At 45.6% G+C, this 57,671-nt stretch carries 52 protein-coding genes (1 of these 52 cut by a window edge); 16 read left to right on the top strand and 36 right to left on the bottom strand.

Annotated elements, in window-relative coordinates; translation table 11 throughout:
* Positions 1–128: 128 nt before the first annotated feature.
* Together IFU39_RS03240 and IFU39_RS03235 are read left to right on the top strand one after the other, a co-directional pair.
* Complete coding sequence (locus IFU39_RS03240) at positions 129–686, top strand: helix-turn-helix domain-containing protein (protein WP_091019408.1); 558 nt, start codon at positions 129–131, stop codon at positions 684–686.
* 54 nt (positions 687–740) lie between these two features.
* Positions 741–1,214, top strand: coding sequence for a YbaK/EbsC family protein (locus IFU39_RS03235; RefSeq protein WP_192131242.1), 474 nt, complete (start codon positions 741–743; stop codon positions 1,212–1,214).
* A 151-nt stretch (positions 1,215–1,365) separates the two neighbouring features.
* On the opposite strand, the gene IFU39_RS03230 is transcribed toward IFU39_RS03235, so the two are convergent.
* The 10 genes from IFU39_RS03230 to IFU39_RS03185 form a co-directional block, all read right to left on the bottom strand.
* Positions 1,366–3,873: a WG repeat-containing protein gene (locus IFU39_RS03230; RefSeq protein WP_192131240.1), complete on the bottom strand. Its 2,508-nt coding sequence runs from the start codon at positions 3,871–3,873 to the stop codon at positions 1,366–1,368.
* A 136-nt stretch (positions 3,874–4,009) separates the two neighbouring features.
* Complete coding sequence (locus IFU39_RS03225) at positions 4,010–5,425, bottom strand: DUF4179 domain-containing protein (protein WP_192131238.1); 1,416 nt, start codon at positions 5,423–5,425, stop codon at positions 4,010–4,012.
* A 13-nt stretch (positions 5,426–5,438) separates the two neighbouring features.
* Complete coding sequence (locus tag IFU39_RS03220) at positions 5,439–5,981, bottom strand: sigma-70 family RNA polymerase sigma factor (protein ID WP_192131236.1); 543 nt, start codon at positions 5,979–5,981, stop codon at positions 5,439–5,441.
* Between the two features lie 218 nt (positions 5,982–6,199).
* Positions 6,200–6,478: a hypothetical protein gene (locus IFU39_RS03215; protein ID WP_091019417.1), complete on the bottom strand. Its 279-nt coding sequence runs from the start codon at positions 6,476–6,478 to the stop codon at positions 6,200–6,202.
* Positions 6,465–8,297, bottom strand: coding sequence for a hypothetical protein (locus tag IFU39_RS03210; protein WP_192131234.1), 1,833 nt, complete (start codon positions 8,295–8,297; stop codon positions 6,465–6,467). Before IFU39_RS03210 ends, IFU39_RS03215 begins: the two co-directional genes overlap by 14 nt.
* A 4-nt stretch (positions 8,298–8,301) precedes the next feature.
* Positions 8,302–11,856: a DUF4132 domain-containing protein gene (locus IFU39_RS03205; RefSeq protein WP_192131232.1), complete on the bottom strand. Its 3,555-nt coding sequence runs from the start codon at positions 11,854–11,856 to the stop codon at positions 8,302–8,304.
* 19 nt (positions 11,857–11,875) lie between these two features.
* On the bottom strand, positions 11,876–13,099 hold the full coding sequence (locus tag IFU39_RS03200; RefSeq protein ID WP_223199717.1) for a VWA domain-containing protein: 1,224 nt from the start codon (positions 13,097–13,099) through the stop codon (positions 11,876–11,878).
* On the bottom strand, positions 13,084–15,552 hold the full coding sequence (locus IFU39_RS03195) for a DUF5682 family protein (RefSeq protein ID WP_192131230.1): 2,469 nt from the start codon (positions 15,550–15,552) through the stop codon (positions 13,084–13,086). The genes IFU39_RS03200 and IFU39_RS03195 overlap by 16 nt, the downstream gene beginning before the upstream one ends.
* On the bottom strand, positions 15,540–16,640 hold the full coding sequence (locus IFU39_RS03190; RefSeq protein ID WP_091019424.1) for an ATP-binding protein: 1,101 nt from the start codon (positions 16,638–16,640) through the stop codon (positions 15,540–15,542). Before IFU39_RS03190 ends, IFU39_RS03195 begins: the two co-directional genes overlap by 13 nt.
* Before the next feature lie 420 nt (positions 16,641–17,060).
* Positions 17,061–18,074 carry an aldo/keto reductase gene (locus IFU39_RS03185; RefSeq protein ID WP_244660850.1) on the bottom strand — a complete coding sequence of 338 codons (1,014 nt, stop codon included), beginning with the start codon at positions 18,072–18,074 and terminating at the stop codon, positions 17,061–17,063.
* A 153-nt stretch (positions 18,075–18,227) separates the two neighbouring features.
* On the opposite strand from IFU39_RS03185, the gene IFU39_RS03180 reads away from it, so the two are divergent.
* From IFU39_RS03180 to IFU39_RS03165, 4 genes are all read left to right on the top strand, one after another.
* Positions 18,228–19,427, top strand: coding sequence for a cytochrome P450 family protein (locus IFU39_RS03180; RefSeq protein ID WP_192131225.1), 1,200 nt, complete (start codon positions 18,228–18,230; stop codon positions 19,425–19,427).
* Between the two features lie 40 nt (positions 19,428–19,467).
* Positions 19,468–19,809, top strand: a complete 342-nt coding sequence (locus tag IFU39_RS03175) for a ribosomal protein L7/L12 (protein WP_244660849.1) — start codon at positions 19,468–19,470, stop codon at positions 19,807–19,809.
* A 170-nt stretch (positions 19,810–19,979) separates the two neighbouring features.
* Positions 19,980–20,264, top strand: a complete 285-nt coding sequence (locus IFU39_RS03170; RefSeq protein WP_036613842.1) for an ArsR/SmtB family transcription factor — start codon at positions 19,980–19,982, stop codon at positions 20,262–20,264.
* 233 nt (positions 20,265–20,497) lie between these two features.
* Positions 20,498–21,682 (top strand): MFS transporter, encoded by a 1,185-nt coding sequence (locus tag IFU39_RS03165; protein WP_192131221.1) that lies wholly within the window; start codon positions 20,498–20,500, stop codon positions 21,680–21,682.
* Positions 21,683–21,791: 109 nt separating this feature from the next.
* On the opposite strand, the gene IFU39_RS03160 is transcribed toward IFU39_RS03165, so the two are convergent.
* The 9 genes from IFU39_RS03160 to IFU39_RS03120 form a co-directional block, all read right to left on the bottom strand.
* Entirely contained in the window at positions 21,792–22,547 is a 756-nt protein-coding gene (locus IFU39_RS03160) for an SDR family NAD(P)-dependent oxidoreductase (protein ID WP_192131219.1), read from the bottom strand.
* Positions 22,548–22,870: 323 nt separating this feature from the next.
* Positions 22,871–24,598 carry a ubiquinone-dependent pyruvate dehydrogenase gene (gene poxB, locus IFU39_RS03155; protein WP_192131217.1) on the bottom strand — a complete coding sequence of 576 codons (1,728 nt, stop codon included), beginning with the start codon at positions 24,596–24,598 and terminating at the stop codon, positions 22,871–22,873.
* Positions 24,599–24,855: 257 nt separating this feature from the next.
* Positions 24,856–25,617, bottom strand: a complete 762-nt coding sequence (locus tag IFU39_RS03150; protein ID WP_192131215.1) for an SDR family NAD(P)-dependent oxidoreductase — start codon at positions 25,615–25,617, stop codon at positions 24,856–24,858.
* Between the two features lie 154 nt (positions 25,618–25,771).
* Positions 25,772–26,077, bottom strand: a complete 306-nt coding sequence (locus IFU39_RS03145; protein WP_076317704.1) for a Dabb family protein — start codon at positions 26,075–26,077, stop codon at positions 25,772–25,774.
* A 438-nt stretch (positions 26,078–26,515) separates the two neighbouring features.
* Positions 26,516–26,767: a type B 50S ribosomal protein L31 gene (locus tag IFU39_RS03140; protein ID WP_062834756.1), complete on the bottom strand. Its 252-nt coding sequence runs from the start codon at positions 26,765–26,767 to the stop codon at positions 26,516–26,518.
* Between the two features lie 144 nt (positions 26,768–26,911).
* The gene (locus IFU39_RS03135) at positions 26,912–27,160 is read right to left on the bottom strand and encodes an HPr family phosphocarrier protein (protein WP_017688214.1); all 249 of its coding nucleotides are present in this window, start codon (positions 27,158–27,160) and stop codon (positions 26,912–26,914) included.
* Between the two features lie 184 nt (positions 27,161–27,344).
* Positions 27,345–28,412: an NAD(P)-dependent alcohol dehydrogenase gene (locus tag IFU39_RS03130; protein WP_192131213.1), complete on the bottom strand. Its 1,068-nt coding sequence runs from the start codon at positions 28,410–28,412 to the stop codon at positions 27,345–27,347.
* A gap of 81 nt (positions 28,413–28,493) precedes the next feature.
* Positions 28,494–30,635: an alpha-glucuronidase family glycosyl hydrolase gene (locus IFU39_RS03125; RefSeq protein ID WP_192131211.1), complete on the bottom strand. Its 2,142-nt coding sequence runs from the start codon at positions 30,633–30,635 to the stop codon at positions 28,494–28,496.
* Positions 30,632–32,821, bottom strand: coding sequence for a glycoside hydrolase family 52 protein (locus IFU39_RS03120; RefSeq protein WP_192131209.1), 2,190 nt, complete (start codon positions 32,819–32,821; stop codon positions 30,632–30,634). The genes IFU39_RS03125 and IFU39_RS03120 overlap by 4 nt, the downstream gene beginning before the upstream one ends.
* Before the next feature lie 220 nt (positions 32,822–33,041).
* On the opposite strand from IFU39_RS03120, the gene IFU39_RS03115 reads away from it, so the two are divergent.
* Positions 33,042–33,953, top strand: a complete 912-nt coding sequence (locus tag IFU39_RS03115) for an AraC family transcriptional regulator (RefSeq protein ID WP_105599034.1) — start codon at positions 33,042–33,044, stop codon at positions 33,951–33,953.
* 34 nt (positions 33,954–33,987) lie between these two features.
* On the opposite strand, the gene IFU39_RS03110 is transcribed toward IFU39_RS03115, so the two are convergent.
* Positions 33,988–35,391 carry an aldehyde dehydrogenase gene (locus tag IFU39_RS03110; RefSeq protein ID WP_091019444.1) on the bottom strand — a complete coding sequence of 468 codons (1,404 nt, stop codon included), beginning with the start codon at positions 35,389–35,391 and terminating at the stop codon, positions 33,988–33,990.
* A gap of 93 nt (positions 35,392–35,484) precedes the next feature.
* Positions 35,485–35,787: an ArsR/SmtB family transcription factor gene (locus tag IFU39_RS03105; protein WP_076331658.1), complete on the bottom strand. Its 303-nt coding sequence runs from the start codon at positions 35,785–35,787 to the stop codon at positions 35,485–35,487.
* A 273-nt stretch (positions 35,788–36,060) separates the two neighbouring features.
* On the opposite strand from IFU39_RS03105, the gene IFU39_RS03100 reads away from it, so the two are divergent.
* The 5 genes from IFU39_RS03100 to IFU39_RS03080 all read left to right on the top strand — a co-directional run bounded on the left by IFU39_RS03100 (position 36,061) and on the right by IFU39_RS03080 (position 40,176).
* Positions 36,061–36,735 (top strand): GntR family transcriptional regulator, encoded by a 675-nt coding sequence (locus IFU39_RS03100; protein ID WP_091019605.1) that lies wholly within the window; start codon positions 36,061–36,063, stop codon positions 36,733–36,735.
* Between the two features lie 41 nt (positions 36,736–36,776).
* Entirely contained in the window at positions 36,777–37,844 is a 1,068-nt protein-coding gene (gene uxuA / locus IFU39_RS03095) for a mannonate dehydratase (protein ID WP_017688206.1), read from the top strand.
* A complete protein-coding gene (locus tag IFU39_RS03090; protein ID WP_192131206.1) occupies positions 37,841–38,704 on the top strand; it encodes an SDR family oxidoreductase in 864 nt (287 codons plus the stop codon). Before uxuA ends, IFU39_RS03090 begins: the two co-directional genes overlap by 4 nt.
* Before the next feature lie 348 nt (positions 38,705–39,052).
* Complete coding sequence (locus IFU39_RS03085; RefSeq protein WP_076318141.1) at positions 39,053–39,778, top strand: DUF421 domain-containing protein; 726 nt, start codon at positions 39,053–39,055, stop codon at positions 39,776–39,778.
* Between the two features lie 26 nt (positions 39,779–39,804).
* Positions 39,805–40,176 carry a DUF4363 family protein gene (locus tag IFU39_RS03080; RefSeq protein ID WP_192131204.1) on the top strand — a complete coding sequence of 124 codons (372 nt, stop codon included), beginning with the start codon at positions 39,805–39,807 and terminating at the stop codon, positions 40,174–40,176.
* A gap of 114 nt (positions 40,177–40,290) precedes the next feature.
* On the opposite strand, the gene IFU39_RS03075 is transcribed toward IFU39_RS03080, so the two are convergent.
* The 6 genes from IFU39_RS03075 to rpmG all read right to left on the bottom strand — a co-directional run bounded on the left by IFU39_RS03075 (position 40,291) and on the right by rpmG (position 44,448).
* Positions 40,291–40,992, bottom strand: coding sequence for a M50 family metallopeptidase (locus IFU39_RS03075; protein WP_105599038.1), 702 nt, complete (start codon positions 40,990–40,992; stop codon positions 40,291–40,293).
* A 43-nt stretch (positions 40,993–41,035) separates the two neighbouring features.
* The gene (locus tag IFU39_RS03070) at positions 41,036–41,518 is read right to left on the bottom strand and encodes a hypothetical protein (protein WP_091019451.1); all 483 of its coding nucleotides are present in this window, start codon (positions 41,516–41,518) and stop codon (positions 41,036–41,038) included.
* Between the two features lie 165 nt (positions 41,519–41,683).
* Positions 41,684–42,715 (bottom strand): metal ABC transporter substrate-binding protein, encoded by a 1,032-nt coding sequence (locus IFU39_RS03065; RefSeq protein WP_192131202.1) that lies wholly within the window; start codon positions 42,713–42,715, stop codon positions 41,684–41,686.
* Positions 42,702–43,595: a metal ABC transporter permease gene (locus IFU39_RS03060; RefSeq protein WP_192131200.1), complete on the bottom strand. Its 894-nt coding sequence runs from the start codon at positions 43,593–43,595 to the stop codon at positions 42,702–42,704. The genes IFU39_RS03065 and IFU39_RS03060 overlap by 14 nt, the downstream gene beginning before the upstream one ends.
* A complete protein-coding gene (locus IFU39_RS03055; protein ID WP_105599041.1) occupies positions 43,541–44,248 on the bottom strand; it encodes a metal ABC transporter ATP-binding protein in 708 nt (235 codons plus the stop codon). Before IFU39_RS03055 ends, IFU39_RS03060 begins: the two co-directional genes overlap by 55 nt.
* Positions 44,249–44,298: 50 nt before the next feature.
* Entirely contained in the window at positions 44,299–44,448 is a 150-nt protein-coding gene (rpmG, locus tag IFU39_RS03050; protein ID WP_036613813.1) for a 50S ribosomal protein L33, read from the bottom strand.
* A gap of 169 nt (positions 44,449–44,617) precedes the next feature.
* On the opposite strand from rpmG, the gene IFU39_RS03045 reads away from it, so the two are divergent.
* Complete coding sequence (locus tag IFU39_RS03045; protein WP_036673729.1) at positions 44,618–45,475, top strand: stalk domain-containing protein; 858 nt, start codon at positions 44,618–44,620, stop codon at positions 45,473–45,475.
* A 69-nt stretch (positions 45,476–45,544) separates the two neighbouring features.
* Here the strand turns inward: IFU39_RS03045 and IFU39_RS03040 are convergent, their stop codons facing one another.
* A complete protein-coding gene (locus IFU39_RS03040) occupies positions 45,545–46,744 on the bottom strand; it encodes a GTP-binding protein (protein WP_192131198.1) in 1,200 nt (399 codons plus the stop codon).
* Positions 46,745–46,967: 223 nt separating this feature from the next.
* On the opposite strand from IFU39_RS03040, the gene IFU39_RS03035 reads away from it, so the two are divergent.
* Together IFU39_RS03035 and IFU39_RS03030 are read left to right on the top strand one after the other, a co-directional pair.
* Positions 46,968–48,008 (top strand): permease, encoded by a 1,041-nt coding sequence (locus IFU39_RS03035; protein WP_105599043.1) that lies wholly within the window; start codon positions 46,968–46,970, stop codon positions 48,006–48,008.
* A gap of 82 nt (positions 48,009–48,090) precedes the next feature.
* Positions 48,091–49,080, top strand: coding sequence for a TIGR03943 family putative permease subunit (locus tag IFU39_RS03030; protein ID WP_105599044.1), 990 nt, complete (start codon positions 48,091–48,093; stop codon positions 49,078–49,080).
* 118 nt (positions 49,081–49,198) lie between these two features.
* On the opposite strand, the gene IFU39_RS03025 is transcribed toward IFU39_RS03030, so the two are convergent.
* The 6 genes from IFU39_RS03025 to IFU39_RS03000 all read right to left on the bottom strand — a co-directional run bounded on the left by IFU39_RS03025 (position 49,199) and on the right by IFU39_RS03000 (position 55,980).
* On the bottom strand, positions 49,199–50,500 hold the full coding sequence (locus IFU39_RS03025) for a pyrimidine-nucleoside phosphorylase (protein ID WP_192131196.1): 1,302 nt from the start codon (positions 50,498–50,500) through the stop codon (positions 49,199–49,201).
* A 234-nt stretch (positions 50,501–50,734) separates the two neighbouring features.
* Entirely contained in the window at positions 50,735–51,442 is a 708-nt protein-coding gene (gene deoD / locus IFU39_RS03020) for a purine-nucleoside phosphorylase (protein WP_149846707.1), read from the bottom strand.
* A gap of 95 nt (positions 51,443–51,537) precedes the next feature.
* Positions 51,538–52,716 carry a phosphopentomutase gene (gene deoB / locus IFU39_RS03015; protein WP_192131194.1) on the bottom strand — a complete coding sequence of 393 codons (1,179 nt, stop codon included), beginning with the start codon at positions 52,714–52,716 and terminating at the stop codon, positions 51,538–51,540.
* Between the two features lie 31 nt (positions 52,717–52,747).
* On the bottom strand, positions 52,748–53,935 hold the full coding sequence (locus IFU39_RS03010) for a NupC/NupG family nucleoside CNT transporter (RefSeq protein ID WP_192131191.1): 1,188 nt from the start codon (positions 53,933–53,935) through the stop codon (positions 52,748–52,750).
* 229 nt (positions 53,936–54,164) lie between these two features.
* Positions 54,165–54,815 (bottom strand): deoxyribose-phosphate aldolase, encoded by a 651-nt coding sequence (deoC, locus tag IFU39_RS03005; RefSeq protein WP_192131950.1) that lies wholly within the window; start codon positions 54,813–54,815, stop codon positions 54,165–54,167.
* 226 nt (positions 54,816–55,041) lie between these two features.
* Positions 55,042–55,980 (bottom strand): sugar-binding transcriptional regulator, encoded by a 939-nt coding sequence (locus IFU39_RS03000; RefSeq protein ID WP_062836066.1) that lies wholly within the window; start codon positions 55,978–55,980, stop codon positions 55,042–55,044.
* Between the two features lie 236 nt (positions 55,981–56,216).
* On the opposite strand from IFU39_RS03000, the gene IFU39_RS02995 reads away from it, so the two are divergent.
* Positions 56,217–56,843 (top strand): FMN-dependent NADH-azoreductase, encoded by a 627-nt coding sequence (locus IFU39_RS02995; RefSeq protein ID WP_091019470.1) that lies wholly within the window; start codon positions 56,217–56,219, stop codon positions 56,841–56,843.
* A 280-nt stretch (positions 56,844–57,123) separates the two neighbouring features.
* On the opposite strand, the gene IFU39_RS02990 is transcribed toward IFU39_RS02995, so the two are convergent.
* Both IFU39_RS02990 and IFU39_RS02985 read right to left on the bottom strand, forming a co-directional pair.
* Positions 57,124–57,474 carry a hypothetical protein gene (locus tag IFU39_RS02990; RefSeq protein ID WP_036613800.1) on the bottom strand — a complete coding sequence of 117 codons (351 nt, stop codon included), beginning with the start codon at positions 57,472–57,474 and terminating at the stop codon, positions 57,124–57,126.
* 85 nt (positions 57,475–57,559) lie between these two features.
* Positions 57,560–57,671: the 3' end of an MFS transporter gene (locus IFU39_RS02985; RefSeq protein WP_091019472.1), read on the bottom strand. It continues 1,076 nt past the right edge of the window; the window shows 112 of its 1,188 coding nt (coding positions 1,077–1,188); its start codon lies beyond the right edge, outside the window; the stop codon is at positions 57,560–57,562.

The raw sequence follows: 57,671 nt of genomic DNA, 5'->3' as shown, positions 1-57,671 counted from the left end.
TTTCCATTTAGTATGGATAAATATGTGAAGGAGTTACTTACATCATTAAACTGTCGCCTATTGAATCCAACTGCTAGTATGTTATATTATAGTTTAAAATGCTATAACATACAAAAAGGAGTGATGCAATGCAATCGCCAGTATTAACCATTGGAGAACGGTTAAAAGAAATACGAGCAACTAGAAATCTTACACTTGAAGATGTTTCTAAACTTACTGATGTAAGTAAGCCTATGCTTGGACAAATTGAAAGAGGACAGTCTTCACCAACGATTACAACTCTTTGGAAAATCGCAGTCGGCTTAAAAGTCCCTTTATCTTTATTATTGGAAGAGCTAGAAGATGAGTGCAGTGTGGTTGATACACGGTCCAAAGACGCTATCATTGAAAATGATGGAAAAATGAGAGCATTTCCTGTTTTTCCTTTTGACCCTACCCGTAACGTTGAAATATTTTATATCGAATTTGATCCTGGATGTCACCATCCATCTGAAAGGCACCTTGATGGTGTGGAAGAATATGTTTTTGTGGTACAAGGTATGTTAGAAATGGTAGTCAACAAAAAGAAAATTGTTTTAAAAGAAAATCAGGCACTCCGCTTTCGTGCTAATGTTTTTCATTCCTATAATAATCTTTATCAAGAACCATGTATCATTTACAACATGATTTTTTACCCAAGAACATAGGCAAGTTTCATCTATGATCTTCTAGAAAATATTTTAAAATGAGGTGTGCTGATTATGGCAATTGAAAAAGTAAAAGATTTTTTTAAACAATATGGTATGGATTCTCAAATTATCGAATTTGAAGTATCTAGTGCAACCGTGGATTTGGCTGCAACTGCATTAGGTTGTAAGCCAGAGAAAATCGCAAAAACACTTTCTTTTATAGTGAATGGACAAGCTGTTTTAGTAGTTGCTGCCGGGGATGCAAAAGTGGATAACAAAAAATTCAAAGAGTATTTCAAAACAAAAGCAAAAATGCTTTCTCCTGATGAAGCCATTGATATGGTTGGTCATGCCATTGGAGGTGTTTGTCCATTTGCTATCAAAAATGATGTTTCTGTTTATCTAGACATATCTCTAAAACGTTTCGATACAATCTATCCAGCTTGCGGGAGTAGCAATAGTGCTATTGAACTTACAATAAAACAATTAGAAAAATTCTCTGGTTATTCAGAGTGGATTGATGTATGTAAAGGATGGAATGATTGATTTATAGTAGTTCTATATGGGTAGCGCCAACATTTTGACTGTTTTATACGCTAAATATTAGCGGACAGTTGCTTAAAGCAGGAAAAATCCGCTGTCTTTGTGCCTTAACGTCCTTAGCGTATATTTACGTTAAAATGTTGGCTGTACTCAATCAACTATGAAAAGCTCTCCAGAACGAACCTTCTGTATTAATGATATCCTTGATCTGAACAAACGGAATTGTAAACGTTGGAAACCCTGCTGCATAGGGTGCGATATCATATGGGTTGAAGTAGAGATGCAGAGCATCCGCTGTAACAAAAAACGGCTGATCCGCACTAATGCCCGTATAAGTGTCTGGAAACACATAAGAGTATTGAGGATCATTTTTGATCTGATCCCCCACAATCTGGCTTAACACTTTTACGTAGTCACTATTCGGCTTAAATAAATCCTTCAGCTCATACAACTGACCATTCGTCAGATTAATAATCGCATAGATCATCGTAGGCATACCATGCGCTGCACCAGCCGGGTAGTTGTAACCTGTGAGTTGCAATTGCAATAATTGCTGCTGATAAAACGTAATATCAAAATCCCCTGTATACGTATAATCCAGCTGCTGATCCGCAGGGATCGGTTTAACCTGGGAGAGTTGCTTCAACCTGGCATTCAGCGCAAGCTGCTCCGCTTGGTTCGTTAATCCCTCCACCTGCGGATAATATACGAGGTAGTCCCTATTTGGTTTGTACTTCTCTTCGCGTACACGGTACGGCGGATGAAGCGGAACGATTGTATTTTGCCGCCAGATGATCTGTCCGGCCCGATTCACATACGATAAGCGCTGGTCTACATTTGCCTTGATCAGATCTGGTGCCACGACCTCCAGCGTACCCGAACCTTCTACATGCGGATACCCAGCGGCAGGTCTTCCACTCAGATCCAGCAGATAGGTTTGTCTTCCATCCGATGCGGAAGCAAGGCCGTTTTTGTAATTACCTACTTCGCGATATAGGAACTCCGTAAGTCTTCTGCCATTTGTATCTGCAATCGCGTATACAGAGCCAATGTAAGGCTGCTCCGGATTAATTGCTTGCCCCAGCGCATAACGATGCTCGCCTAGTTCGCGGATGTCATTATAGGCGGGTTGAATGATAAACGATCCCTCCGTATTAATGACACCATAGTTCGATTTGTAATCCTCTGCTGTATTAACAATCGCTTGCCCGCCGCTAAAAGGAAATGCCGATGAAAACTTGGGCTGAATGCGAATATTACCCCGTTCGTCGATGTATCCATATTTGCCCGAGGTTTCTTTTTGAAAAGCAAGCAGTCCATCCCCCAGTGGTCCCACATAGGCATATGGATACGTTGCGAGCCGATGTCCATTGCGATTAATGAGTGCATATTCATTGTCCTTAATCTGCACAACTGCTTTGCCATCTTGAAAATCGTTCGCCGAAGCGAACTGTGCAGGTATCACCTCATTGCCCGACGCATCCAAATAACCATACCGACTCACCGAACCATCTGCCTGACCAGGGTTTGAATCGTAAAATAACGCTCGACCGTCGTTCATATTCGAGATATACGGGTACGCCCGTTTGGTCAGGACTATACCTTGTTCATTAATCATCTTAAATCCTTGAGAATCAATTGTTATCGCCCGTTCTTCGGAAAAGGAATTGATGGAATCGTATACAGGTTGAACGACATACTGCCCCTGAAGATTAATAACACCGGCACGACTGTCCTTCACAACCACAGCCAACCCATTGGGCTGAAACGCTTGCGCGTCATTCAATACCGGCTCAAGCCGAATGTGGCCTTGTGCATCCATATACCCCCAACGCGTCCCACTCGTAGTTCGAACGGAGATTGGATATAACCACGTTGTTACCCGGGCATGGCTTACAGGGACCATCGCCTGCTTAATTTTCTTTTCGAGCTCTTGTAGTACCTCTCTGGAAGGATACGCTTCCGGGAAACTGAGTGCCTTCTGAACGGAAGCGAGTGCTGCCGGATACTGGCCGGCATGGTACTGAGCATCCGCAAGGTAATACCAGTAAAAGATATAATCAGGGTATTGCTGGGTTAGTTGCTCGTAATATTGCACCACTTTGGGATAATAGGTTGCATATACATCCGGTGCAGGAACCCATTTCCCATTCTGCCATCGGATAATCTCCACACGATAGGCTTCCCCTGTATCATGAATCCAGAGTGCAATCTCCACCTTGCCATCTCGACCATGTGGACCAGGCATATCTATAATCTCTGCATAGCTATAGTATAGATCGTCAGGCGCCAGATCTTTGAGCCCGGATTCCGTCCAGTCATATACGGCAAGCTTAGACCAAATAGAACCAATCCGCCAACCGATAATGAGATTATTCCTTGCCGTTGAAGTTACAGGGGCTGCAGTCATTAAAGTCACCCCATACCCCAATCCCTTAATTAGTGCCATCTTGATCCAATGTCCTTGAACAAATTTTAGAATGAGCAAATACAGCTCACCATTCAACTGATAGACTGCAGCAATCTCCGGCATACCGTCACCGGTAAGATCTGCCGCATAAATCGCTGGATGTTGAACAGGTTTATCGATAGTGACGACCGTTGCACCAGCCGGAATATGTTGATTCACAATCTGCGTTAACAGCGGTTCGCTCATGGACATATCAGTTTCCTCCCTTATGACCGCATTCGCCTAATGGTATGCTTCATAAATCGGGATATGACATGTAATTCATTTCTGATGACAGAACAAACTTCCGATCGCATTTATCCCCCTATTCTTTGATTCACTTTTCATATTATCTATCTTGCAAAGTTACTTTCTCCCCATTGAGTAGCAGATAGCTCACATCGTTCACCGGAATGGTCTTAGGGGATATCCACTTAATGAAATCCTGATCCAGCTGGAGGAAACCAGATTTGCCAGTCAACTTGGTACCATCCTTCAGGTGAACTTCAATACTTAGATTCTCCATGCGAATCTTGCTCAGAGCCTCACCTGTAAGTGTTACGCCAACCGAGGAAAGAGTTACATTTGCCTGTGAGGCTCCATTTGCATCAAGCTGAATGTTTCCTTTTTTACTCAAAGCATTTTGACCCAGGTTGAAAGTAGTTTTCCAATTCCCTTGTACAACTTCACTAATGCTCGTAAAGCTGCCTTGGAGTCTCAGCGTATCTAAATCGTCAACAGCAGACAGATCATACACATACTCAATGTAATCCCCACCAATGTCTACTCCATTTTTCATGTATCTCCCGTAGCTAATGGAATATTGGGGAATATCGAGCTTTTGACCTTGCTCATCCGTGAAGTAGAAATATCCATGATTATACTCGCCAATCTCATTATCCGGATTAATCTGAATGTGTAACTTGCCCTCCACAAAACCCATATTGGAAATATGCATCCAATCAATACCGGAAACAGGGACATTCGTTACATCTTGATGCAATACCGGAATTGGATCGGTTTCCATTTGAATATCAGTTTTACCTCCCCAGCCACTTATACGATCTCGCTCCAGGATTTCATAACTATTGTTTTGCTTTTCTTGGAGCAACTTCTCCCAGTCCACTTGTACGTTGTAACCATCTTGAAGAGATGTACCTGACATCAGCGTATTAATCTGAACGGTAATCCGATTTTTGCTGACTTTTCCTTGAATGAGGAATCGAACAATAGCCGTTTTGTTAGCTTCATCATAATGAATAATCTGAGCGTTGTTTGCATTACCTCCGGTGACCCTGTAATCATATACATCCAGCGTCTCGTCAATACGTTGACCCGTCAGATCTGACAAAGAAACATAGATTTCCGTTGTATCTCCGTCCCTGACAGCACCTATAACCTCCATTCGAATCCCTTGATTTTCACTCACCTGATGAACAGGCTGAAGAATGCCAATCCGATCTGCACCTAGAAAATGAAGAATAGAAGGCAGGTCAATGATGCCCATGGATGCAGCTGCCCCTGTAACAAGACATAACGATAACGCAGCGGTTACAGGAATATAGGTGGCTTTGCGATACCTTTTTCTTTTATTCATGGACTTCTTGTTCTGTGCGGATGGAGCAGATGGATATAATACAGGTGGATAAAATGATGAATCTGATCTCGTAATGGTCGGTGGTTCATTCAGCGCCAATTTATCATAGAACAACTTTTTAATATTAAAGAGGTTCTGCTCAGTGAATTCTTTTTCGGATTTTCGCATTTGATCGCCTCCTTTATTTCCTGTTCATCCACCATGTCCTCAATCGTTGCCTGGAGCGATAAAGCTTGTTATGGACTTGCCTAACGTGTAGGGACAACGCTTCCGATATCTCATGGGGTCTCTGTCCTTCGTAAAACCGACGTTTCATAATCTCCCGTTCCGGTTCTGGAAAAGAGTCAATCATTTGATTAAGTTCCGTATATGTCTCTTTACTGATCATCTGAACCAACAAATCATCCGTTTGCACCGAATGAATCTCCTCTTCATATGTAAGCTCAGTTCTTCGATTAAGTTTCCGGTAGCGATCAATCGCTTTATGTTTTGTGATTGTTGCAAGGTAATTTTTCAAGCTACTTCGCCCAGATTGGAATGCATCCGGATTCTGCCAAAAAGCAAAAAAGGTATCTGCTACGCATTCTTCAATCTCTTCTGCCGATGCATGATGTAGGATGGAATGAGCAATCTTCCATAACAAACCTGCGTAGTGGTTCATCACCCATTCCATGGCTTCAGGATCACGATTCACTACTGCCTTCCGTATTTGTTCTTCTTCCACGATTATGTATCCCTCCCTTCCATGCTCATATCACGAATGCTCGTGTTGATCCGTGCTTCCTACCTATATTCGTTTGGCAAATGACTTTTACTTACTCCACGATAAAAAAAGATTTGCAGTGACCTAGAGGCCTTCTGCAAATCTTCTATATTCTATACTATATCTTATTTATTACATCATATCGCTTCATGTGCCTTCGCTTGGAATACTAACCAATATTACGCCTCTTCTTGCACACTGAGCTGTACATATTGGGTGAGACGACAATACTGAAATAACAGCAACTCTTCATTACCTTGTCCAAGAGCCACGCTACGCCCTTCCTTGATGAGGTGATTCAACAACTCATACAGGAAACTCATCTGCAACCGCGAGGATTCCGCTGCGAGCTGCTCAAGCACCTCAATATCCCGGATCGTAAACTGGGATAACCCGCGCAGCAGCAACTCTTCTGACCAGCCGTTAATTCTCTGCATGAACTGATTATATTCTTCCAAGTCTGCCCATCCTCCCATTACCGATATCCAGTTTCAGACTGAGCACCGTTTGACTCTTCAGGAAACTGATCGGGCTAATCCGTTTGGGTTCCACACGCACAAAGGCGTAGAAGTGTTCAAGCGATTGGGAACCATATCCTGACTCCAGTCTTTGGATCATCGCCTGCCAGTCCGATGAATACGGGAGAGTGAGCGCCAGTCTTTCCCCTTCGGTATTCTCAACTGTCAGGACAAGCTCCTGCGTTTGTTTGACAAAGTTATGGTCCACAATTCGAGCAACTTTGATCACAGCCAATCGTTCTTTGGGAGCAGCAAACAAGTCGAACGATCGCGATTCCTCTTGAAGTACAGAGTTTACATCTTGCATGGTTTTGCCCAGATTCAACGTTTCCACACCCGTTCGTGGCAAAATCGCAAGTTTGGCACCTTCCCCGGAAGAGATCCGGCGTTCTTCATTCACTTTAACGGAATGGAATTGAACTTCTTCACCCACAAACTGGCGAAAGGTCAGATTAGGCAACCATGGTGTGAATGCACCATAATGCTCTGTATATGAGAACTGCTGATCATCATAATATACAGCACGTACATCGCTATAGGTGTAGATTTCCTCATCATCGAAACAATAGAAGTAATAGGTGATTCCACGGAAACCGGATCGTGTCTCCCACGCATCAGCTCCCAGTCCATACAGGTGAAGTGAAGGAACCGTAAAGTATTTACTTCGAAAACTGCCAATGAGCTGACTCTGCTGAATGACAGGTACCTTTTCTTCTTCAAGAACCTGGAGTGCAAGATACAGCTTGCTTACCCGATCCAACATGGATTGCATGGAGAAACGTATATGTCTGTTAAAAAATAACTGTAGTTCCCCTTGAATACCTCGCAAATTGCGTTCTATGTCAGGCAGGTTGCCACTATGAGCTGCAATTGCCAAAGTCTCCAGTTGTGCCATGTAGGACTGAGGAAGGCGGGCCAGTCCCGTCTTCAACAATCCTGCGAGCATCATGCGACATTCCTGCACCGTCTGCAGAGAGAACTTGGCTTCGTACACCCTTCCACTTAATGCATCCGTATCATCCAGCCCTTTTAGTGAACGATATCGTAGCAAAGCTTCAAGTTTGGCCATCTTTCCGGCTGTCTGCGGCAACTTGCAAAGAGCTTTCGCAAGACTGGCTTCCTCGGTAAAAGACACCTCCATATCCTGACTTGTTAGCTGTACCGTAAGAAGTGAATCTACGATGATCTTCACCTCTTCAGGGTACCTTAGGCGGAATACAACTTCCTCCAACATGGAAGAGCTATACGATTTAATCAGTGTTGTAAGGTCAAACTCCGTCATCCAGTGAAAGCGAGACTCCATTTCAAGAGATGGCGAATGCGAAACTACGTTTGAATCATCCCTATTTGATGCGGAGTTTGATACTGATTCTGTTACTGATACGTCTTTTGATGCGTCCAACGAATCGTTATCCGAAATCCCTGAGTCTTTATCCAGCACATGGTTTTCATCTGCACTCATCGAATCCTCTAACAAATGTTCCCGTTGATCATATAGAATTGCGATCAGCACATGCTTGCAGATATGCTCTGACGGACAGGAACAATTCCAATGATCCAGCGTATTTTCAAGCGTACATTGTGTCCCGTCACTGAGCTGACAACTCACAGATGATTCATTCCATTTGTACGTTACACTTACACCATTGTCCAACTCTTTCAAAGACCTTTTGTACAACCCTTTGTTGGCATACCGAATCAGATAATCCTCTGTACACAGCTTCGAAAAACTTCGGAATTTCTCTTTGAATCCACTCACGTCATCAACGCCCCGTTGCTCTCAATATATCGTAGATCGTTTCACTGAATACTCGACCTGGAACGTTGCCCAGAGCAATCGGTTTGTTGTCCCCATAGTAATAATATTGCTTGTTATTCGGTTTGAAGAAATGAAGGGATTCCAGGGTAATGTCATCCAATCCCTCGTAATACGTGATGCTCGTACCGCTGAATTGTAATTCTGCAACAAGATCTCCGTACTCTTTATAAAATTCATGATACCAGCCGCCGTCCTGTGCCGGCCCTTTGATCCAGCCATATTTCTCCAGTACTTTGGGGAAAGCCGTTGGTGAGAAATCAGACTCAGGCAGATGATCGTATTCATTCTTCGTTTTATCCTCATCTTCCGGCTGGTGAATCTCACGATTCAGTTGCTCAAATGGCTGCTTGATCTCATAATCCTCCAACTGCGTTGTCCAACCTTCAAGCGTTACCTGATCCAGTTCCAACGGATGTATAAGTCCCACCTGCGCACCCGAAGGCAGATCAACCTCGTCTTCATCCACGGAATTGAATGTGCCGTCCTCCATATAACGGAAGGTGCTGATCAGTGCGCCATCCTCATACGTTCCCCAGATCAGACCAACAGCAAATTTTTGCATAATGACATTTTGTACAAACAAGGCTTTCCACTCATCGGCAGACCACAGACGTTGTTTGGATAATGATTCTTCCAGACGCTGCGCCTGAATGTTAACCATGGATTTGAGATCTTTTTTCAGCTGTGTGAAACGTGCCTTGGACTGTGCTGCCAGATCAGCATCATCTTTCTGTGCAGGAGCAGGCAGACTCTTCACGGATTTGCCCGTTTCTTCATTAAGAACAACCACTTGCAAGTCTCCATTGACCTTAACCAGGAAGGAGCGCTCTCCGTAACTCAGCTGCATGGTTCCTTTTTCATCAAAACCAAGTGTAGTGACAAGTCGATCTTCAAGTTGCTCCGCAGTAAGTCCCATATTGTCGGCTGCAAGCTGCAATGCTTCTTCTGCTGCACCTTTCACCTGACGGTTCTTCACGCTACGTTTGATTTTGTCAATCGCCATAAGAGCGGATGGATCTTTCAGATAAGCAAGCACTTTCACAGCATCTGCTGCAATCGCCCCACGACTGTTTTCTGTCCATTCCTTAATTTGCGGAGTCAGAATATTTACAATCTGAATATCGCCAAAAAGTGCTGAAACATACATCACCCACTTTTCTTTCGCGGGGGCACCTTCCTGAATCCAGACCTGAAGCAATTCACTTGCAAAACGAACGAGTGATGCCTCACTTACGTAGTCCCTTAATTCATTTAATCTTTCATTGGGTCCTGACGTGTGATCCAGCGATTGCACCAGAACATATAGCTTAATTCGGTCATCTAACGGCTGATTGTCCTCTGTTCGCATCAGGGAAGGGAGATCTTTCAGGGACAACCAACTTAGTCTGGACAGCTTTTTGCTATCTGCCTGATCGGCAAGTGCAGCATGAGCATACTCCGGGCTCAGATCTGCGGTATTGAGCAGAATTTGAATCAAGTTCTTCCAGTCCGCTGCCTTCTCTTTCTTCAAAAGCTCACCGTACAGCTCCTTGCTGTTTTCCAGACTTCGGATTGCAGTCAGAGCCATCTCTTTGATTCCCGCTTTTTTCTCCGAGAGGTATACGAGCGTATACAAGTCCTGATCAGGAATCCGGTTGAATTCGGCTAAAGCCACGCCGCTCGCCTTCTTGGACGAATCCTGTAGTCCAGCACGAATCGCTTCGGCCAATATTTTCTTCGATAACTCATCACGCTGTTCAAAGGTAATCTCCAGAATTAAAATACGCGTATCCGTTGGCAGTTTCTTGTACTGTGTCAGTGCATAGTCCAGATTCTGCTGAATGATTCGGCGGTATTCGTCATGTGGCATGGATTTGTATCTATAGTCGGTCATGCCATTGAGTGAGATCAGGCTCGTTAGCAATTTCTCACGTTTCACCTCAGGATCTTGCCCATAACGTTGAAGAAGCTGCTCTCCACTAAACGCGTAAGAATTGTACATGTCTGAGACAATATCCAGCGTCCAATCAGGATGAGTGGTCAGGATTGCGAACCTGCGCATCGCCTCTGAGTCCAAGGGCAGAAAACTAATACTAATGAGGTTGTGAACACGCTTCTTATCCCGATTCAGTTGATTAAACAACCCGCGACTATTCGGGTCCTCCCAATATTCTTCAAGGGTGTTTTCCCCACTTAAATATCTTGCAATCGCAATTCCTTGACGTCCCCCGTCCAAAGGATGCCGCAGAGCGTTGAATACCGCTTGCTCCACTGACTCCTCCGCATTAGGCAATGCCAATCCTTGATCCTCCATGAATTTCTGAATGCAAAGTTTGAGGAATGGCGGTTTGATAATCTCGTATGCTCGAATCGCTTGTTCAGGACGATTTGCGATCGCGGATTGTAGCATGTTCCAGGATACCGTGTACGAATTAAGCTCGTCCCGCAACATTTCAACTAACTGATAAGGCTCATCCAGAGGCACAAGTCCAGCAAGCAGATCATTTGGACTCTTTGCTCTCGGGTCCATACTTAGCAGGTAACTGCGAACTTCAAGTGGATAAATCTCATGTAACTGATGCAGGGTGTGAAGCAAAACATGCCCAATCTCACTATTCGCATCAAGAAAACGTTGTTTACCTCCACTAATGTTAATCAGGTACAACAAGGCACTGCTCACCAGTACCATCGTTTGATGGAATACAGCATGTGAACATTGCTCTTTTGGAGAGAAAGACGTATTGGGATATAGCTCCGCTATGAGCTGATTACGCTTTTGCTTGAGGAATTCATCCTTCAATTCTTGGGAAGATCCGTTATGCTTCCCTTGAATATTACTGACCACTACAGGTTCAATCAACGTATGTAGCTCTTCCCGCAACTGATCTGGATCATTAGCCATCACATGTTGAAACAACGCTGGCAACGATTGAGCAGAAGATTCAACTTCTGCATGAGAAGGGGTATTACTTAGTTTCGAATATAGTTGCAGGAGCATTAATGCATTAATGACATCCCGATAATTCCCCTGACTGTCCGCTTTTTTGGAATCAAAAAGCCACTGGGCACGTTTTAATTTACTCTTCAATTCAGCCAGAATTTCGTTCTCGCCCGCAAACTGTTTGATCTTCTCCAACCGGGCCAACAACCCGCCCATGCGATCAGAACTTTTGCTCTTCCCGCTTAAGCCGTAGGCTTCTGAATCATTTCCCATACAGATGGTAAAGGCATCCGTTCTCCATGTATTTCTTTTGGAATAAGTCGATTCCAGATATATCACAATAGCCCCGGCACGGTAAAAGATGTCGCCGTCCTCTTTTTTGGCGAGCTTCATGAGCAGATCAATCGTTTGATACACATAATGACTCGAATTTCCCAACATATCCGGGAACTTGTCTGATGTTCCCAAGACATAATCAATAATTTCGGAGCTTCGATCTGTTTTTAATGAATACTCGTTTGAACACGTTACTGCGAATTTCTCCACCAAAGTTTCTAATGCACGATCTGTGGTAAGCATTACACATTCCTCCTCAAATTTAAGTGATGATCTCGCCAATCCAATCCGCAAGCTCGTTTGGGGTAATTGCTGCTACATGTGCGCCCATATTGGTCAACGTCTGTGCTGCATGTTGGTTATAGACTGAATCCCCGTTAAAATCGAGTGCGGTGAGAACCAGCAATTTGCATCCTGCATCGATGATATCTTTACACGCTTTGTACATCTGCGCGATTGGATAGCCTTCCTCCAGATCGCTGACAAGAATAAAGATCGTTTTGCCTGGATTATCGATTAACGTCTCGCCGTAACGCAACGCTTTGGTAATATGTGTCCCCCCGCCGAGCTGTACATTCATGAGCACGTCTACCGGGTCCTCCAGCCTGTCGCTCAGGTCAACCACCTGTGTATCAAAAATGAATAATTTCGTGCGCAGCGCATTCAAGCGATAAAAGATGCTGGCCATCACCGAACTGTAGATGACTGAATCGAGCATACTGCCGCTTTCGTCCACACCAATAATAATGTTCCACTTGTTATGCGGCTGTATATTCCCGTCGAAATAGAGACGATCAATCACAAATCTGCGCTTATTTTTATCATAATTTTTCAAATTTTTGGTGATGGTTCGTTTGAAATTCAGATTGCGCAAGGAACGTACCGAACTGGAGGTATAACGACTGCGCTTGCCCATGATACTGGCTCGAGTCTGAGATTCCAGCTTGCTGCGGAGTTCTTCAACCACGGTTCGAACGATATCCTTGGCGCTCTTTAACACCTCACCTTTCATCCGTCCTTTGAACTGCATAATGTTCTTGAGCAGATTCATGTTGGGTTCAAGGGATTCAAGCAACTTTTTGTCTGTTAACAATTCTGTCAGCCCATAACGATCAAGCGCCTGTTTCTCCAATATTTCGACCGTTGGTTTGGGGAATAGATCCCTGACCTTGTGTAACCATTTCGGTACAGTCAGGTTAGACGCACCGCGTCCTCCCTCTTTTCGGTAACCTTGTTCTTCACCGTATTCACGATTATACAGATACCCCAGAATCTCATCGATTTCCGTATATTGAAATTCAGCCGAAGTATATTGGTCTGTATTACACAACCCTTCTTCAGCGGATTCACCGAGAATCAGACGCCATCGATTTAAGGTTTCAGCAGAATGTTGATCCCCTCGGTTGCTTCCATCCGGATTGGAACTTTCATTGATTTCTCTGGTTTCGTCCGTGCTCCGATTCGCTTCATTCATATTAGCTTCCATGCGGTAAACTCCTTTCGAAGCGCTTCATCCCACGTCTTGGACTGAATCAGCATCTGTTCATCGACTGCTGCCCTCAACATTTCCTCTGGCTCAACCTGATGCAGACTCGCCACCCGCTCGGCAATCAAGCCCGTCTCCATTGGTGTAAAGTAGGTGAATGCCAACCGCAATTCCGGTACCATACTGATGAAATCGTCGTATGAGAGCTGTTCAATCAAAACATTCAACTCGTACAACAACTGATCTTCATATAAAAAAGCGTCACGGGCTACAGTGAATACTCCCTGTAAAAAAAGTGCCGTTTGACGGGTCTGATCCGGTGTACCATGGATATACCCGCGAGCACGAACAACAATCTCATCCCTGGGCCTGTCGCCGAGCCCTGAGGAAATAGCCACACACACACCCTCCAGCTGAGCCGGAAGCTGGTGATCCGACAGAAGCTCATTTAGATGTATTCGGAATGTCTCATCCTGAAAATGCGCCTCTGATGACTCCGCGAGCATGGCTAGTAACTTCAATCCCTGAATAATGGCTTCATGCTCATCCGGGTTGGCTCTGGAGAGCTGTAGCAGCTTGTCTACGGCATTCCTGTAAGCCTCAGATACCAGCTCAGGGAGTTGTTGCTCGTCAGATAATCCCAGTAGCCTGCGGTGCTGATGAATTCGGTTCAAGACATGCAGACTGTTACATAAGGAAAGGAAGTTCCCATCGGTTCTCAGCGCCGAGCGCACCTGTTCATAAAGCTTCATCGCTGTGTCCTGAAGTCCCATGAGCAACGCTTGAAGCATGAGTCGGGCAAGTTCACCGCTATGATGATCCGGTATGTCTTGCATCTGTTCTTCCATTTTGCGTGTAGCTGCTCCAGCAAGTGTTCCGCCATAAAGAGAGTTTTCTATCAATCTGGCTTCAATACGGGATGAGTACATATAAACCCAGGTTTCGCGCACGAGATTCATGTCCCGTTCTGCGATCCAGTCCGGCCCCGATTGCCGTTTCGCAAATTCCGGAACCAGATAGGTAATGCATTGAATCAATTGGCTGATCTGACGGTGCTCCGGTTTCGCATACAGATCCAGCACTTTCTTGTGTTGTCCTGTTGTGCGGATCTGCAGTTTGTGTCCTGTACAACGGACCTTGAAGTCCTCCACGATGGGAATACTGAATGAATTGGGAGCTACGCTTCCAATGACGTCTCCTGTCAATAATTGCTGAAGCTCTTGCAACGGTTTATCGGTCGCTAGGGTAAGTTCCCCCTTCACAAAGGAAGAGAGTGCTGCATCTATCAACTCATAGACGCCGCCTTCCCTTTTTCCTCGAAGCCCGGCAAGACCCTGAATCATGCTGTATGCCTCAATTGCATCACTGGTTGATACATGTTCGTGACCGTCCCGTAATTTGCGCATCAGCCGAGATAACAAGTCCAGAGCCGTTAGATTGTACGGTGCACTCTTCTTGCGAAGCAGCTGGTTCCAGATCTGATCGTAATAATTCACATAAGGCATGCCGCTTGCATATCCATTAAGCCGATCCGCTTCAGCAAAAGTATAGACCATCGGGTACATCTGTTGGTGAACCGCACTTGGATCAAACGCACCGTGTTGAGACGTACCTGGTTTACCTTGCCCATCCGAACGTTGGTCTGCATGCTGTTTATCCATCTCTGGCTGTTCCAATTCTGTTTCATGTTTCTCTGACATCAACAGTCCATACGTATGAAATCCACCGGTAATGACAAGCACACGATCATGCTCTTGCAGCGCTTGATTAATACGTTGTTTCATATGTGCTTCTCTTATCAGATCACCTGAAGACTGTAATCGTTCCGTGGCATAACACATTCGGGATAAAGTACAATATGTGAATACATCCTGCACGAATGCCTCAGTAGACTTCTCCAGGCCACCGATCTCAAACACCTTTTCCCACAATTCATCAAAACTGCGACAGTTTGTTTTTTGACACAACCGGTTAATGAAATCAGACCCCGCAAGCAAGGTTTCGTCCTGGATGGAGATCTCCTTTTGTTCTGTCTGCCCGGATTTGGATGCACGAGTGGAGAAGTGTTGATAGTCCAGATCAATAAACTTCGCCGGAATGTCCAGCCGTTTTGCTTCTTTCAAAGCTACATATTCAGGCGAATAACGAAGCATCGGATAATAGCAGGCTTCTCTCTGCAACTCACTCTCATAGGTGTAGTACAGACTGACAGGAGGCAAGGTTGCCTCATCACTCAGAACCGAAATTAATGGATTACCGCTCTCTGGTCCTTCGATTAGAATGATATCCGGCTTGTACTCTTCGATTAATCGTAATAAGTGATATGAACATGCAGGGCTATGGTGTCGTATTGGGTAATAGACCGTATGATTACTCAGGTTATAGACATGGGACTTGAACAAGGATTGTAACTGATCAACATCAGGGTCCAGAACTGCTGTTAACCGATCCATTTTCTCTCCTCATAATAGTCCTTCCACATTCCCTCTTCCCTGGAACGCTCTTTAACAACCTTGGAGAAGTAGGTTTTGAGAATGGACAGATCCTTGTCGTTTTCCTTCGCAATGGTCCCCAGCATATTCTGCACTAACCGATCCAGCGCAATAGCCTTATCTTCGTAGTAATAGGAAGTCATCGCACTCTGGACATAGACAGACACCGCTTCCGCCGTACTCATGGAGGCTTGAGGTGTATCGAGCTTGTAGCCTTCCCGTGTCATGCCGGTGCGCAGTTCCATAAATGTTGTAGCCAGCAATTCAACCACATCCGGGTTAATTTCAATATCAATTCCACTATGTAATAACAGGCTTCGTGCCTGGGATTCAATAATTTTGGCTTCCATCTTTACATTATGAATGGGCTTGATCGTTTCAAAATTGAACCGACGTTTCAATGCACCACTCATCTCGTTTACACCTTTATCCCGAATATTGGCTGTAGCAATAACGTTAAATCCCGGCTGGGCAAACAGTACACCGCCATCCAGTTCAGGAATGCTCATGACCTTGTCACTGAGAATACTAATCAGACTATCCTGCGCTTCGGCGGGACAACGTGTAATCTCTTCAAAACGGGTAAGAATGCCTTTCTTCATTCCGTTATATAACGGTGATGGCACAAGTGCCGCTTCCGAAGGGCCTTTATCAAGCAACATGGCGTAATTCCAGGAATACTTGATCATATCTTCCGTCGTGCCTGCCGTACCCTGAATCGTATTCAGGCTGGTTCCGGAGATTGCTGCGGTCAGCAGTTCGCTAAGCATGGTCTTGGCTGTCCCGGGTTCTCCCACGAGCATTAATCCTCGATTGCCTGCCAGAGTAACCACTGCACGTTCAATTAACACGTCATTGCCATAGAATTTGCGGGTAATCGGGATCTCTTCTCCATTCAATAATGCAGGCTTATCCCTGCCTATAATAAAATCGCGCACATAGGCGGGAGATAACAGCCAGTTCGGGGGGCGTTTCCCCTGATCTTCCTCTCGCAGCGCGCGTAATTCAACCTCGTATAATGTCTCGGCGGGTGGCTTAAGCATCTCCATCGTCAAGGTGTCTCCTCTCACTTAAACAGATCGTATGTTCTTATTCCTATTATTTTATCACAGCCCTCGAACAACTACCCCGTAAAACGATAAAAATGGTTGAAACGTCCTTCTTATCAGCACTCTCCCTATGTCCATGGACATAGCCTCTAGCGCAAATATGCAGGTGAAATATCCTTACAACCGTGCCAACACACTGGTTTCGGATCTTAATCAGCATGCTTATTACCCATGTAAACGCATTGTAGGCCATATGACCTCAGGATTCATTACACTTTCGATCATGTGTTTCAACCAAATGAAGCTGAATATCACAAAGAAAACACAGGCCATTAGCAGCCTGTGTCTTCTATATGTTCAAATTTCACCCAACATCTATAAATTTTAATCGAAACTAATCAATCTCTCAGAATTCCCTACTTACATTCTACGCCCGCATGAAGCGGAATACAGCTCGTACCACTCATAACGGGTAAGCTCAATATTCGTTGCATCACGACAGGCCAGAATACGTTCTGGTCGAATCGAACCAATGACAGGTTGTATCCCTGCTGGATGCTTCATTAACCAAGCCAGTACAATAGACTCCGGTGTCACCCCACGCTCCTTGGCCATTCGATCAACCAGTTGAGCCGTATGCTCAATCTCCGCGCGCTGTCCCTCAACTACCCTGCCAGTAAATCGCCCCTGAGCAAGGGGACCCCAAGCTTGCAGTTGAATAAGCTCTGCCTGACAATATTCCATCGTGCCATAGGGAAACACGTTGTCTCTGGTTTGGGGCCGATTAACTGTCACACCGGCTTCTACGAAGCCGATTTTATCCAGACTCATCTCCATCTGGTTCACAATCAGGGGTACTTTACTATGAAGCTGAAGAAGGCGAATCTGTTCAGAACCCATATTGGACACACCAAAATGGCGCACTTTACCGGAATGATGCAGCTCAGCCAGTGCGTCTCCAATTTCTTGCGGATGGGCGAGCGGATCAGGACGGTGTAACAGCAAAATATCCAGATAATCGATCCCGAGCCGTTCCAGGATACCGTCCACACTCGCCAGGATATGTGCACCTGAAGTGTCATAACGCTGCGGTCCTTCATCATCACCCACAAGACGTATGCCACACTTCGACTGTATAATGATCTGTTCACGTAAGCCAGGAGTTTCGGATAAAACTCGCCCCAATACATGCTCTGCCTTACCACGTGTGTATATATCCGCCAGATCAAAGTGATTAATACCTATTTCGATAGCCGCTTCGACCGCTCGATGACCCTCCACGACAAGATCTGAAGTAATGGGGAGCCCGTCCCATTCGCCCCCAAAACGCATACAGCCAAGAACCATTCGACTTGCCGGAATCCGGTGTTGATGCAAAGGAAGTTGTGTGTAAGACATGTCAGCGTTCACCTCGTTTTCATTTTTACCAAGCATAATAACCAATTCTATCTACCATGTCTTCTTCCATCTTCCTCTATTTTCCTGCTCAATCATCCACTTGGACCAAAAACAAGGTTTCAAAAGCTTATGTATTGAATATATAGAGGGTGCAGGTATTATCTAGGAATATGAGAGGAGATTTTGCATTTGAACCCGAATGAACCCAACGAATCCTCAAAGTCAGGAATTTTCACGAAAGAATTTTCGCATAACCCTTACCCGGTGTATGAAAAGTTAAGAAAAGATCAGCCCGTTTTCCGAGTCATGTTTCCTCAAGGAGAATTCGGCTGGATGATTACCCGATACGAGGATGCAGTCCAGATTCTGAAAGATCCTCGCTTCAGCAAAGACATGGTCCGACGTTACGGCGCTGACAATCAAAGCATTTTCTCGAATAATATGTTGTTCTCCGATCCGCCAGATCATAAACGTCTTCGCGGACTGGTGCAGAAAGCGTTCACGCCCAAACTGATTGCAAACATGCGAAGCCATATTCAGCACATTGCTGATGATCTGCTGGACAACCTCCCGTCACAGGAAAAAATGAATCTGATCGATGACTTTGCCTTCCCGTTGCCCATCATTGTTATTAGTGAAATTCTGGGGGTCCCTGCCCAGGATCGTGATCAATTCCGCATATGGTCCAATACGGTAATTGATGCTTCCACAGCCGAGAGCGCTGAGCTGTTTGAGCAGCATTCCAAGGAGTTTACGGATTACCTTACGGCTTGGTTCGCCAAAGTACGTCAAGACCCGGGCACAGATCTGATCAGCCAGCTCGTCATTGCAGAAGAATCCGGGCAGCAGTTAACTGAACAAGAACTGCTTGGCGTTGTCTCTTTATTAATCATTGCTGGTCATGAAACAACCGTTAATCTCATCGGCAATGGGATTCTCGCCCTGCTGGAGCACCCTGAGCAACGCGAACTACTGATCAAGCAACCCGAGCTTATACACAATGCGATTGAAGAGATGCTGCGTTATAACGGACCGGTGGAGTTCAGCACATCCCGGTGGGCCCTTGAAGATATTGAATTCCGTGGACAGCATATTGCTCAAGGTGAACTTGTCATCGTTGCGCTTGATTCCGCCAACCGGGACGAACAGCAGTTTAAGGATGCTGATATTTTCGATATCACACGCGAGAAGAGTTCGCATCTGGCTTTTGGCAAAGGCATTCATCTCTGCCTGGGAGCGCCGCTTGCTCGTCTGGAAGGTGAGATTGCAGTCAGCACACTTCTGAATCGTTTTCCAAATATACAGCTTCAGGCAGATGTGAATGAACTGGAATGGAGACCTGGCATGATTGTTCGTGGTGTCAAGGAAATCCCGGTTCAACTTAAATAATGGCCAAATATGAACAAATGAGAGCGAGGCACATGACATCATGGAAATGAACACCTTGGTATGGATCGTTCTGTCGCTTCTGATCCTTGTATTGTTGGTTCGAGTCACCAGCCTGCAACGCCAATTGAATGAATTGAAAAGAGATGTGGAGCGCCTGGAGAACGGTTCAACCGTCAGCGCCCGCTCCGATTTCAATTACACCTTGTCGCCCAAGGAAGCATCTCCTTCCCAATCAAACCCACCGGGTCAAACGGATCTGGATTTGGAGCTGCTTACACTTATACAACAAGGGAAAAAAATTATGGCGATCAAACGACTACGCGAGGCCAGAGGTCTTTCGTTGAAGGAAGCCAAAGACTATGTCGATGCACTGGATCGATAATATACAACTCACATAACTCTCGGGGGAAGTTACTCCAGACTTTCGGCTGTTAACACAAACGCAGTAGAAATTATGGAATCTTCGTCCGAGAGTTTACTTTTCAAATGACATATGCTACTGTATTTCTATATTACTAGAAATAAGAAATAAAGACGAAAGGACGGATCATTATGCAATCAAACTCGAATGAGATTGAACAAGTCGTCAAAATTCATAAAGCACTGGGCGAGCAAACACGGTACAAAATCATTCAGATCTTATCGGGCGAAAGCAACCTGTGTCCTGCCGATCTGGAGAGCCGCCTTGTTACGGTTGCCCTATCAACTCTGTCTCATCATCTGAAACAGCTTTCCGATTGCGGCCTGCTTACATCGCAGAAGAAAGGTACTTATATCTACTACAGCCTGAACACGGAGACCGCACAAAAGTTTGTTCCCTATCTGCTAAATAAATAAAAAAAAATTGAGTTATATTTCTATATAATTAGAAATATTGAAACAACGCACGATATTTATTAGTAGAACTAGGTCACTTAAGTTTACGCTTATACCATTATTCATTATCTAGGTTGTAACATTACCATTCGTGCAGATGGGTTGCATTCAGAGCATTCATGTCTTGTTCTATCGTCTTTATTTCTATATTTCTAAAAATATAAAAATTATAATCAGAAAGAGGTTATGTTACCATGTCTTCTACGCTCAAAATCTATGTTCTTGCCTTGGTCAGCTTCCTTGTAGGAACGTCCGAATATGTCATTGCCGGCATTTTGGATCGCATTGCAGATACCATGAATATCTCTTTAATCGCTGCCGGACAGCTCATTACGATTTTTTCACTCGTATATGCGCTAGGTACACCTGTCATTATTGCACTGACTTCGCGCTGGGACCGTCGCAAGCTGTTGCTATACTTCCTCGGTCTATTCGTTGCGGCTAATGTTCTTGCCTATCTGTTGCCGGGTTATGGACTGTTCGTCACAGCACGCGTGTTGATGGCTTTGGGCGCGGGCGTTGTTGTTGTCACGGCATTAACGGTCGCTTCCCAAATAGCGGCTGAGGGCAAACAAGCTAGTGCAATCGCCACAGTAATCACTGGATTTACGGCTTCTCTGATTGTTGGTGTTCCGCTCGGAAGGCTCGTTGCTGCATCTTGGGATTGGAAACTCGTTTTTGCCGGCATAGCCGTTCTTGGAGTCCTCGCCATGCTGGTAATTGCGGCCGCCATTCCGCCTTCCAAAGCAGAAGCCCCTGTTCCACTGAAGAAACAACTGTCTTTGCTCAAACAGCCACGAATTGTACTTGCACTGCTGGTGACCTTTTTCTGGTTAGGTGGTTATTCCATTGCCTACACGTACATTTCACCTTATCTTGTATCCGTTTCAGGAATGAGCGAAGCACTACTCAGTTCAGCTTTACTCGCATTTGGCATAGCTAGTCTGATCGGTTCAAAAGTTGGAGGATTCAGTGCTGACCGATTGGGTGTCAAACGAACGCTGATCACAGGCATGACATTGCATATCGTGAGTCTGGTCCTGTTGAATATAACGGCAAGTTCTCATCTCGCTGTCTTCCTTGTTCTGATTTTGTGGTCTTTTTCCGCCTGGTCTTCGGGTCCAACTCAGCAATATAACCTTGTCACCATGGCTCCGGAATCCTCTGGCATTATGCTAAGCCTGAACAGTTCGGTGATGCAACTGGCGATGGCTTCCGGCGCAGGTATTGGTGGAATTGCTGTCAGCAGCGTTTCATTGTCATCCATCACCTGGATTGGCGCTGTCGGGGTTGCTGTTGCCATCATCATCGTTATAAGCTCGTATCGTTCAGCGCCTTTCAAAAGTACACAAACCAATACATTGCACAACAGTGCATGATATGAATTCGTAGTACAACAGACAAACCAAAAAGAGAGGTCACTGTATGCATACAGAGGCCTCTCTTTAAACATTTTAACGACTATTCTATTAAGGATAAGCAGAACTCTTATTGGGCCGTAACTGCACCATCGATCGGATATACTGCACCATTGATATACGGCGCTTCATCTCCAAGCAGGAAGGAAACCAGGTTAGCAATCTCTTCAGGTCTTCCCAGACGTCCGGATGGAATGCTATCAACGGTTGCCTTGAACACTTCAGGGTTGTCTTTACCGAACTGAATGACCATCGGCGTCTCAATTGTACCTGGAGCAATCGCATTTACACGAATGTTGTCCTTGCCATATTCAATTGCAGCAGTACGCGTCAAGCCAACCACACCATGTTTGGTTGCTGCGTAAGGTGCAACTGCGGGTACCCCAACAATACCAGCTGTGGAGGCCGTGTTCACAATGGAACCCCCCCCTGTTTTGAGCATTTCCGTAATCACATACTTCAACCCGTAGAATACACTTCTCAGGTTAATATCAATAATCTGGTCAAACTGCTCGATCGTATGTTCAATCAACTTGATCCCAGGACCGGCAATACCTGCATTATTAAAGAACATGTCGATTCGTCCGAACTCTTCGACTGCTCTTTTCACATAATTCTCAACTTCAGGTGCTTTACTCACATCTGCCTTTACAAAAATAGCTTTACTTCCCAGCTTCTCAATCTGCTTAACCGTTTCACGACCTGTCTCTTCGACAAGATCCACGACGACAATGGATGCGCCCTTCTCAGCCAGCTTTAGCGCCGCTGCTTGGCCCAATCCACTTCCTGCTCCAGTGATAATGGCTACTTTTCCTGCGTGACTCATGTTGATCTCCTCCATGTGTATGTGTCATCTTGTGATTGGATCGATGAATACGATATGAAACGTACTTACATGCAATGATGCAATATGTAGAACAAAAATGGCATAAAACCTTCTTGACTTTACCTATTCTAATAGACTTTCGACATAAAAACAAATCATATAATATGCATTCATACTATATCACGCGTCACATTTTCAGCATTTTTATTGAAGGAGCATACAACTATTACTCCTTGTTGCATGCTCCTCTTTTACATATACAATATCTTTTAAGTCAGTATCTCTACAACTTCAAATGGTGCATATCCGCTTATCAAAACACTTTAACGCAGCAAATTCGTTTTTGCCAATTCAATAATTTCGTCACCGCGTCCGTTGAGCACAGCTTTCATCATCCATAAGGTGAATCCTTCCGCCTGTTTGATATCAATCTTCGGAGGCAAAGACAATTCCTGACGATTCACCACCACATCAATCAACACAGGACCGTCATGCTGAAGCGCACGCTGCACAGCTCCTTCCAGTTCATCCGGATCCTCAACCCGAATACCTTCCATGCCCATGGCTTGAGCAACCATCGCAAAGTTGGGATTGACAAGCTCTGTTCCCGATTCCAGGAATCCGGCAGCTTTCATCTCCAGCTCAACAAAACCGAGTGCCCCATTATTAAACACCACAACTTTGATCGGCAGATTATGCTGTTTCAGTGTCAACAGATCACCCATCAGCATCGTAATACCACCATCACCCGACAACGAGATGACTTGTCTGCCCGGATCAGCGACCTGAGCGCCAATTGCCTGTGGCAAAGCGTTTGCCATCGTACCATGACTGAATGAACCGAGTAGCCTGCGGTTGCGGCTCATCTCGATATAACGGGCCGCCCATACTGTCGGCGTACCGACATCACAGGTGAAGATGGCATTTTCAGCTGCGGCATCACTAATGACTTTGGTCAGGTACTGCGGATGGATGGGCTTTTTACCCGGTTTTCCAACGGCCAGCTCGTCCAGATCTTTACGTACTTTCACATAACGATCCACACTTTTACGCAGATGTTTGTCACTGTGTTCCTCTGTCAGATAAGGAAGCAAGGTTTCAATGGTCGCTTTTACATCCCCACATACGCCGTAATCCAGCTTCGTGCGCCGACCCAGATGGGAAGATTGAATGTCGACCTGAAGGACTTTCGCATCTTCCGGATAGAATTGACGATATGGGAAATCCGTCCCCAGCATTAATAGTACATCACAGTCCATCATGGCATGATAACCGGATGAATACCCAATTAGACCCGTAAGACCCACGGAATAAGGGTTCTCATACTCCAAATATTCCTTGCCTCGTAGCGCAATAACCATCGGGGATTTCAAACGATCACAGAGTTGCATAAGGGGCTCCCGAGCGCCCGCGCAGCCTGCACCGCACAATAAGGTAATTTTTTTGCCTTGATTCAGATATTCCGCCAGTTTCACAAGTTCAGGCTCAGAAGGATGTACCACTGGATTAGTCGCATGATACACGTGCTCAGGTACAGGCAGATCCGCTGCTTCAAGTCCTGCTACATCCCCCGGCAATACAACGACGGACACACCTGAACGTGCCACTGCTGTCTGAATGGCCATCGTCAGAGAACGCGGCATCTGTTTTGCTGTTGTAATGACTTCACAATAATCGCTACATTCCTGGAACAGATACTCCGGATGGGTCGCTTGAAAATATTCACTGCCAATCTCGTCACTTGGGATATGCGCAGCGATGGCGAGTACAGGAACACGATTGCGGTGGCAATCGTACAGACCATTGATCAGATGCATATTACCAGGACCACTGCTACCTGCGCAGACTGCGATACTTCCACTGACCTGAGCGTCCGCCCCGGCAGCAAATGCAGCTACTTCTTCATGCCGTACATGAATCCACTCGATCTTCCCCGAACGACGAATGGAGTCGAGTACCGCATTCAAGGAGTCTCCAACAATGCCATATATGCGTTTGATGCCAGCGTTCAATAAGGATTCAACCAGAACGTCCGCGACTGTTTTTTTCATAATAGGTGGGTCTCCTTTAATTGCTCATTTTGATTATGTTTCCACTCGGTTAATATACCTATTCTTATACCCCAATCTTCTGAAAACCGAACCAACCCAATATGTATGTCTGGATATATGAAACAAACCGGCCCCTTAAACCTTTATTCCAGCCACAACAAAAATGCCAAAAAATCCGTTTGTCAAATGACAAACGGATTACAGTTAAACTAGGTTTATTTGTTATTTCATGTGAATTCCCGAATCCCAAGCGTACACTAGATGGCAGGCATCACATTGCCACCACTTACCGGGATATAGGCACCCGTGATAAATGAGGACAGATCCGAAGCGAGAAAAGCTACCGCATTGGCGATTTCCTGATCTTCACCCCTGCGTTTGAGTGGTACAGTCCGCGTATATGCCTCATCATGTCCAGGCTCACTGGAGCGGTCACGTTCGCTAATTGTCCATCCAGGTGCTACCTGGTTCACGGTAATCTGATACTCGCCAACCTCCTTGGCCAGCACGCGATATACGCCATCCATTCCACGTTTACCAGCGGTGTAGGCCGATTGGTGAGCGAAGTTTTGCATCGCACATTCGGTATTAATGCCAATGAACCGCCCGGATCTGACGTTTTGCATATGTGGTATGAAAGCTTTGGCAAGATACACACTCTGCATGACACAGGATTCAAACTGGCTCAAGTAATCTTCAGGAGACTGTTCCAACACCGTTGTCCATTCATATTGAATGACCGCATTGGCAACAACGATATCCACACCGCCGAGGACAGGCTGAATTTCATCACGCATCCGAAATGCCGTATCCTGCTTGGTAATATCCCCCTGTACAATTACAGCCTTACGACCGAGTGCATCAATCTCACCTTGAAGCTCCCGAGCCTTGGTATCATTATTTATGTAATGTAGAGCCAGATTGGCGCCACAGGCTGCCAACGTGCGGGCGATGACTCTCCCCAGTTGTCCGGTTGCGCCTGTAACCAGAGCCGTTTTTCCTGAGAGATCCAATTGCATAACAGCGAAAACCTCCTTAAATTTCATTCGATTCGAAAACGATTTCGAAAATAAGGTATTTTTGTTCATTATTTACGCATTATTCAGAGAGATATACAGCATTGTTCAATGCTGTATATGGTAGTTCAAGTTTTTTTCCTCTATGTGGAAACTATTAATTATGATGTTGAATAAGATCAATTTCCTGGAAGCGACTGACTTCCTTTTCCCAACGCTCTTCTACATATTGACGGTGAACCGGGTGATTGTTGTATGCATCATACGCAGCCTGATCCGCAAAGACCATCGAGAAGCTGTAGTCAAACTCATTCTTCTCACTTACCTGTTTCAGAACCTGAAATTGCTCTACGCCAGGAATGACAGCCAGTGCATCCGAACTTTCCTTCAAAAAGGCTTCGGCCTCTGGTGTATCTTTACCCGCGTAAAGTGTAAACGTTACCATATGTGTGATGCTGCTCATCTCTATTTCCTCCTCCAATATGTTCGTACTCGTTTCCTAGTGTACATCCGAATGTGTTGTAAGCGCAATAATTGGTTGAATTAATTTTTAATCAGATGGTTATCTCTATATAAATTGAACTAAAGAATATTTACACTGGTCACTTCGATGACAGAACAACCTTCCGATCGCTGTTATCCCCAGATTTTTTTGATTCCTTCTATAAAAGGGGTAAATCCGGGGATAGCTTATGCTTCCGATGTAGCTTTCTTGCAGAAAGCTTGTAGGCGAACGCTACGCTTCTTCAGGTTCTTTCTGTCCTCTCCGTTTTGTGTAAATGTTTAGTTCAATTTATATAGTTACAAATATTAATTAAAAATCACAAGGTTTTACCCTGAATATGTACACAAAAAAACCTCAGGACAAATCCCGAGGTTTTCTTGTAATGTATGGACAAACTTATTTGTTGATGTTGTATTTACGGTTAAATTTATCAACACGGCCACCGATATCCACGTTTCTTTGTTTACCAGTGAAGAACGGGTGGGATGCGGAACTAGTGTCCACACGGATTACTGGGTAAGAGTTACCGTCTTCCCATTCCATAGTTTCGTTAGAGAACTTCGTGGAAGAACTCAGGAATTTGAAATCAGCACTTGCATCGTAAAAAATTACGAGTTGTGTCTTTGGATGGATGTCAACTTTTGGCATAATCTATTTACACTCCTTTAATATGGGTACTTCTTTAGAATCAAACTACATTTTATTATACTCTTTTTTCGGACAAAGTACCAGCAGGATTTGAGGAATAGCTAAAAAAATTATGATATCTGTGATTTTACACCTAATCAGGTGTCACGCCGTCCCTTTCTCCAGTACATTCAACATGTACTCCAAAGCCTCCAGTTCATCCCTGCCTCTTGTCTGTAATCTGACAACACTACCATATCGAATGGGTAGTAACGCCATTCCAAGCAGGCTTTTGACATCTACACGATGCTCATGCTCAGACTCCATATACGACAAAATAATATCCGAGGAAAAACGCGACGCTTGAGAAGATACCGACATCAGATCATCCCGATGAAAATCAGCGTGTATCATAAATTCATGTACTCTCACAACCTTCAGTTCCTTTCGCTAAGTACTTATTCACCAATATGGTGTGTATCCATTTATATATTAAAATCTTCATGAATTATACCATGTTATGGGAGCTTGACCCATACTTTTTTGCAAAAAAAAACAAAAAAAGAGTCCTATACCGCAGGACTCTTCCAGGTTGTTCTTACATACCGTTCGGATATACCATGACCTTCAGACTGCCGCTTTTATTGTGTAATGCGCGCTCCATCGCTTGCTGTGTCTCTTCAAGTGGATAACGATCTGTAATAAGGGACATCACGTCATGCTGGCCGGAGCTCAGGAACTCAATTCCTGCCGGATACGTATTGGCATAACGGAATATGCCATAGATATCAACTTCATTGTCCGCAATAAATGGAACATTGAGTGCGATCTCGTCCTGTGCAGGCAGGCCCACAATCGCAAGTTTCCCTCCACGTCGAAGTGAATACAGAGCAGATTGTAGCGCCTTGGGATTCCCCGCTGTTTCCCATGCGGTATCCACACCCACACCACCTGTTAACTCGCGAATCACAGCCAGCGCATCTTCATTCCGCACATTAATGGTATGCGTGGCACCCATGCGGCGAGCTGCTTCCAGCCTAACATCCTCCAGATCCGTTACTATGATCTTCTCTACACCGAAAGATTTGGCAGCAGCCACGGCCATGAGTCCAACGGGACCCATGCCCATAATCGCCAGGGTTGTACCCGGAGCCAGTTTGCTGCGGCGTGCAGCGTGAATACCAACGGAGAATGGCTCGTTCATAGCTGCTTCCTCATAAGACAGATGATCCGGGATCGGGAATACCATATCTTCACGCATCACCATGTATTGTACAAATGCCCCATCCACCGGAGGGGTCGCCAGAAATTGTACATCCGGACACAGGTTATAACGACCTTCCTTACATGCCATGCAGCGTCCGCAAGTCACGCCAGGCTCAATAGCAACCCGATCCCCTGTTTTCAGACGTGATACGTTCGAGCCAACAGCAGCAATAATCCCCGCACACTCATGTCCCAAAATGATCGGTTTCTCCACCACAAATCTGCCAATGCGTCCATGTTCAAAATAATGCACATCCGAGCCACACACCCCGACTGCCATCACCTGGATTAACACCTCATCCGCTGCCGGTTGCGGGACGGGTTGTTCCTCAATAATAATGTGTCCTGGCTCTGTCATGACAGCGGCCTTCATCGTCTCGGGCAGTTGATGTTGTCCCATACGGTTCTCCTCCTCATGTATGTCCATGCTGTCTATTGTACATCAAAGATAACAAGGTATCTTCTTTCTTCACATCACCAATCAATAGATTGTTCTGCCTTGTTCATCCGCAATGCCGCTCTTGCGATAAAAGTACGTATTGATCATGTCCCGCCATTCCTTCGCATGTTCGGCCTGGTTGTCCTGTAATGAAGCAACTTTACTGAAAATGACCGGGTCGATTTTGCCCTCCAGCCCTCTCCATGTCTCGGCTAACGCCTCCGCCTGCGCAACACCTTCAAAGTGTGTATCATAAATATGCTGAATGACCGTTTTACCCGAATGCAGAACATGGGTGTACGGCACGTGATGGAAAAATAAGATCAACTCATCCGGACAGGTGTCTACGGACTCATAACGATCAGCATTCTCAGGGTGATACTGTGAGGTATATCCTGTACCGCTGTTCACGGTTCGATCTACACCAATGCCATGACAATCGGCAAAGTGATACGTTCCCCATTTGGAATACTCATACCCATCTACATTCGGCCCGTAATGATGTTCCGGATTAACCATCCAACCCACACCGAGAGGCGCAGTGTAATTCTCATAGATATCTAGTGATGTCAAAAGCATATCCGTAACTTGCCGCACAACTTCGTCTTCATGTCCAAATGTGAGTCTCACCCACTCATCGGCAATTTCTTCCGCGGACAGCTCCGGGTTCCACGCAAGTCTTCCATATCCATATAAATTCGCCTGCGCGAGTGGATGTCCTGTCCAACAGGCATCTGCACCAATATTGGATACTGCGGCGAAGCCGCTGTGAGGTCGTTTATACAGAGAACCATCCGCAATGCGCTTGATCTCTGAACCTTCGCCTTTGGCGTATGTGTCAAAGTCCAATACTTCTTTCCACTGGGGAACCAGATAACAGAGATGACGTTGTTGCCCGGTATACTCCTGTGTGATCTGAAATTCAATCACCTGATTCGTATTTTCCATGGCTCCGAACAGCGGGGATACCGCCTCCCTCACCTGAAAGTCCATCGGCCCGTTCTTGATCTGCAAAATGACATTTTCGGCAAAACGCCCATCCAGCGGCGTAAAGTGGTCATAAGCTGCACGTGCACGGTCAGTGGAACGGTCCCGCCAGTCCTGCTTGCAGTTATAGACGAAGCAACGCCAGATGACCAATCCACCGAAAGGCCTAAGGGCTTCAGCCAGCATGTTCGCACCATCGGCATGATCACGGTTATACGTGAACGGTCCCGGACGATTCTCGGAGTCTGCCTTGATCAGGTAACCGCCAAAATCCGGAATGGCTGCGTACACCTTGGCCGTTTGCATGTTCCACCATTCCCGTACCTGCGCATCCAGCGGATCAGCCGTACGTAATCCACCAATCTCAATTGGACTCGCGTAGTTGGCGCTCAGGAACAATCGAATACCATACGCTCTGAATTCAGCGGCAACCTTCGCCACATCACTAAGATAACGTTCAGTCAGAAACAGACTCTCACGGCGGTGTACATTGACGTTATTGATCGATATAGCATTGATCCCTGTGGAAGCGAGCAAACGTGCGTAATCCCTGATGCGTCCCAAGTCCAGCGTGAATTCCCCGTTATCATAGAAAATGGATTCTCCTGCGTAACCACGCTCAATGCTGCCGTCCACGTTATCCCACTGATTAATCATCCGTAGCGCATTGGTTGGCTGCTCTGTAATGAAACTCCATTTACTCACAGCGACATCCGCCTCACTTGCACTTCCTTGATCCATTGTCAGTTCCCGAAGCAGATGGAATGCACCATACAATACACCTTGGGGAGTCTCTGAACCAATGACCAGCACACCCTCGCTCTCACGAATGATGTACCCTTCTCCTTGAACAGCAGAACGTTCTGTCTCACTGAACGACGCAGCCACCGAATCGCTCCCTGTCCAAGTACCGATTCGTATGGCGGGATCGGAATCGTGATTGTGCCGCTCACTTTGCTGAGCATCAGACAGCTGACTGACTGTCGGTTTCACGCCATACAGCTTCTCCAGTCCCCGTGTAAGTTCGGTCAGCGCTGTTGTGATTACTCCATGCTTCTCTTCCGCCAGTATCCGCTTGCTCCACGGAGGAGCATTCTTACGGGCAATTCCATTCGCTTTTGGCAATTCGGAGTGATACCCCAGCCATGCATCATACTGTGGACCTGACAAAGCATATTGAACGATAGATTGGTTCATTGTACCGCCTCCTTGATAGCATAGATCTGTGCAAGGCGATTCCCTTTTCCTTCGAGTAGCCATAGAATCGACGTTACACCACGCGGATAGTACTTGCTGCCAACTGCTACACCAGACAGGATCTGGTCACTCCAGCACCAGTAGGATTCCTCCGGATGCAGCAGCCAGTTGACATGAGCGGCGTCTGCTGCCTTGCCTGTCTCATTCCATTCCACACCCAGCAGCTCTCTAGCGATGAACTGGGACAGATAGATTTTGCTCAGCCACGAGTTATTGCTTGTTGAGGACAGTTTCCAGCCACCATCTTCGAACATACATGTTCCCGGTACAAGAACCGTCATCAGATGAGTTTGGAGTGCTTTCAGATAAGGTCCAAAACGACCATTGACATCCAATGCTGCTTCACAGCCTGTAAAGTAAGGGAATACAAGACCTTCAATCGCCGGAATGATTCTGGAATCATTATTTTCTGCAATAACAGCTGGAATGTAGCCGCCATCCGTCAACTGTGCAGCAATACTGGCTGCGCAGCGATCCGCCTGAAGCCCTGCTTGATGGGACAGATCCGCCAACTTCTCCGTTGCGAACAGCTTCTCCAATGCAACATAGACCGCCCAACATTTACCCGCCAGATAGATATTATTGCGAGACTGACCCAGTGACACATCCAGGCTGTCGTAAGTTGTAATTTCTGCTCCACCTTGGGTACGGCTGCTATCGAGACCCATCAGACCGTTACGCTGCTCCGCGTTAGGATGGTCACGATTAAGCATACTTTCGAAGCAATCCTGGATAACAGGAAGCATGTTTTTCACAAATGCTTGATCCTGTGTCTGTTCAATGTATACGGTCGCGCAGCAGAGCCAGTTCACCAGTTCCTCGTGGCTCATCTGTGAAAAGCAGTCGTCAATGCCAACCAGTTCATATGCCGAGTGTCCAGGGCGTGAGAACACGTTGGCAACACCCATATCATGGGTAAAGGTAATTCCGCCCGGATGTAACTTTTCTTCCCCCGGGAAACGAACCTGATCGGTATAACTGTATCGTTTCACAAACCACTCCAGCTCATTACGCACCGTCCATGGATTCAAGGCAAGCTCGAAGTACAACTGATCAGCCGTCAGATCAAGTGTGTTCATCATCCGATACTCCCCTTCGTTCACCACCCAGAGTGGTTCGCCATCGGCATCCAGCAGTTGGGTACTGGCATAATAGCTGTGAATGGAATGAGCAAGCATGAATGATTGATCTTCGGTCAAAGCCGCTGTTCCAAGGCGCTGTTCAACCTCTCCACAGGATGCAGTCAACTCACTGAAGCGTTGGAGTGCATACGCTCCTGCTGCCTGAATATCGGAGAAATAGCGCGTATACCAATACATGGTGTCCATTCCGGTCGTCACAATGCCCCCGCGATAGAAACATACGGCGAATTGATACGTGCGTTTCTCTCCAGCCGCTACCTCCATCAGTAGTGCAGCGGTTGAGCCAAGTCCAAATGCCAGATTATCCGTATGTTGCTCCTGCAAGAGTTTCTCCAGCGTAAATCCGCGTGCTGGCCACAGTCCGTCATCTGCCGACATAATCGCTGTAAGTCGACCTTGTCCCACACCTGTAATGGAACCGCCCTCCGGTCCCCCGATCAGACGCATCGCAGAGTACGGATCATTGCCCTGATAGCCAAAATAGGCTTTACGTGCTTGTTGACCTTGCGTATTGTCAATCGTCATCTCTACCAATACGGCAGGTACGAGTGCATCCATTAATTCTTCACGATCCCCATTCGTTGGATCAGGTACTGGACGTACAGGCGAGTAGATACGGAACGTCAGATCTCCAGCAGTCCACGTATCCGTACCTGAGGTGAATTCACGGGTAATCTCTTCATCGCGAAAAGCCGTAATAAGAGGTTGTGGAACTTGGGTCGCTGTTGTCGACGCCGGGTCCCCATTCTCCAACTTCTCTACATCATAACGGCTGCTCTCATCCTCGGAAGCTTCATAAAAAGGAAGTGCCTGATAATTCCCTCCATCGCGAGATTGTAATCCAATATATACATTCTGGTCTGCCGGTTTGCCGAGCTCAAGACCAAGCCCGCCTTTGGCTCCTTTGTATCCCAGTGTGAAACTCGCAAAAGCACCGATCGGTGCGTGATGCGCATTATAAAAGATGGATTTCGATGTGCTCACGAATCATAACCCCTCTCAAAATCGTTTGCATACGTTTTCATTAGCCCCATCCTAACACGTGGTTCCACCTCAGACCATGATCAAATCAATCTGATATTTACCCAAATCAAGCTGATAGACTATAATGGATTAAAGCGGTTACACATAATCATTCCATTTGATATTAGTGCGTAATCAAAATCACACATTTTTGAACAACCTCTATAAAGGGGGATCTCCCATGTCTTCAACGTATTTACCTCCTGCTTTGGGAGAAAGTGTCCATGAAGTTTTTTATCCAGATGTGCAAACAACGGTCAATCTGTTCGCCATTCATTTACGGAGTGTTGGTACGGACTGGGATTATCCGGCGCATGAGCACCCTCAATATGAACTGAATTATGTTACCGAAGGCGAGCAACGCATGATGGTGAACGGTACCCTATATATTCAAAAGGCTGGCGAACTGCTCCTGATTCCACCGGGAAGCATTCATTCCAGTCAGAGCCATAACGGCAAGGGATTCACGTATTTTTGTATGCACTTTGATATTGATGATCAGTTGTTCCTATCGTTGTTGGCACGCATCAAACAAGTACGATTCAGCGCGGATAGTCCGGTTACACAGCAGATTGAGCCAGTTTTACGCAAATTGATGTCATCTGCGGATGATGAAACAACAAATACGATGGTGCAGCGTATGCAGCTGCAATCCGCAGTATTCGAACTATTTGGCCATCTGTGGGAGGCGGTCTCGCAAGAGGCAGCGCAATGGTTTACCGACGGACATGAAAAGATCGAACTCGCCCACCAGATTCGTAATCGATTGCAAGGCCTGATGAGTCAGCAATTCAAACAGGGACATGAATCGAATGGTCACTATGGCATTGATGATATTGCAGCAGAGCTGGGCATCAGTTCTTCTCACTGTAATCGCGTGTTCAAGCAGGTGTTCGGTCAGTCTCCACGTGCTGTATTGTCCCAATTGGTTTTGCATGAAGCGAAGCTTCTTCTGGGCAATCCGCAGCTGTCCGTTCAGAATATTGCCGTCATGCTTGGTTATAAGGATATTGCCCATTTCAGTCGTCAATTCAAGCGCTGGTCCGGCATGTCACCATCCCGTTACCGACAGGAACAGCCTGCTCTGGAATGAAGTCCAGTAGCAGGCTGTTTGTCTTTCTTATTTTTTATTTCAACAAACGCTTAATCAACTTCAGCTTGTTATCATACGGTGGATATAGAATTGGCAGATTCAATTTGGTGCTTTTTTTCAGTACACTTTTCAGATGGGAGAAGGTTTCGAAGCTGTACTGCCCATGATACGAGCCAACACCAGAATGACCAACACCGCCAAACGGCAGACGTGGATTCGCTACATGTGTGATGGTATCGTTAATGCAGCCGCCTCCAAAAGAAACTTCGCGCAGCACTTTGTCCTGAACCCGGGTGTCGGAAGTAAACAGATACAAAGCGAGTGGTTTCGGCCGCTTTACGATTTCTACAATCGCTTCATCGAGGTTACGGTAGCTAATGATCGGCAGAATCGGTCCAAAAATCTCATCTTCCATCGTCGCTGCATCCCAAGACTCCGCATCAATCAGTGTAGGTTCAATAAAACGATCTTCCTCATCCGAAGCTCCCCCATATATCACTTTGGCCTGATCCCGCTCAATCAAATTCGTCAGACGTTTAAAATGTCCCTTGTTCACGATTCGCCCATAGTCCTTGTTGTGCTGGATATCCGAACCAAAGAAAGACACGATTGCTGCCTTCATCTCCGTAATTAACGGTTCCTTCACGCGCTCATGCACAAGTAAATAATCGGGTGCGATACAGGTCTGTCCTGTATTGAGCAGTTTGCCCCATATAATGCGCTCGGCCGCTACTTTGATATCCGCCTGTTCATCAACGATGACCGGACTTTTGCCTCCCAGTTCTAACGTAACAGGAACGAGATTTTTGGCAGCTGCCTCCATCACAATCTTGCCTACCGGTACACTGCCTGTAAAAAAGATATAGTCGAATGGCGCGTTAATCAGCGCTGTCGTTGTATCTTTTGCACCATCAAGCACTTGTACGTATGAGGGTTCGAACACGCTCGCAATCATCTCACGTACAACAGCGGACACCGCAGGTGTATTCTCTGACGCTTTGAGTACGGCTGTGTTGCCTGCCGCAATAGCACCTACCAATGGTTCGATTAAGAGTTGAAATGGATAATTAAACGGTCCGATGATCAGAACCGCCCCGTAGGGTTCGGGTATGATATAACTTTTCGAACCCAGGAGTGCCATTTGCGTTTTCACTTTAACGGGTTTCACCCATTTATTCACTTTACGAATGGTGTGTGTGATGCTATCCATCATAAATCCGATCTCGGTTGTGTAGGATTCGAACTCACTTTTGCCCAAATCCTGATAGAGAGCTTCTGTCAGTCTGGATTCGTACTTTTGAATGGCCTGCTTCAGTTGGGTCAGACGGGCAATTCGAGCTTCTGCCGATCTTGTGGCCCCGGAACGAAAGAACTGTCGTTGCTGCTCCAAAATCTGTTCAACTTCATGACTGGTTACTTCCTGTATCGTCGTTGTCATAATATATACATACTCCTCTGTTTATTATGGATTAAATGTTTAAACATACGAACCTATAAAGCACATGCAAAAGCATGTTTTGTCACGATTAATCTACAGACACTCTTCTTCCAAAGCAGCTACCAGTTCCTTCAACAGTTCCACCGATGCATTCAATGAAGCCGAATAATAACGCTGTGTGCCCTTCTGTTCCACAGATATAAGCCCCTTCTCTAACAACAGCTTGAGATGATGAGATATAGCTGGCCGGGATAGGCTGGATTGTTCGGTAATTTCATTCACGGTCATTCTGCCCTTCTCGGTGAGTGTCAGCAAAATGGCTTGACGATGGTTGTCACTTAACACCTGAAATAACGGAATACAGGTTTGAAAAACACTAATTGCTTTTTGTCCCATGGTTTCACCTCTATACTATTTCTTCTTCATTATTTCTACGTATATTTTCTCTGTTTGATGTCTGTTCGTTTAAACATTCGAACCTTATAAACTGAATTCTACTCTCCATTACCTTGAACTGCAAGTGAATCATCAACTAAATTTAATATAATGCCGATAAAGCGCTTCCATACTACCATACAAGTATGGTAGTATGTCAATGAAGGAGTTGAAGTTGTGGAATATACCCCAAAGTTATCATCCAAAGCCGGTTTGTTGCCTGTTGCGAGTAGTATGTCTTCCATGAATAAGCAATCTTACTCAACGCGAGATGTCGTATACTTCACGCTGAAACAACTCATTTTGAGTCTGAAAATGCCTCCGGGAACAGCTATTTCTGAGAAGGAAATTTCGCTGGAGTTCCAAGTCAGCCGGACACCTGTTCGAGAAAGTTTTGTAAGACTTGCACAGGAAGGTCTGCTGGAAGTGTATCCACAGCGTGGCACATACGTCTCTCTGATTCAGGTCGATCTCGTTGAGGAAGCACGATTCATGCGTGAACAGCTCGAACGAGCCGTAATCAGGCTCGCCTGCGAGAACTTTCCGAACGAACAGATGATGGCACTTGAACAGAACCTTGCGTGGCAACAGGAATGCAGGGTCAAACCGGATGATGAACGAATGTTCCAATTGGATGAGGAATTCCATAGCACTCTTTTTGCAGGCTGCAATAAAAGCAACACCTGGACTGTTATCCAGCAGATGAATGTACATTTGAATCGAAGTCGCATGTTACGCCTGTCCTCGGACCACCAGTGGGATCACCTGATTGAACAGCACCGGTCTATGGTCAAGGCCATTCAGCAGCATGATGCCGACACAGCAGAGCGACTGATGCAGGAACACTTGCATTTAACTGTCACCGATTTGGCTGTCCTGCAGGATACATATCCGTCCTATTTTCAATGACTGAATTTTTTCTTCCTACTATTCATGATGAGGTGAACGTGATGAGAATGGTTTTTCGCTGGTTCGGCGAAGGCAATGATACGGTAACGCTGGATCATATCCGGCAGATTCCGGGTGTTGAAGGTATTGTGTGGGCACTGCACGATGTTCCTGCTGGCGAGGAATGGCCAATGGACAAAATACTCGCTGTCAAAACAGCAGCGGACAAGGCCGGGTTACATCTGGATGTCGTTGAGAGTGTGAACATCCATGAGGATATCAAGTTGGGCCTGCCATCAAGGGATAAATACATTGCCAACTATATTAAAACAATGGAGAAACTGGCTCAAGTTGGTGTGAAGGTCATCTGTTACAACTTTATGCCGATCTTCGACTGGCTTCGCACGGATATGCACAAGGAAATGGAGGATGGCTCAACTGCCCTCTTCTATGAGCACAGTAAACTCGCAGATATAGAACCTCTAGAACTCGTTCGACGCATTACGGAAAACTCCGCACTCACCATGCCAGGCTGGGAACCGGAACGATTGCAGTATTTAACAGGTCTGTTCGAAGCCTACAAGGATGTAACTGAGGATCATATGTGGGAGCACGCACGTTATTTCCTGCAAGAGATTATGCCTACAGCCGAACGGCTGGGGATTCGAATGGCCATCCACCCGGATGACCCGCCATGGCCAATTTTTGGATTACCAAAGATTATTACAAGTCAGGAGAATGTTCGGAAATATTTGAATCTTTATGATAGCCCTTACAACAGCGTGACACTATGCAGTGGCTCTTTGGGAGCGAATGCTGATAATGACATTATCGGGATGATACACGAGTTCAAGGATCGGATTCCATTTGCCCACATTCGTAATGTCAAAATCTACGAAAACGGCGACTTTATCGAAACCTCACATCGCAGTCAGGATGGCAGTGTTGATATTGCGGGGGTTGTTGAGGCTTATCACGATATCGGTTATGAAGGTTATGCAAGACCCGACCACGGTCGTCATCTCTGGGGAGAACAGTGCCGACCTGGTTATGGACTGTATGACCGGGCTTTGGGGATCATGTATCTCTGGGGCGTCTGGGATTCCCTGCAAAGGAGGGCAAAAGCATGAGTGAACACCAATATGAACGCTCATCTCGTCTCAATGGCAGAACGGCTGTAATCACTGGAGGTGCCGGAGTGCTATGCCGCTCCATGGCGGAAGAACTCGCTCGGCACGGTGCAAGTGTAGCCATCTTGAACCGTACTGTGTCCAAGGGGCAGGAAGTAGTAGCTGCAATTGAAGCTGCCGGTGGCAGAGCGATTGCTATTGCCTGTGACGTAACCCAGGCCGATAGTGTGCAAGCGGCGGCAGATACTGTGTTGGAACAGCTTGGGCCATGCGACATTCTGATCAATGGCGCGGGTGGCAATAACGCCAGTGCCAACACTACAAATGAAATTTTCAGATTGGAAGATCTGGAAAAGAGCGATGTCACTACATTTTTCGATGTAAGTGTAGAGGGGTTTCGTCAGGTGATGGATCTGAATTTTGTCGGTTCCCTCATCCCTACTCAGATCTTTGCAAGACATATGATAGAGCGCGATGTTCCTGCCACTGTCATTAACATTTCTTCCATGAGTGCCCCATCGCCCATGACGAAAGTTCCTGCATATAGCGCTGCGAAGGCAGCCATTAACAACTTCACGCAGTGGCTCGCCGTTCATCTCGCCGAATCCGGAATTCGTGTCAATGCTATTGCACCCGGGTTTTTCCTGACTGAGCAAAACCGTAATCTATTACTACAACCAGACGGCTCACCAACAGAACGTTCCAGTAAAATTATTGCTCATACACCCATGCGCCGCTTTGGCAAACCGGAAGACCTGCTTGGCACATTGATGTGGCTTGCGGATGAAAGACAGTCCGGCTTTGTCACTGGTACAGTCATCCCGGTAGATGGCGGATTTATGGCGTATTCTGGTGTATAACGATTTATTACACTGACACTCCGATGAAAGAACAACCTTCCCATCGCTGTTATCCCCAGATTTTATCGATTCACTTTTCAGAAGTAGAAATCCGGGGATAAAGGCGAGCGCTTCGCTTTTTCAGGTTTCTTCTTTCCTCTCCGTTACGTGTAAATGAATCAGTTCAACTAATATAGGTAGTAATTGAAACCGAAGCCTGGGATACTTACCCAGGTTTCGGTTTTTTGCGTTCAAGCATAAGATCCTCCAGCATAGGAAAAGCTTGTTATAATACGTGTTCAAAAGCAAACATTTTAAACAACTTCTTAATACAGCTACGGTGAAAGAAAGGAAGGTGATACATATATGATGGAAGAAACTTGGGTTGTTGCCGTACGGTCTATTATTGCCTTTCTGACTCTGATCATCTATACAAGGGTGCTAGGCAAGCAGCAGATGGGTAACTTGACGTATTTTGATTACATTAACGGCATCACAATCGGTTCCATTGCGGGGACTTTTGCAACCGATCTTTCCTCCAAGGCGTGGATTCATTTTGTGGCCTTGACCATTTTCACAATCATTACGATCATCTTTCAGTACATTACACTGAAGAATCGCACCATCTCCAAACTAATGGACTCTGATCCTACATTGATCATCCAGAACGGTAAAATTCTCGAACAGAACCTGAGTAAAATGCGAGTCAAATTTGACGAATTGACCATGATGCTGCGGCAAAAGGATGTATTTGATATTACAACGCTGGATTATGCGATTCTGGAACCGGATGGCAGCCTTTCGGTTGTATTGAAACCTGAGAATCAACCGGTAACCGCAAAAGACATGCATATGCACCCGCCCAAAAGCAAGCTGATGACCGAGATTATTATTGATGGCCTGCTGATTAAGCAAAATCTGGAGGAAAGAAACAAAGATACTAACTGGCTCAGTGAGCAGCTGAAAAAGCAAAACATCACGATACAGGATATCGCTTTTGCAGCCATATTACCCAATGACAAATTGTATGTTGACCTGTTCAAGGATAAAATCACCGAAAAAATCGATATGGGCGATTATGAGGGACCTTTCTAAACTTTTTACATCAAGGAGGCGGTTGAATGAAAACGCGTTTCTGGCTGTTATATGTGCTTCCGATCTTCCTCATTCTTGTGTTCGTTGCAATTATGGCTAGCGGAGCCTTTCTCAAAAAGCCCTTTGGCAACGATGATCGCTTGCTTGAATCTATACAAACATTAGAGAAACAGGTTGAGGGTAAAAAATGGACTGAAGCCAAGTCTCAAGTCGATTACGCAATGCAGGCCTGGGAAAAAATCGTCGACCGCATTCAGTTCAGTGTGGAGCGTGAAACAATATATGATATTCTGGGCACCCTTGCTCGGATCAAGGGCGGCGTTGCGGCAGAGGATGATAAGGCGATTATGGAAGAGATTTATTACTTTTATGTGTTATGGGATAATCTCGGAGATTAGGTTCGATATTTTTAATATCAGACTTTAATATCAGATGTAAGTCCATAAACAAAAGGCACTATCCTTTTATGAAGAAAGGAAGTGCCTTCTTTGCTTTTATATAACTTATATCCGTTACGCTCTTCGTAATCCCCGAGACCGTGACGGTCGCGAAGTACCTTCTTTGCGGAAAAAGAGACCGAGTGCTCCCTTGGCACACCATAGTGCAAACAAAGCAAACAACGTTCCCCAGAATAACGCCGGAAGGAATGTCTGCTGAGCGAGGTTCGCTGCATCCCCTGCCCGTGAAGGCTGAGTCCATGACATGAATCCAACGTATACAGCACTCACGACCGACTCTTCCAGCGTAAGAAACGCCAGTATCAGATAATAGAATTTGACGATCTTGGCGCCAAAAATCATCATGACAACGTTCAGTACGATGAACCCGGTCAGCCATAACATGCCGAACTCCCCTCTTACATATAACAAGAGTGACACCAGAGCGACAGCCGTCATAATACCGAGTCCCCACATGTGCAAGCCTTTGCGGTATAAGTAAAACAACAGCAAGGCGAACAGTGATGCACTGATATATCCCGCCAGAGAAACCAGGATCGATCTGCCTGGCGTCAGCATGGAAGAGTAAGTTACACCACTATGATCAGCGTATAATTCAATGCGCAGCACTTTACCGGACAATACTAGTGTCATTAGTGCATGACCGAATTCGTGAATCATCGTATCCAGGTTACGGAACAAGGACGAAAATGGGATGAATCGTGTAAGAAAGACGGAGCCTAGTAGAAAAAGTATCGTTTTGACCCACTTATTCAATCGTGCCATACCTCCTTTACCTTCAAATAAACAAGCCTATCCCTTATACTACGCTTTTTTCACTCGATTCGTTTCGGCTTCCAAACTGTAGGGCACAGTGCTCCATCCACCAGCAGAAGCTCCTATTGTGTCCAATGAAAAAAGAAGACAGATCATAGCGGCCCTTTTCGGCCTCTAGCGTAACGAGCAGTCGATTCCGCATCCGACGTAGAGCATAGTGTACGAATTGATCTGCAACCTCACTTTGTATCAGGGTAACATAAGCATAAAGGGAATGATCGACAGGTTCATCAAGCGGACTCACCCCTGCACATGAAAATTCCGTCCTCACGCCCGCACTCTGAAGTATGGACAATGCCTTCACGAGTTCGGCATCAACTTCAACACCGTTCCAAATCTCTATTTTCTTCGCGGATACTGTATGTTTGTCACGTTCCGTCCAGTGCATCAGCTCCAGCTTCCGCCGTCTCCACAGATGGGCAGGCTGTTCACTTAACAGCACTTCATGTTCCTCATTTAAATTCATGCAATGCGTCCTCCTGTTCTCCTCGATCCGGTCACCTTATTCAACAAAGAGAGAGCACATCCCTGTGCTCTCTGCTTTGCAAAAAGGCAAAGGAATGGCGATCCATTCCTCAGCATGTTGTATTATTGTACCTTTTTCGGTGAGAGGCATCAAATCGATCTTTTATTATTCGTTCAGCGCCAGTTTTAGAGCCTCCAAATTTTGTCTCATCACGCTGATGTAGTCCATTCCCGCCGCTATCTCCTCCTCGGTAAGTCCCTCAATCGGGTTCAATACAGCCGTTTTGGCTCCCACTTCACTCGCGATCGTCTCAGACACTTTGGATGAAACTAGTGTTTCGAAGAAAATGGTCTTCACCTGATGCTCTTTTGCAAAATCAATGACAGATGCCATCTGCGCTGCTGAAGGTTCTTGCTCAGGAGACAACCCTGCGATGGGCACCTGTTGCAATCCATATTCCTTGGCAAGGTAGCCAAATGCAGCGTGTTGTGTGATGAAATCCTTGCGTTTGTTATCCGTCACAGCCGCCTTGAAGTCCTGATCCAGTGACTCCAGTTGAGCAATGTAAGCATCTGCATTCTGCTTGAACTGTTCAGCGTGTTCCGGGGCAGCCTGCGCCAGTCCTGCTTCAATATTGCGCACTTCTTTTACAGCCAATGCAGGTGACAGCCATACGTGAGGATCAAATCCACCGTGATCGTGCCCATGTCCTTCTTCTGCCTCGGCGTCATGATCGTGGTCATGTTCTGTTGCCTCTGAATCTTCATGATGGTGATCATGCTCTCCACCTTCAAGCAGGTTGATGCCCTTGCTTGCTTCCACCTGAATGAGCGAAGCGTTGCTTAGACTTCCGGTGACCTGATCCATCCATGATTCCATACCCGCACCGTTGTATACAAGCACATCCGCTTTTTCAATGCTGGCAATATCTTGTGGTGTGGGCTCCCAATCATGAGGCTCCATTCCTGCTGGAACGAGGGTATGCACCTCTGCCAGATCACCTGCCACATTTTTGGTGAACTCGTACATCGGGTAGAAGCTGACCTGCACGTTTAATTTTGCGGTTTCCGTCTCGACTGGAACGGAAGTGCCTGTCGAAGCTGTATTTGCATCAGAAGCGGATTTTTGTCCGCAGCCTGCGACGATAAGTGTAAGACTAAACAACAATCCGAGCGTAGCTTTTTTACTGAATTTCATGTGATGTATTCCTCCTAGAATGGTTGACCAGAATGACGTGCTGTGATTTCGTTTGTTTACGGTGACGCTTGCGGTTATATCGTGCAATCAGCTTTTGCGCTGATATTCCAGTCAATAGGATGACCAACAGGATGAGTGCAATTGTTCCTCCCGGTGGTGTATTTAGATGGTAAGATGTTGTGAGCCCGCTAAAAATACCGATTAATCCTGTAATTACCGCGACAATAATCGCTGCTGTAAAACTGCGAGACACTCTCAGTGCCAAGGCAGCAGGTAATACAATGAGAGCAGACACCAGCAACACACCGACAATCGGCATCGCTGAAGCTACAGTCATTCCTGTCAGAATGGCAAATGCAAACGATAAACCTCTCACCTGAACGCCTCCAATGGAAGCTGTCTCTTCATCAAACGTAAAGCTATACAACGGTCTCCGGAGCAGGATGAAAAAAAGTAAACCTATGACACATACTCCTGCCATCATCCACAATTGTATATCGCTAACCGCGACAATAGATCCAAATAAGTATGAGCTGAAGGTCTTGGACAAATTGGTTTTGAGACTCATTAGTACCACAGCAAGAGCCAGCCCTGAAGTCATGATGATCGCCACAGGTACCTCGCTGTAGGTTCGGTAACTTCGCCGAAGTTGTTCAACCAGTAATGCACCAATAATTGCAATCGCGAATCCGCAGATCACCGGGTTAAGATTCATGACCGAACCGAGCGCAACCCCTGCGAGTGAGACATGGGATAACGTGTCTGCCATAAGGACCTGCCGCCTGAGCATCAGATATACCCCGAGAATTGGAGCGATGACTCCAATCAGTCCACCTGCCCAGAAGGCACGTTGCATGAATTCGTATTCAAACACTGCCATTCCTCACTTTCTTGCCGCTCCAAAGTAATCGTTCGATCCAATCGATCTCCCATCTCTTCCAGTCCGTGAGTAACCATAATAATCGTTAACCCATGAACATCAGCATAGTGGCGCATCAGATTGTAAAACCCTTCACGGCTGTGGCGGTCCATTCCCGTTGTTGGCTCATCCAGTACCAGAACCTGCGGTTGCCCAGCCATAGCTCTTGCAATACAGATCCGTTGCTTTTGTCCACCGGACAGCTCACCGACACGTGTATTCCGATATTCCCACATGCCAACTTCCCGCAGACTGCGTTCAACGATGGCATCCTGCTCTGCTGTGAAGCTGCGGAATAGTCCCAGCCTGGTGTAACATCCTGACCGAACAAGTTCAATCACCGTACTGGGAAATCCACTATTGAACGATGCAACCTGCTGGGGCACGTAACCGATATTGAACTTGTTCCCACGTTTCAACTGCGGATTCATATGTATCGTGCCGCTCCAGGGCTTCAATAGCCCTAGCAGCAGCTTTAACAGGGTCGTTTTGGCAGAACCATTGGGACCTGTGATGCCTATGAACTCTCCCACATGGATATCCAGCGACAGTTGATCAATGACCGGCTCTTTGCCATATCCAAATACAACATCACGCATGGATGATAGAATCATGCCAATCCCTCTTTTCGTAAATATTACGATTTAAAAACAACAAAAAAATTTTATCTGGTTTCCCGGTGGATCGTCATTTTCTTCAAACGTGGGGAGTATTTCTTCATCTCAAGTCTCTCCGGATGGTTCCGTTTGTTCTTGGTTGTTGTGTAGTTGCGGTCCCCGCACTCGGTGCAAGCTAAGGTTACAATGACTCTCATGGTTGTTGCCTCCTCTTATTTAATCGTAATTATTACTATTTAATGATAGTAGCCTATGCCTTTTCTTTTGTCAACTCCATATCTGCGAAAGTAAAATTTTGTATGCACATTATAATTACATATGATATACTGCTTTGGTATCATTATACTTTACCTACGGAGGAACTAGATGAAGATCAAAAAATCAACTTTTATTGGGTCATTGGTAGCATGCAGTTTGGCTTTCGGTGCCCTCGGTGTAGCAGCTTCAAACGGAATTCAAGATATTGAAGCAGCACTCGACAGCAACATTAGCTTTAAAGTAAACGGTTTGTCTTGGACACCCAAGAATGAAGCCGGAGACAAACTGAATGCACTGGTATATGACGGTGATGTTTACCTGCCTGTAAGTACCACAGCAGAAGCGCTGGGAGCCAACGTATCTCTGAATGTTAGCAACAAAGTTGTAAGTATCACTAATTCAGGTAGCGGTAAGTCAAGCAGTTCGAGTAGTAATAACAGCAGTACAGGTACCAAAGGTTCTGAAGATTCAAGTAAACCAAGTAGTTCAAGTAACTCAAGCACTTCTGGCTCAATCAAGATGACTGGAACTGACGCTCAGATGATAGTCAAATTGCAAAAAGAATCTTTAACATTGATCAAAATGTATGGTAAAGCACTTAAAACAGGAAGCACTAGTGAATTTGATAAATACATAGATGCTAAAGTTATTGAAAATCCCGAGATCGACATTTTTGATCTGGGTAAGCAATCCCAGAAAGATAAATTTAAGACTACAGTCAAAGGTATCATTGCAGCAAATGATAAAAAAACGCTGACTAAATATGCTGATCAGTTGATTAATGTGAAATCAGCTGATTTTAAAGTGATTGCAATGAATGACAAAACCAAAACAAGACACAGTTACAAAGCCATTTATTATCCACAAGGATGGACAGGTTCCTATGGAGTGTACCTTACCTTTGTGTTTAGTCCGCAAAAAAGTGGCAACGGTGATTTTTATCTTGGCGATTTGTACTTTAGCTAAAGTCCTTAATACATTATAATCATTGATCTTCAGGGGCATTATTGCACTTGAAGATCTTTTCTTTTCACTTCAACTCCACGCTGGAAAAGGATCTTTCAGTTCACGCCAGTTCATCCCCATTTCCTCCTCCGTAAGAAGAGTCTCATCCAATGTACGTTCAATCTCTACCCGATCCATATCAATGCCGATAAATACTAATTTGGTTACACGGTCACTCCACTCATCATCCCAGTCTGGTATGCTTGGCAGCGTGTCGCCAAAATGAAGTTGCCTTTCCTCCTCACTCATCGCACCTACCCATATTCCTGCGGGCGCAAGCTGCTTTGATGTGCCTGCATGACTGAAAGAGATCGCCATATGGTTCCTTGTTGCCAGCCACATCAGGCCTTTGGATCGCACGATATTATCTGGCCATTTCGCAATCCAACGCAGCAATCGTTCCGGGTGGAATGGACGTTTACGATGATAGACAAATGAATGAATTCCATATTCTTCAGTCTCCGGGGTATGTTCCTCTTTCATTAATTCGCGGATCCAACCCGCGGACTGGCTTGCTTTTTCAAAATCAAAACGTCCCGTATTCATTATCTCTCTCGGATCAATCTGCCCATGTGTTGTTCGAATGAGCTTGGCTTCCGGTTGCATGGCATGTAGTGCCTTCACAAGCTTCGAAAGTTCTTTCTCCGAAACCAAATCACATTTGTTCAGAATCAGCACATCACAGAATTCCACCTGATCCGTCAGCAGATGAACGATTCCGCGAACATCGTCCTCCCCCGCTTGCTGTGCACGATCCTTCAATGTCTCTTTGGAATAAAAGTCACGCCAGAACTGAGCAGCATCGACTACCGTAACCATCGTGTCGAGTCGGGTGAATTTCGTCAAATCAATGCCAAGTTCCTCGTCGATATACGTAAACGTCTGCGCAACAGGTACCGGCTCACCAATACCCGTCGATTCGATCAATATGTAGTCAAAAGAACCATCAAGCGCCAGCCGCTCAACTTCTTTCAGCAGATCCTCCCGTAAGGTGCAGCAAATGCAACCATTGGACATCTCTACCAGTTTCTCATCAATACGTGATAATCCTCCACCATCTCGTATTAAACCTGCATCGATGTTAACCTCACTGAGATCATTAACGATAACAGCAACCCGCATCCCCTCGCGGTTATGAAGCACATGATTGAGAAGTGTAGTTTTGCCTGCACCCAAATATCCACTAAGTACGGTTACTGGAACCCGCTCTTGAACCTGCTGATCTGACATTTCTGCTTCCTCCACTCTGTTTAAGTTGTAACTTTAATCGTAATTATTACTATTAATGATGATCAATCCGAACTATACCGCAATTTTCTTTAGGTTGTCAACTCTAATATGATGAAGAATCTTGATTAATCGTAAAAATGTTGATTAGAACCTAGGAATGATGTATGTTGCCGCACGTACAAGCATATATTTTAGCAAAGTCCTAGTTGTGGAGGTCTGTTTCATGAAAATGGCAGCCAATCTGAAGCTCCTGTCCTTCCTGGTCCCTTGTGCATTTCTTGTTCCCGTGTTGATCACAATGGCTCCAGACTTGAAGGAAGCATGGAACAGTGAAGCTTTGCAAAATATGAAAACCGTATTCATAGGTATCTTTCTTGAAGCCGCACCATTTCTGCTCATGGGTGTGTTATTGTCCTCGCTCATGCAATGGTTTGTATCCGAAGAAATGGTCCGCAAACTCACGCCCAAGAATCCGATCGGCGGTGTGCTGGTCGCAGGGTTGCTTGGTATTATTTTTCCCATTTGTGAATGTGGCATGATCCCGGTAGTGAGAAGGTTGATGCACAAAGGCATGCCAGCCTATATTGCAGTGACGTTCATTCTGAGTGGTCCCGTAGTCAATCCCATCGTATTTACCGCAACCTTGCTCGCCTTTCCCTCCCATCCTGAGATTACCATTGCCCGCATGGGACTGGCCTTTGCCGTAGCAGCTTCCATAGGCATGCTTGTGTATGTGTTTGTTCGTCGAAATCCCCTTCGGTTGCCAAAAGTCGCAGTGACAGAGGTCAAGACACATCCTGGATTTAAAATGGCTCAACCTCATGCTCATGCACACGCAAATGCTCATGACCACAACCATGTGAAAAACTGGCGCAGCTTCTTCATTCATGCCGGAGATGAATTCGTCGATATGAGCAAATATCTGGTGATCGGTGCCCTGATTACAGCCTGCATCCAGACATTCATTAGCCGCAGCGATCTCATCTCACTTGGCAATGGCCCTATTGCCTCCTATGTGTTCATGATGGGATTTGCATATGTATTGTCTCTCTGCTCCACGTCTGATGCGTTTGTGGCTTCTGCGTTCTCACATACGTTTGCACTTGGGCCGCTGGTATCCTTCCTTGTGCTTGGTCCAATGCTGGATTTCAAAAGCACCCTGATGCTGCTCTCGACCTTCCGTACCCGGTTTGTTATTGGTCTAAGTCTAGCCATTATCACGCTCGTCTTCGCCGGCTCGTGGTTGATTAATCTGCTGGTCTAAAGGTTGAGCAACATACTTCATGACCTAAATAATTAATCTCATGAACTTTCATCCTGACGATTAATAGAAATGAGGTGATGTTATGAACCACACGATCTATACGGTGACCAAACCTCCTGTTCCAAGGTCACACGTCATCCAATGGCATAACCTGATCCGTGCGGTCTGGATCGGCGGTCTTGCGGTATACATTATTCATTTGAATTCAAGTGACTCGCTTCATTATTATTTGGCTCCTACCATGCAAAAACTGCTATTATGCTGCCCTGTTCCCTTAATGTTTATTGCCGTTATCATGGCATGGCATGGACTGTTCAGTAGTAACGAAGTTCATTGCGACTGCGAACATCCACCACCTTCCGGATTCCTACGCAGCTCAATGGTATATGGTCTGATAGCCATACCCTTGTTGCTGGGGTTTCTGTTACCTGATCGGGCTCTCGGCAGCTCTATGGCCAGTCAGAAAGGGATGTCTCTCACCTATGCACCTCCCGAGATTCGTCGAAAAGAGCCTATACCTGAAACAGCAAAATTAAATGTACAAGATCTTGCACAGCAAAAACAGCAACAAACCGCTGTTACATCTACATCGGCCACCAATGTGCAATTTGTACCGCCGGATGAGTATAGCCGCGAATTCGCAGAACTGGCTGAGAAGTTGTATGCAGAACAGGTCATTCGAGTCTATCCTGAAATTTTCTCTGAAACACTCGGTACGATCGACATGTTCCAGCGACAATTTGCAGGCAAAGATATCTCGTTAACCGGGTTCGTTTATCGAGATAAAAGCATGGATCATGAATCACATTTTGCACTGGGACGATTTCTCGTCATGTGCTGCCCCGCGGATGCAGCTCCCTTCGGCGTGATGATTCACATCCCAGAAGCGAATAGCTTCCCTACAGATAGCTGGGTGCAAATCGATGGTAGCATCGGCTCTGCCCAGGTGAACGGTAAGGATACAATTGAGATTCGGGCAACAAAGGTGACACCTGTGGCTGAGCCATCCACGCCTTATATTTATACCAACGCGGACTCGGTGATGGCGTATGAGAAAATAAAGAGCCAGTAGTTGCTCGCAATAACTAACAGCATACTTTTCAACGACAAAAAGCCCCAAAGCTATGGATTACATCGCTTTGGGGCTTTCATGTTCAGTCAGACATGAGATTAAATCTCGTCTGCTCTGATTATTCCGTTACGATATCATGAACCAATACAGGAGCATCGGCATGATCTGCAATTGTAATGTTTTCTTTGATCTTCGCGATGACATCTGCTACGTCTTCACGATTGGCATGGATCGTTACGAGGGACTCGCCCGCTTTGACTGGGTCTCCGACTTTTTTGTTCAGCATCAGACCAACCGCGAGATCGATCTCAGACTCTTTTGTTGCACGGCCTGCGCCGAGCAGCATTGCTGCAGTTCCGATCTCGTCAGCTACGATTCCGGCAACATAGCCGTCTTTGTCTGCTGGGACTTCAACCAGATATTGTGCTTGTGGCAAACGATCTGGATGATCCACAACCGAAGCGTCTCCGCCTTGGTTTGCCAAGAAATCTTTGAATTTCTCCAGTGCTTTACCGTTCTGGATCACTTCTTTCAATTTCTCCTCAGCATGCTCCAAGGAATCTGCCTTGCCAGCAAGGAATACCATCTGACGTCCAAGTGCCAGACACAGTTCTTCCAGATCTTTTGGACCTTTACCTTGCAGTGTGAGGATGGCTTCTTTCACTTCAAGCGCGTTACCAATCGCCAGACCCAGTGGTTGGGACATATCGGAGATAACAGCCATCGTTTTACGGCCAACATTGTTACCGATGCTTACCATGGCATGTGCCAATTCTTTAGCATCTTCCGTTGTTTTCATGAATGCACCAGCACCCGTTTTAACATCCAATACGATTGCATCAGCACCTGCTGCAATTTTCTTACTCATGATGGAGCTGGCGATCAGTGGAATGGAGTTAACGGTAGCTGTTACGTCACGCAGTGCATAGAGCTTTTTGTCTGCAGGCGTAAGGTTACCACTTTGTCCGATAACCGCAACCTTATGTTCGTTGACGAGTCGAATGAACTCTTCTTTTTCAAGCTCTACGTGGAAGCCAGCAACGGATTCCAGTTTGTCTGTTGTACCACCCGTGTGACCAAGTCCACGTCCGGACATTTTGGCAACAGGAACATCCAGCGCAGCAACAAGCGGAGCGAGTACCAGTGTTGTTGTATCGCCCACACCGCCTGTGGAGTGCTTGTCTACTTTGATACCTTCGATAGCGGACAGGTCAATCGTTTCACCGGAATTCACCATCGACATAGTCAGGTCCGCGCGTTCTTTATCTGTCATATCCTTGAAAAATACTGCCATCGCCCATGCGCTGACTTGATAGTCCGGGATATCTCCTTGTGTATATCCTTGAACAACAAAATCAATCTCAGCAGTTGTCAGTTCTTTTCCGTCGCGTTTCTTGGCAATAATATCTACCATTCTCATGATGATCTCTCCTTGTGTGTGTATTGATTGTATAGAACACTTTGTTGTTTGTCCGTTCCGGCTCCGGATCGTTCCTTCGATCGCTGTTGTCTCCAAGTTTTTTTGATTCCATTTGCAATGGAGAAAACTCGGAGACAAAGGCGAACGCTTTGCTTCTTCAGAATCGATTCCGGGTCCTTCACTACGTGCTTAAAACAAAAGTTTCGATCCACATCAATTGATTATGAATAACAATTACAGTGTGATTGCTGTGTCCAAAGCAACGATCATCATGTCGTTGAACGTTTTTTGGCGCTCTTCGGCAGATGTTTCTTCGCCTGTCAGCAAGTGGTCGCTTACCGTCAGGATGGTCAGTGCGTTAACACCGAACTTGGCAGCGATGGTGTACAGTGCTGTTGTTTCCATCTCTACGCCGAGTACGCCGTGCTTCATCAATTTCTCAGTGATGGAACGATCATCGCGGTAGAAAGAATCGGAACTGAACACGTTACCGACATGAATCTTCATGCCTTTAGCTGTTGCACGGTCATATGCTTCTTTCAGCAGAGAAAACGTAGCGATTGGGGAGAAGTCATATCCACCAAATACATGTTTGTTCATGCTGGAATCGGTACATGCTGCTTGTGCAAGGATGACGTCACGTACACGTACATGCTCCTGCATACCGCCACAAGTTCCTACACGAATCAGGTTTTTTACGCCATATTCGCTGATCAATTCGTTAGCATAGATTGCAAAGGACGGAATGCCCATCCCTGAACCTTGCACCGAAATCCGGTGGCCTTGATATGTACCTGTGTAACCGAGCATTCCACGAACTTCGTTGTAACATACAACATCTTCAAGGTACGTATCTGCAATATATTTCGCACGCAGAGGATCTCCTGGCAATAGGATTGTTTCTGCGATATCTCCGGGTTTTGCTCCAATATGTGTACTCATGAATGAATCTCCTCCAGTTATATATTTAGTCTATTATGATGGCAGGAACCGGAGCAGCCTCAACTACTCCGACATCCCCTATCCAGTTTTAAAACCTATTTCAAATCTTTAAGGAAGCTGGTGCCGTATTCCGGCATTTTCACTCCAAAGTTCTCGGCTACAGTTGCGCCAAGGTCAGCAAATGTGCTGCGCAGAGCAAGCTGTTTGCCCTCGCTGAAGCGCGGAGAGTAGGCAAGCAGCGGTACATATTCACGTGTATGGTCTGTACCACGGTAAGTTGGATCGTTACCATGGTCAGCTGTAATCAGCAGCAGGTCATCGTTGGTCATTTTGGCAAAAATCTCTGGCAGCCTTGCATCATAGTCTTCAAGCGCCTGAGCATAACCTTGCGGATCACGACGGTGACCGTACAAGGCATCAAAATCAACCAGGTTCAGGAAGCTGAGTCCAGTGAACTCTTCATCCATCGTTTGGGACAACTTGTCCATGCCGTCCATGTTAGAGACGGTACGAACAGCTTTGGTCACACCTTCACCATCGTAGATGTCCGCGATTTTACCCAGGGCAATCACATCAAATCCGCCATCTTGCAGTTCATTCATCACCGTACGACCAAAAGGTTTAAGTGCATAGTCATGACGATTCGCAGTACGTTTCCAGTCACCGTTCTCACCTACGAATGGACGTGCAATAATGCGGCCGAGCATGTACGGATCTTCAAGTGTAATTTCACGGCAGAACTCACAGATCTCATACAGCTCTTTCAATGGTACAACATCCTCATGTGCTGCAATTTGCAGAACCGAATCCGCGGATGTATATACGATGAGCGCGCCAGTTTCAACATGCTCCGCACCCAGCTCATCCAGAATTTCCGTGCCGCTGGCCGGTTTGTTACCAATTACTTTGCGGCCCGTTTTCTCTTCAATACGCTGAATCAACTCATCGGGAAAACCATTCTCGAACACACGGAAAGGTGTATCAATGTAAAGACCCATCAGCTCCCAGTGACCTGTCATGGTGTCTTTGCCTCTAGATGCTTCCTGCATCTTGGTGTAATACGCTTTAGGTGTATCCGCTACAGGGACACCCTCAATTTCTTTGATGTTGGACAGTCCGAGACTGGCCATGTGAGGCATTTTCAGACCTCCGCGTTCACGTGCAATGTGACCGAAGGTATCTACATCAAAATCATCAAATTCTGCTGCATCCGGCGCTTCGCCGATCCCTACAGAATCCATAACAATCAGATGTACTCTTTTAAAAGTTGACATAACTTTAAGCACTCCTTCCAAATAATCCAGCTTACAAGAACAGTCCAGTAATAATCGCTGACAGCACGCTGACGAGCGATGCACCGTAAAGCAGCTTCAGACCGAAGCGGGCGACCACATTACCTTGCTTCTCATGGAGTCCCTTCACCGCACCTGCAATGATACCGATGGAGGAGAAGTTGGCGAACGACACGAGGAAGACGGATACGATACCCGTTGTTCTGGCAGACATTGCAGTCTCCTTCAGATTAAGCATAGCGACGAATTCGTTGGATACCATTTTGGTTGCCATAATACTTCCTGCCTGAATCGCTTCTTTCCATGGAACACCCATGATGAAGGCAAATGGTGCAAACACATAACCGAGTAGCTCTTGGAACGAAATGCCAAGCACCGAGCTGAAAACTCCGTTAACAAGTGCAATCAAGGCAACAAAACCGATTAACATCGCAGCTACGATGATAGCAACTTTGAATCCATCCAGGATGTACTCGCCGAGCATTTCGAAGAACGATTGTTTCTCTTCATCCTGCACTTCCAATATATCTTCTTCTTCCGTCACCCGATAAGGGTTAACGATCGAAGCAATGATAAAACCGCCAAACAGGTTCAGTACAAGAGCTGTAACCACATATTTGGGCTCGATCATGGTCATATAAGCACCAACAATGGACATCGAGACCGTGGACATCGCCGAGGCACACAAGGTGTACAGCCGATGTTTTGGCAACAACCCAATTTGTTTTTTCACAGAAATGAACACTTCAGATTGCCCCAATACAGCCGAAGCAACCGCGTTATATGATTCCAGTTTGCCCATTCCGTTGATTTTGCTTAATACCAGACCAATATATTTTATAACAAAAGGCAAGATTCGGATATACTGCAATATCCCAATGAGTGCCGAGATGACAACAATCGGCATCAATACGCTGAGGAAAAATGGCGCCCCCCCGCTCTCTGCACCTACGGTAGTTAAACCCCCAAATACAAATGCGATACCTTCATTCGCATAGTCGAGTAAACTTTTAAATACAGTCGCGAAACCGCCAATTAAAAAAGTACCCACTCCTGTATTCAACAGAGCATAAGCTAGTATAACTTGCAAAACAATCATGATAGCCAGTGGCCGGTAACGTATCTGTTTTTTGCCGTTGCTTGCGATATAAGCCAGTCCAAAAACAACGAGTAAGCCGATAATGGCAATTAGAAATTTCATTTGATCTCTCCTTTGAAGGTAGTTAAGCCGGATGTGGAAATTCAGCTCAAAGGGCTCTTAAGCATTCTTATCAGTAATCTTTCAGAAAACTTATGAAGCGCTTACAATAAGTTCCGTTAATTAAAATATAAGTGTAATTTGTATTCCCTGTACCTGAGTCAAACGTCCAAGTACAGAGAATATAATATTACTTTTAGTTATTAAGCCTTTTCTTGATAAGATCTTTTGCTTAATAAGACGATGAAGACTGTTCGCCCTGCATAATCTTCACGCCAGAGCTTGCACCGATCCGAGTCGCACCCGCTTCGATCATTTTTTGCATATCTTCCAGACTACGTACGCCACCGGAAGCTTTAACGCCAATATCAGGACCTACAGTACGACGCATCAAAGCGATATCTTCTGGCGTTGCTCCACCTGTGGAGAAACCTGTAGAAGTTTTAACAAAATCAGCTCCAGCTCGCACAGCTGCCTGACAAGCACGTACTTTCTCTTCATCCGTCAACAGACAAGTTTCAATAATAACTTTCACCAAAGCTTTACCCGCAGCCGCTTCAACAACAGCACGGATATCTTGTTCAACGAAATCATCTTTGCCATCTTTCAAAGCACTGATGTTGATGACCATATCGACTTCAGTTGCACCTTTAGCAATCGCATCTTTCGTTTCGAAAGCTTTTGTCTCCGATGTAGATGCTCCCAGAGGGAAACCAATAACGGTGCAGATATCTACGCCAGAACCCTGCAACTGCTCAGCAGCATAAGCAACCCAGCCTGGGTTAACACATACGGAAGCAAACTGATATTGCTTTGCTTCTTCGGTTAACTTGGCCATTTCACTTTGCGTTGCGTCCGCACGAAGCAACGTATGGTCGATCATTTTAGCTAATTGTGGTGTAGTCAATTGAATCTCTCCCTTATCTGAACTAGTTATTTTCTATACCCTTACACTAACATGAACATATGTAAAAATCAACTTGAACTTTTGTTCACAGTTACACTTGTATTTCTTTCTTCGTTATATTTTCTTCCTAAAAAAGCAAAACATCCGCCCCTTTTGTGTGGCAGATGTTGTCAACCATATCCAATTGAAATTAAATTTGAAATTAAAATCGAAGTAATGCCTGCGCTGTGTACTGGTCCGTGACCAGAATATTTGCGTAATGACCTTTGAGCGCGGCGTGAATGGCTTCAATTTTGCGTTGTCCCCCGGCAACAAGAATTGATTTTTCCTTATTTCTCAACTCGGCTAGATCAATTCCAACGGTTCTGCTGTTAATCTCTTCACTAATCAACTGACCTTCCGCGTCGAAAAAGCGTGAACAAATGTCACCTGCACCGGAGTTCATCAGCAATTGTTGCTCTTCTTCATTGAAGTAACCGAGCCTGAACAATAATGCATCTTCTTTCACAGTACCCACAGTAAACAAAGCAATGTTGGCCTGTCTGCCAAGTTCCACGATTCTACCTATATGCCGATCCGCTTCCACCATGTTTTTCACTTCAATGTTGTCGAAAATAACAGGCAGCGGCAGATACCTTGGTACCGTATGGAATGCCTCAGCGAACAAATGAACAATCTCAGCGGCATACGTATTGACATGGGAGTGGCTTACGCCCCCCTTCAATTGCACGACTTCGACACCCTTGACCTGCTTGGGACGAAGTTGGCGTGCTACAGCATGCATGGTTGTTCCCCAAGTCACCCCGATAATATCTGCATCCTGAACCGTCTCTTGAAGATAATCCGCTGCTCGTTTGCTGATATGCTTCTGTATTTCCTCATCACTCTTCAACGGGGCAAAACACACAAGTGCCGTATCCAGATCATATTTTGACTTAAGTTCTCCGGCAATGATGTCGATATCCTCCAGCGGGTCCATAATTTCAATCCGGACATATCCACGATCTTTGGCGTACTGAAGTAACCTTGATACGGTTGGACGCGACACACCCAACCTTGCGGCAATATCCTGCTGGCTATAATCGGACTGATAATACAATTTCGCTGCTTCAATGCTTAATCGTTGCTTCTCCAGGTCCATTCCCATGTGCGCTCATCTCACTCATCCTATTGTCTTTGGAAAATAAATACTCGTCCTGTATATTATACATGGATTGAGTATCTGGTCACTACATAGCATCCAATTCAGTATCATGATCAATCCATTCATATCCCTTTCTGACGTATAAAACAGGGGAAACGATGCATACTACTGCGGTCGCTTCATCATTGCCAAGATCGCTTCACCCCATTAATCGCACAGAGAGGAAGAACAACATGTCTACCTTATTGTATATTACTGCCCATCCTCATGATCACGAAACCTCCTTCAGCATGGCTACAGGCAAAGCGTTTATTGATGCGTATCGTGAAAGTCACCCTTCTGATGAGGTTGTTCACCTCGATCTGTATCGTTCGGATATTCCGCATATCGATGCGGATGTCTTTAGTGGTTGGGGCAAACTGCAATCGGGCAGTGATCTGACTGCTGAAGAGCAGACCAAAGTAAGTCGTTTGAATGAACTGTCGGATCAATTTGCCGCAGCAGATAAATATGTTTTTGTAACACCGATGTGGAACTTCTCGTTCCCTCCTATTCTGAAGGCTTATGTGGACTCGATCTGCGTAGCTGGCAAAACATTTCGTTATACCGAACAAGGTCCTGTTGGACTGTTGTCTGACAAAAAAGCGTTGCATATTCAGGCTCGCGGTGGTATTTATTCCGAAGGCCCAGCGGCTCAGATGGAATCCGGTCATCGTTACTTAAGCATTATCATGTCATTCCTCGGTGTGCCGAAGCTTGATGGCATTTTTGTAGAGGGGCATAATCAGTATAAAGATCGTGCAGATGAGATTAAGCAACAAGCTATAGAGCAAGCACGCACTGTCGCAAAACAGTTTTAAAAAGGTAGTTCAAAAAGTCCGCTTTTGATTACGAATTATGCCTAGGGCATCATCAGCATCGAATATGGGATTCACCCGAAATATCCGTTGCTCACGTAGCACCCTACGCTCCGCTACTCCATTTCTAGCTTCATCCCATCTTCTCGGTACTGAAAACCGACCTTTTTGAACACTCACTTAAAGTGTAGTAAAACAATCAAAACATAAACAAAACCCGCGTGCGTCCCGGAGATATTCCCAGGAAAACACGCGGGTTTTCAATGTATAATCAACCTAGAGCTTATTGATGTCCAGCGCTGGCACGGCTCATGGTTTCAAGTTTACGTGTGATCGCATGACGGTCTACTTTCAATCCCCAGATCATTTCAATAATCTGCTCTTTCTCCTCAGGACTGTCGGCATGCTTCAGTTGCATTAACAGATCATGCATTTGTTCATTAATGCCTTCAAATTGAATCCATAAATCCTGTCTTACCTCTTTGGAATCCAGATGATGATTGGCATCGACTTCTTCCTTCAATGCTTGCAGAATAGCATCTTTCCATTCGTCATCACCCAGCTGTTTCGCAATGTTCAGGAGATCCAGATAATCGTCAACAAGAAGTGAGTTCAATTCAGCATGTGTTTTCATCGTTTATTGCATCCCCTTTTCGTCCATTTACCAAGTATTATACTCGGTATTTCAGGATATGCAATAGCTGTCGTAAAAAGTTGCTTTATGTAACCTGTCCCTTTAACCTGTGAACAAGCAAATTACACAAGACAAAACCGATCAAAACATACACACCAATCAAACCCACAATGCCTATCCATCCAAGATGACTGTAA

Origin of the sequence: Paenibacillus sp. CFBP 13594, assembly GCF_014842675.1 — a bacterium.
Classification (GTDB): Bacteria; Bacillota; Bacilli; order Paenibacillales; family Paenibacillaceae; genus Paenibacillus; species Paenibacillus amylolyticus_B.
Note: the sequence above shows the minus strand (reverse complement) of the source record. Positions and strands in the feature narration are given on the sequence as shown.

Excerpts from the sequence above, each read along its gene's own strand:
- IFU39_RS03060 (WP_192131200.1), bottom strand. The coding sequence starts at position 43,595 with ATGGCAGTGTTTGAATACGAATTCATGCAACGTGCCTTCTGGGCAGGT.
- IFU39_RS03025 (WP_192131196.1), bottom strand. The coding sequence starts at position 50,500 with ATGAGAATGGTAGATATTATTGCCAAGAAACGCGACGGAAAAGAACTG.
- IFU39_RS03000 (WP_062836066.1), bottom strand. The coding sequence starts at position 55,980 with ATGGACCTGGAGAAGCAACGATTAAGCATTGAAGCAGCGAAATTGTAT.
- IFU39_RS03065 (WP_192131202.1), bottom strand. The coding sequence starts at position 42,715 with ATGAAATTCAGTAAAAAAGCTACGCTCGGATTGTTGTTTAGTCTTACA.
- IFU39_RS03135 (WP_017688214.1), bottom strand. The coding sequence starts at position 27,160 with ATGATACACGCTGATTTTCATCGGGATGATCTGATGTCGGTATCTTCT.
- IFU39_RS03190 (WP_091019424.1), bottom strand. The coding sequence starts at position 16,640 with ATGGAGATGCTTAAGCCACCCGCCGAGACATTATACGAGGTTGAATTA.
- IFU39_RS03115 (WP_105599034.1), top strand. The coding sequence starts at position 33,042 with ATGTCTTCAACGTATTTACCTCCTGCTTTGGGAGAAAGTGTCCATGAA.
- IFU39_RS03140 (WP_062834756.1), bottom strand. The coding sequence starts at position 26,767 with ATGCCAAAAGTTGACATCCATCCAAAGACACAACTCGTAATTTTTTAC.
- IFU39_RS02995 (WP_091019470.1), top strand. The coding sequence starts at position 56,217 with ATGTCTACCTTATTGTATATTACTGCCCATCCTCATGATCACGAAACC.
- IFU39_RS03085 (WP_076318141.1), top strand. The coding sequence starts at position 39,053 with ATGGAAGAAACTTGGGTTGTTGCCGTACGGTCTATTATTGCCTTTCTG.
- rpmG (WP_036613813.1), bottom strand. The coding sequence starts at position 44,448 with ATGAGAGTCATTGTAACCTTAGCTTGCACCGAGTGCGGGGACCGCAAC.
- IFU39_RS03200 (WP_223199717.1), bottom strand. The coding sequence starts at position 13,099 with ATGGAAGCTAATATGAATGAAGCGAATCGGAGCACGGACGAAACCAGA.
- deoB (WP_192131194.1), bottom strand. The coding sequence starts at position 52,716 with ATGTCAACTTTTAAAAGAGTACATCTGATTGTTATGGATTCTGTAGGG.
- deoC (WP_192131950.1), bottom strand. The coding sequence starts at position 54,815 with ATGATCGACCATACGTTGCTTCGTGCGGACGCAACGCAAAGTGAAATG.
- IFU39_RS03080 (WP_192131204.1), top strand. The coding sequence starts at position 39,805 with ATGAAAACGCGTTTCTGGCTGTTATATGTGCTTCCGATCTTCCTCATT.
- IFU39_RS03195 (WP_192131230.1), bottom strand. The coding sequence starts at position 15,552 with ATGGATCGGTTAACAGCAGTTCTGGACCCTGATGTTGATCAGTTACAA.
- IFU39_RS03235 (WP_192131242.1), top strand. The coding sequence starts at position 741 with ATGGCAATTGAAAAAGTAAAAGATTTTTTTAAACAATATGGTATGGAT.
- IFU39_RS03240 (WP_091019408.1), top strand. The coding sequence starts at position 129 with ATGCAATCGCCAGTATTAACCATTGGAGAACGGTTAAAAGAAATACGA.
- IFU39_RS03145 (WP_076317704.1), bottom strand. The coding sequence starts at position 26,077 with ATGAGCAGCATCACACATATGGTAACGTTTACACTTTACGCGGGTAAA.
- IFU39_RS03040 (WP_192131198.1), bottom strand. The coding sequence starts at position 46,744 with ATGTCAGATCAGCAGGTTCAAGAGCGGGTTCCAGTAACCGTACTTAGT.
- IFU39_RS03185 (WP_244660850.1), bottom strand. The coding sequence starts at position 18,074 with ATGCTTGGTAAAAATGAAAACGAGGTGAACGCTGACATGTCTTACACA.
- IFU39_RS03160 (WP_192131219.1), bottom strand. The coding sequence starts at position 22,547 with ATGAGTCACGCAGGAAAAGTAGCCATTATCACTGGAGCAGGAAGTGGA.
- IFU39_RS03090 (WP_192131206.1), top strand. The coding sequence starts at position 37,841 with ATGAGTGAACACCAATATGAACGCTCATCTCGTCTCAATGGCAGAACG.
- IFU39_RS03165 (WP_192131221.1), top strand. The coding sequence starts at position 20,498 with ATGTCTTCTACGCTCAAAATCTATGTTCTTGCCTTGGTCAGCTTCCTT.
- IFU39_RS03125 (WP_192131211.1), bottom strand. The coding sequence starts at position 30,635 with ATGAACCAATCTATCGTTCAATATGCTTTGTCAGGTCCACAGTATGAT.
- IFU39_RS03030 (WP_105599044.1), top strand. The coding sequence starts at position 48,091 with ATGAACCACACGATCTATACGGTGACCAAACCTCCTGTTCCAAGGTCA.
- IFU39_RS03170 (WP_036613842.1), top strand. The coding sequence starts at position 19,980 with ATGCAATCAAACTCGAATGAGATTGAACAAGTCGTCAAAATTCATAAA.
- poxB (WP_192131217.1), bottom strand. The coding sequence starts at position 24,598 with ATGAAAAAAACAGTCGCGGACGTTCTGGTTGAATCCTTATTGAACGCT.
- deoD (WP_149846707.1), bottom strand. The coding sequence starts at position 51,442 with ATGAGTACACATATTGGAGCAAAACCCGGAGATATCGCAGAAACAATC.
- IFU39_RS03105 (WP_076331658.1), bottom strand. The coding sequence starts at position 35,787 with ATGGGACAAAAAGCAATTAGTGTTTTTCAAACCTGTATTCCGTTATTT.
- uxuA (WP_017688206.1), top strand. The coding sequence starts at position 36,777 with ATGAGAATGGTTTTTCGCTGGTTCGGCGAAGGCAATGATACGGTAACG.
- IFU39_RS03035 (WP_105599043.1), top strand. The coding sequence starts at position 46,968 with ATGAAAATGGCAGCCAATCTGAAGCTCCTGTCCTTCCTGGTCCCTTGT.
- IFU39_RS03010 (WP_192131191.1), bottom strand. The coding sequence starts at position 53,935 with ATGAAATTTCTAATTGCCATTATCGGCTTACTCGTTGTTTTTGGACTG.
- IFU39_RS03045 (WP_036673729.1), top strand. The coding sequence starts at position 44,618 with ATGAAGATCAAAAAATCAACTTTTATTGGGTCATTGGTAGCATGCAGT.
- IFU39_RS03225 (WP_192131238.1), bottom strand. The coding sequence starts at position 5,425 with ATGCGAAAATCCGAAAAAGAATTCACTGAGCAGAACCTCTTTAATATT.
- IFU39_RS03175 (WP_244660849.1), top strand. The coding sequence starts at position 19,468 with ATGGAAATGAACACCTTGGTATGGATCGTTCTGTCGCTTCTGATCCTT.
- IFU39_RS03110 (WP_091019444.1), bottom strand. The coding sequence starts at position 35,391 with ATGACAACGACGATACAGGAAGTAACCAGTCATGAAGTTGAACAGATT.
- IFU39_RS03070 (WP_091019451.1), bottom strand. The coding sequence starts at position 41,518 with ATGAATTTAAATGAGGAACATGAAGTGCTGTTAAGTGAACAGCCTGCC.
- IFU39_RS03150 (WP_192131215.1), bottom strand. The coding sequence starts at position 25,617 with ATGCAATTGGATCTCTCAGGAAAAACGGCTCTGGTTACAGGCGCAACC.
- IFU39_RS03100 (WP_091019605.1), top strand. The coding sequence starts at position 36,061 with ATGTCTTCCATGAATAAGCAATCTTACTCAACGCGAGATGTCGTATAC.
- IFU39_RS03130 (WP_192131213.1), bottom strand. The coding sequence starts at position 28,412 with ATGGGACAACATCAACTGCCCGAGACGATGAAGGCCGCTGTCATGACA.
- IFU39_RS02990 (WP_036613800.1), bottom strand. The coding sequence starts at position 57,474 with ATGAAAACACATGCTGAATTGAACTCACTTCTTGTTGACGATTATCTG.
- IFU39_RS03230 (WP_192131240.1), bottom strand. The coding sequence starts at position 3,873 with ATGTCCATGAGCGAACCGCTGTTAACGCAGATTGTGAATCAACATATT.
- IFU39_RS03205 (WP_192131232.1), bottom strand. The coding sequence starts at position 11,856 with ATGCTTACCACAGATCGTGCATTAGAAACTTTGGTGGAGAAATTCGCA.
- IFU39_RS03055 (WP_105599041.1), bottom strand. The coding sequence starts at position 44,248 with ATGATTCTATCATCCATGCGTGATGTTGTATTTGGATATGGCAAAGAG.